General features: G+C 38.2%; 66 protein-coding genes, 1 tRNA gene and 2 pseudogenes (1 of these 69 running past the window's edge). 25 read left to right on the top strand and 44 right to left on the bottom strand.

The genetic code is table 11. The features are described from left to right. Together yejM and SC428_RS20075 are read left to right on the top strand one after the other, a co-directional pair. Nucleotides 1-1019: the 3' portion of an LPS biosynthesis-modulating metalloenzyme YejM gene (yejM, locus tag SC428_RS20080; RefSeq protein ID WP_070927888.1), read on the top strand. It extends 694 nt beyond the left edge of the window; 1019 of the gene's 1713 nt are visible here — the last part of the coding sequence; the start codon falls outside the window, past its left edge; its stop codon occupies nt 1017-1019. 73 nt (nt 1020-1092) lie between these two features. Then, a tRNA-Pro gene (locus SC428_RS20075) sits at nt 1093-1169 on the top strand. Between the two features lie 101 nt (nt 1170-1270). Here the strand turns inward: SC428_RS20075 and SC428_RS20070 are convergent. From SC428_RS20070 to SC428_RS20055, 4 genes are all read right to left on the bottom strand, one after another. After that, nucleotides 1271-1396, bottom strand: coding sequence for a hypothetical protein (locus SC428_RS20070; protein WP_261785746.1), 126 nt, complete (start codon nt 1394-1396; stop codon nt 1271-1273). A 93-nt stretch (nt 1397-1489) separates the two neighbouring features. Continuing rightward, nucleotides 1490-1972, bottom strand: a complete 483-nt coding sequence (locus SC428_RS20065; RefSeq protein ID WP_070927886.1) for a hypothetical protein — start codon at nt 1970-1972, stop codon at nt 1490-1492. A 121-nt stretch (nt 1973-2093) separates the two neighbouring features. Further along, nucleotides 2094-2399, bottom strand: coding sequence for a hypothetical protein (locus SC428_RS20060; RefSeq protein WP_070927884.1), 306 nt, complete (start codon nt 2397-2399; stop codon nt 2094-2096). 422 nt (nt 2400-2821) lie between these two features. Continuing rightward, nucleotides 2822-3241 carry a hypothetical protein gene (locus SC428_RS20055; protein ID WP_070927882.1) on the bottom strand — a complete coding sequence of 140 codons (420 nt, stop codon included), beginning with the start codon at nt 3239-3241 and terminating at the stop codon, nt 2822-2824. A gap of 277 nt (nt 3242-3518) precedes the next feature. Between SC428_RS20055 and SC428_RS20050 the strand changes: the two genes are divergently transcribed. Further along, the gene (locus SC428_RS20050; protein ID WP_070927881.1) at nt 3519-4196 is read left to right on the top strand and encodes a DUF1345 domain-containing protein; all 678 of its coding nucleotides are present in this window, start codon (nt 3519-3521) and stop codon (nt 4194-4196) included. Nucleotides 4197-4211: 15 nt separating this feature from the next. Further along, complete coding sequence (locus SC428_RS20045; RefSeq protein ID WP_140178503.1) at nt 4212-4760, top strand: DedA family protein; 549 nt, start codon at nt 4212-4214, stop codon at nt 4758-4760. Nucleotides 4761-4804: 44 nt separating this feature from the next. Here SC428_RS20045 and SC428_RS20040 read toward each other — a convergent pair whose 3' ends face one another. Then, nucleotides 4805-5539 carry a class I SAM-dependent methyltransferase gene (locus tag SC428_RS20040; protein ID WP_070927878.1) on the bottom strand — a complete coding sequence of 245 codons (735 nt, stop codon included), beginning with the start codon at nt 5537-5539 and terminating at the stop codon, nt 4805-4807. Between the two features lie 340 nt (nt 5540-5879). Here SC428_RS20040 and SC428_RS20035 point away from each other — a divergent pair, with 340 nt between their 5' ends. Further along, entirely contained in the window at nt 5880-6299 is a 420-nt protein-coding gene (locus SC428_RS20035; RefSeq protein WP_070927877.1) for a GNAT family N-acetyltransferase, read from the top strand. Nucleotides 6300-6324: 25 nt separating this feature from the next. On the opposite strand, the gene SC428_RS20030 is transcribed toward SC428_RS20035, so the two are convergent. After that, nucleotides 6325-6858, bottom strand: coding sequence for a GNAT family N-acetyltransferase (locus tag SC428_RS20030; protein ID WP_140178509.1), 534 nt, complete (start codon nt 6856-6858; stop codon nt 6325-6327). A gap of 261 nt (nt 6859-7119) precedes the next feature. Here SC428_RS20030 and SC428_RS20025 point away from each other — a divergent pair, with 261 nt between their 5' ends. Continuing rightward, the gene (locus SC428_RS20025; protein WP_070927874.1) at nt 7120-7380 is read left to right on the top strand and encodes a DinI-like family protein; all 261 of its coding nucleotides are present in this window, start codon (nt 7120-7122) and stop codon (nt 7378-7380) included. Nucleotides 7381-7471: 91 nt separating this feature from the next. Here SC428_RS20025 and SC428_RS20020 read toward each other — a convergent pair whose 3' ends face one another. Together SC428_RS20020 and SC428_RS20015 are read right to left on the bottom strand one after the other, a co-directional pair. Continuing rightward, nucleotides 7472-8272 (bottom strand): MipA/OmpV family protein, encoded by an 801-nt coding sequence (locus SC428_RS20020; protein WP_318709907.1) that lies wholly within the window; start codon nt 8270-8272, stop codon nt 7472-7474. A 22-nt stretch (nt 8273-8294) separates the two neighbouring features. Beyond that, nucleotides 8295-8537 (bottom strand): hypothetical protein, encoded by a 243-nt coding sequence (locus SC428_RS20015; RefSeq protein ID WP_070927869.1) that lies wholly within the window; start codon nt 8535-8537, stop codon nt 8295-8297. 318 nt (nt 8538-8855) lie between these two features. On the opposite strand from SC428_RS20015, the gene SC428_RS20010 reads away from it, so the two are divergent. The 4 genes from SC428_RS20010 to SC428_RS19995 all read left to right on the top strand — a co-directional run bounded on the left by SC428_RS20010 (nt 8856) and on the right by SC428_RS19995 (nt 12506). Continuing rightward, the gene (locus tag SC428_RS20010) at nt 8856-9533 is read left to right on the top strand and encodes a response regulator (protein ID WP_070927867.1); all 678 of its coding nucleotides are present in this window, start codon (nt 8856-8858) and stop codon (nt 9531-9533) included. Continuing rightward, nucleotides 9523-10884, top strand: a complete 1362-nt coding sequence (locus SC428_RS20005; RefSeq protein WP_140178517.1) for an ATP-binding protein — start codon at nt 9523-9525, stop codon at nt 10882-10884. Before SC428_RS20010 ends, SC428_RS20005 begins: the two co-directional genes overlap by 11 nt. A gap of 88 nt (nt 10885-10972) precedes the next feature. After that, nucleotides 10973-11554: a cysteine hydrolase family protein gene (locus tag SC428_RS20000; RefSeq protein WP_140178520.1), complete on the top strand. Its 582-nt coding sequence runs from the start codon at nt 10973-10975 to the stop codon at nt 11552-11554. Nucleotides 11555-11930: 376 nt separating this feature from the next. Beyond that, nucleotides 11931-12506, top strand: coding sequence for a DUF308 domain-containing protein (locus tag SC428_RS19995; protein WP_140178523.1), 576 nt, complete (start codon nt 11931-11933; stop codon nt 12504-12506). Between the two features lie 479 nt (nt 12507-12985). Here SC428_RS19995 and SC428_RS19990 read toward each other — a convergent pair whose 3' ends face one another. After that, the gene (locus SC428_RS19990) at nt 12986-13498 is read right to left on the bottom strand and encodes an anti-virulence regulator CigR family protein (protein WP_140178529.1); all 513 of its coding nucleotides are present in this window, start codon (nt 13496-13498) and stop codon (nt 12986-12988) included. A 437-nt stretch (nt 13499-13935) separates the two neighbouring features. On the opposite strand from SC428_RS19990, the gene SC428_RS19985 reads away from it, so the two are divergent. From SC428_RS19985 to SC428_RS19970, 4 genes are all read left to right on the top strand, one after another. Then, nucleotides 13936-15201, top strand: a complete 1266-nt coding sequence (locus tag SC428_RS19985) for a mechanosensitive ion channel family protein (RefSeq protein WP_070927857.1) — start codon at nt 13936-13938, stop codon at nt 15199-15201. A 295-nt stretch (nt 15202-15496) separates the two neighbouring features. Then, nucleotides 15497-17926 carry a DMSO/selenate family reductase complex A subunit gene (locus SC428_RS19980; protein WP_410003652.1) on the top strand — a complete coding sequence of 810 codons (2430 nt, stop codon included), beginning with the start codon at nt 15497-15499 and terminating at the stop codon, nt 17924-17926. 11 nt (nt 17927-17937) lie between these two features. Beyond that, entirely contained in the window at nt 17938-18555 is a 618-nt protein-coding gene (locus SC428_RS19975) for a DMSO/selenate family reductase complex B subunit (protein WP_008910766.1), read from the top strand. Between the two features lies 1 nt (nt 18556). Next, the gene (locus SC428_RS19970) at nt 18557-19333 is read left to right on the top strand and encodes a dimethyl sulfoxide reductase anchor subunit family protein (RefSeq protein WP_283125291.1); all 777 of its coding nucleotides are present in this window, start codon (nt 18557-18559) and stop codon (nt 19331-19333) included. Between the two features lie 86 nt (nt 19334-19419). Here SC428_RS19970 and SC428_RS19965 read toward each other — a convergent pair whose 3' ends face one another. After that, entirely contained in the window at nt 19420-19962 is a 543-nt protein-coding gene (locus tag SC428_RS19965; protein ID WP_070929291.1) for a DUF924 family protein, read from the bottom strand. Nucleotides 19963-20715: 753 nt separating this feature from the next. Between SC428_RS19965 and SC428_RS19960 the strand changes: the two genes are divergently transcribed. Beyond that, nucleotides 20716-20985, top strand: coding sequence for a hypothetical protein (locus SC428_RS19960; RefSeq protein WP_070929290.1), 270 nt, complete (start codon nt 20716-20718; stop codon nt 20983-20985). A gap of 75 nt (nt 20986-21060) precedes the next feature. Here SC428_RS19960 and SC428_RS19955 read toward each other — a convergent pair whose 3' ends face one another. Genes SC428_RS19955 through SC428_RS19935 form a run of 5 tightly spaced genes read right to left on the bottom strand, consistent with a single transcriptional unit; the run spans nt 21061 to nt 27231 of the window. Further along, complete coding sequence (locus tag SC428_RS19955; RefSeq protein WP_175442564.1) at nt 21061-22803, bottom strand: acetyl/propionyl/methylcrotonyl-CoA carboxylase subunit alpha; 1743 nt, start codon at nt 22801-22803, stop codon at nt 21061-21063. Continuing rightward, nucleotides 22790-24391, bottom strand: coding sequence for a 5-oxoprolinase/urea amidolyase family protein (locus SC428_RS19950; RefSeq protein WP_318709894.1), 1602 nt, complete (start codon nt 24389-24391; stop codon nt 22790-22792). The genes SC428_RS19955 and SC428_RS19950 overlap by 14 nt, the downstream gene beginning before the upstream one ends. A gap of 9 nt (nt 24392-24400) precedes the next feature. Continuing rightward, complete coding sequence (locus SC428_RS19945; RefSeq protein WP_318709892.1) at nt 24401-25207, bottom strand: putative hydro-lyase; 807 nt, start codon at nt 25205-25207, stop codon at nt 24401-24403. Beyond that, entirely contained in the window at nt 25204-25977 is a 774-nt protein-coding gene (locus SC428_RS19940; RefSeq protein WP_318709890.1) for a 5-oxoprolinase subunit PxpA, read from the bottom strand. The genes SC428_RS19945 and SC428_RS19940 overlap by 4 nt, the downstream gene beginning before the upstream one ends. Before the next feature lie 15 nt (nt 25978-25992). Beyond that, nucleotides 25993-27231 carry an NRAMP family divalent metal transporter gene (locus tag SC428_RS19935; RefSeq protein WP_318709889.1) on the bottom strand — a complete coding sequence of 413 codons (1239 nt, stop codon included), beginning with the start codon at nt 27229-27231 and terminating at the stop codon, nt 25993-25995. Between the two features lie 522 nt (nt 27232-27753). Here SC428_RS19935 and SC428_RS19930 point away from each other — a divergent pair. From SC428_RS19930 to SC428_RS19920, 3 genes are all read left to right on the top strand, one after another. Continuing rightward, nucleotides 27754-28416, top strand: coding sequence for a GntR family transcriptional regulator (locus SC428_RS19930; RefSeq protein WP_070929286.1), 663 nt, complete (start codon nt 27754-27756; stop codon nt 28414-28416). A gap of 479 nt (nt 28417-28895) precedes the next feature. Next, a complete protein-coding gene (gene gltP, locus SC428_RS19925) occupies nt 28896-30203 on the top strand; it encodes a glutamate/aspartate:proton symporter GltP (protein ID WP_140178551.1) in 1308 nt (435 codons plus the stop codon). Between the two features lie 444 nt (nt 30204-30647). Then, complete coding sequence (locus SC428_RS19920; RefSeq protein ID WP_318709887.1) at nt 30648-31601, top strand: glycoside hydrolase family 6 protein; 954 nt, start codon at nt 30648-30650, stop codon at nt 31599-31601. Nucleotides 31602-31866: 265 nt separating this feature from the next. Here SC428_RS19920 and catA read toward each other — a convergent pair whose 3' ends face one another. Then, nucleotides 31867-32508 (bottom strand): type A chloramphenicol O-acetyltransferase, encoded by a 642-nt coding sequence (catA, locus tag SC428_RS19915; RefSeq protein ID WP_070929284.1) that lies wholly within the window; start codon nt 32506-32508, stop codon nt 31867-31869. A gap of 317 nt (nt 32509-32825) precedes the next feature. On the opposite strand from catA, the gene SC428_RS19910 reads away from it, so the two are divergent. Further along, nucleotides 32826-33812 (top strand): glycosyltransferase family 2 protein, encoded by a 987-nt coding sequence (locus SC428_RS19910; protein WP_318709884.1) that lies wholly within the window; start codon nt 32826-32828, stop codon nt 33810-33812. 969 nt (nt 33813-34781) lie between these two features. Here the strand turns inward: SC428_RS19910 and SC428_RS22215 are convergent. From SC428_RS22215 to SC428_RS19800, 22 genes and pseudogenes are all read right to left on the bottom strand, one after another. Beyond that, nucleotides 34782-35049, bottom strand: a pseudogene (locus tag SC428_RS22215) (transposase); the annotation flags it as partial. A gap of 160 nt (nt 35050-35209) precedes the next feature. Next, complete coding sequence (locus tag SC428_RS19900) at nt 35210-35869, bottom strand: gp53-like domain-containing protein (RefSeq protein WP_318709881.1); 660 nt, start codon at nt 35867-35869, stop codon at nt 35210-35212. Continuing rightward, nucleotides 35866-36324, bottom strand: a complete 459-nt coding sequence (locus SC428_RS19895; RefSeq protein ID WP_318709879.1) for a hypothetical protein — start codon at nt 36322-36324, stop codon at nt 35866-35868. The genes SC428_RS19900 and SC428_RS19895 overlap by 4 nt, the downstream gene beginning before the upstream one ends. A gap of 9 nt (nt 36325-36333) precedes the next feature. Next, nucleotides 36334-36804, bottom strand: a complete 471-nt coding sequence (locus SC428_RS19890; protein ID WP_318709877.1) for a hypothetical protein — start codon at nt 36802-36804, stop codon at nt 36334-36336. Between the two features lie 11 nt (nt 36805-36815). Continuing rightward, nucleotides 36816-37640, bottom strand: coding sequence for a hypothetical protein (locus tag SC428_RS19885; RefSeq protein WP_318709875.1), 825 nt, complete (start codon nt 37638-37640; stop codon nt 36816-36818). Then, nucleotides 37627-38283, bottom strand: a complete 657-nt coding sequence (locus tag SC428_RS19880; protein WP_070929278.1) for a DUF2612 domain-containing protein — start codon at nt 38281-38283, stop codon at nt 37627-37629. The genes SC428_RS19885 and SC428_RS19880 overlap by 14 nt, the downstream gene beginning before the upstream one ends. Continuing rightward, the gene (locus SC428_RS19875; RefSeq protein WP_318709872.1) at nt 38276-39400 is read right to left on the bottom strand and encodes a baseplate J/gp47 family protein; all 1125 of its coding nucleotides are present in this window, start codon (nt 39398-39400) and stop codon (nt 38276-38278) included. The genes SC428_RS19880 and SC428_RS19875 overlap by 8 nt, the downstream gene beginning before the upstream one ends. Beyond that, entirely contained in the window at nt 39384-39746 is a 363-nt protein-coding gene (locus tag SC428_RS19870) for a hypothetical protein (RefSeq protein ID WP_070929276.1), read from the bottom strand. The genes SC428_RS19875 and SC428_RS19870 overlap by 17 nt, the downstream gene beginning before the upstream one ends. Then, on the bottom strand, nt 39746-40402 hold the full coding sequence (locus tag SC428_RS19865) for a Gp138 family membrane-puncturing spike protein (RefSeq protein WP_140178589.1): 657 nt from the start codon (nt 40400-40402) through the stop codon (nt 39746-39748). Before SC428_RS19865 ends, SC428_RS19870 begins: the two co-directional genes overlap by 1 nt. Then, nucleotides 40399-41223: a phage protein gene (locus SC428_RS19860; RefSeq protein ID WP_318709868.1), complete on the bottom strand. Its 825-nt coding sequence runs from the start codon at nt 41221-41223 to the stop codon at nt 40399-40401. Before SC428_RS19860 ends, SC428_RS19865 begins: the two co-directional genes overlap by 4 nt. Beyond that, nucleotides 41198-41536, bottom strand: coding sequence for a phage baseplate plug protein (locus SC428_RS19855; RefSeq protein WP_070929273.1), 339 nt, complete (start codon nt 41534-41536; stop codon nt 41198-41200). The genes SC428_RS19860 and SC428_RS19855 overlap by 26 nt, the downstream gene beginning before the upstream one ends. Next, the gene (locus SC428_RS19850) at nt 41533-42273 is read right to left on the bottom strand and encodes a phage baseplate protein (RefSeq protein ID WP_140187291.1); all 741 of its coding nucleotides are present in this window, start codon (nt 42271-42273) and stop codon (nt 41533-41535) included. Before SC428_RS19850 ends, SC428_RS19855 begins: the two co-directional genes overlap by 4 nt. A gap of 59 nt (nt 42274-42332) precedes the next feature. Then, a complete protein-coding gene (locus tag SC428_RS19845; protein WP_318709864.1) occupies nt 42333-44117 on the bottom strand; it encodes a hypothetical protein in 1785 nt (594 codons plus the stop codon). Continuing rightward, nucleotides 44080-44241, bottom strand: coding sequence for a hypothetical protein (locus tag SC428_RS19840; RefSeq protein ID WP_175442551.1), 162 nt, complete (start codon nt 44239-44241; stop codon nt 44080-44082). The genes SC428_RS19845 and SC428_RS19840 overlap by 38 nt, the downstream gene beginning before the upstream one ends. Nucleotides 44242-44261: 20 nt before the next feature. Further along, complete coding sequence (locus SC428_RS19835) at nt 44262-44654, bottom strand: putative phage tail assembly chaperone (protein ID WP_070929271.1); 393 nt, start codon at nt 44652-44654, stop codon at nt 44262-44264. Further along, complete coding sequence (locus SC428_RS19830; protein WP_070929270.1) at nt 44654-45088, bottom strand: phage protein; 435 nt, start codon at nt 45086-45088, stop codon at nt 44654-44656. Before SC428_RS19830 ends, SC428_RS19835 begins: the two co-directional genes overlap by 1 nt. A gap of 9 nt (nt 45089-45097) precedes the next feature. Continuing rightward, on the bottom strand, nt 45098-46609 hold the full coding sequence (locus SC428_RS19825) for a DUF3383 domain-containing protein (protein ID WP_272579969.1): 1512 nt from the start codon (nt 46607-46609) through the stop codon (nt 45098-45100). Further along, nucleotides 46606-47106 (bottom strand): LIC_12616 family protein, encoded by a 501-nt coding sequence (locus SC428_RS19820; protein WP_140178603.1) that lies wholly within the window; start codon nt 47104-47106, stop codon nt 46606-46608. Before SC428_RS19820 ends, SC428_RS19825 begins: the two co-directional genes overlap by 4 nt. 88 nt (nt 47107-47194) lie before the next feature. Continuing rightward, nucleotides 47195-47476 (bottom strand): peptidase, encoded by a 282-nt coding sequence (locus SC428_RS19815; protein ID WP_233445743.1) that lies wholly within the window; start codon nt 47474-47476, stop codon nt 47195-47197. A gap of 259 nt (nt 47477-47735) precedes the next feature. Beyond that, complete coding sequence (locus SC428_RS19810; protein WP_070929267.1) at nt 47736-48128, bottom strand: M15 family metallopeptidase; 393 nt, start codon at nt 48126-48128, stop codon at nt 47736-47738. Between the two features lie 2 nt (nt 48129-48130). Continuing rightward, the gene (locus SC428_RS19805) at nt 48131-48472 is read right to left on the bottom strand and encodes a phage holin family protein (protein WP_140178607.1); all 342 of its coding nucleotides are present in this window, start codon (nt 48470-48472) and stop codon (nt 48131-48133) included. An 856-nt stretch (nt 48473-49328) separates the two neighbouring features. Further along, nucleotides 49329-49763, bottom strand: a complete 435-nt coding sequence (locus SC428_RS19800) for an antiterminator Q family protein (RefSeq protein WP_318709862.1) — start codon at nt 49761-49763, stop codon at nt 49329-49331. 187 nt (nt 49764-49950) lie between these two features. Here SC428_RS19800 and SC428_RS19795 point away from each other — a divergent pair, with 187 nt between their 5' ends. The 4 genes from SC428_RS19795 (at nt 49951) to SC428_RS19780 (ending at nt 52611) form a co-directional block, all read left to right on the top strand. Continuing rightward, nucleotides 49951-50574 carry a LexA family protein gene (locus tag SC428_RS19795; protein WP_070929264.1) on the top strand — a complete coding sequence of 208 codons (624 nt, stop codon included), beginning with the start codon at nt 49951-49953 and terminating at the stop codon, nt 50572-50574. Between the two features lie 192 nt (nt 50575-50766). Continuing rightward, a complete protein-coding gene (locus tag SC428_RS19790) occupies nt 50767-51444 on the top strand; it encodes a hypothetical protein (protein ID WP_318709860.1) in 678 nt (225 codons plus the stop codon). A 148-nt stretch (nt 51445-51592) separates the two neighbouring features. After that, nucleotides 51593-51817: an ANR family transcriptional regulator gene (locus tag SC428_RS19785; RefSeq protein WP_318709858.1), complete on the top strand. Its 225-nt coding sequence runs from the start codon at nt 51593-51595 to the stop codon at nt 51815-51817. 212 nt (nt 51818-52029) lie between these two features. After that, nucleotides 52030-52611: a cytochrome b/b6 domain-containing protein gene (locus tag SC428_RS19780; protein WP_318709856.1), complete on the top strand. Its 582-nt coding sequence runs from the start codon at nt 52030-52032 to the stop codon at nt 52609-52611. Between the two features lie 44 nt (nt 52612-52655). Here the strand turns inward: SC428_RS19780 and SC428_RS19775 are convergent, their stop codons facing one another. After that, entirely contained in the window at nt 52656-52871 is a 216-nt protein-coding gene (locus SC428_RS19775; RefSeq protein WP_070929261.1) for a YccJ family protein, read from the bottom strand. Between the two features lie 175 nt (nt 52872-53046). Then, complete coding sequence (locus SC428_RS19770) at nt 53047-53190, bottom strand: hypothetical protein (protein ID WP_318709853.1); 144 nt, start codon at nt 53188-53190, stop codon at nt 53047-53049. Nucleotides 53191-53381: 191 nt separating this feature from the next. On the opposite strand from SC428_RS19770, the gene SC428_RS19765 reads away from it, so the two are divergent. Further along, on the top strand, nt 53382-53603 hold the full coding sequence (locus SC428_RS19765; RefSeq protein WP_318709851.1) for a hypothetical protein: 222 nt from the start codon (nt 53382-53384) through the stop codon (nt 53601-53603). 23 nt (nt 53604-53626) lie between these two features. On the opposite strand, the gene SC428_RS19760 is transcribed toward SC428_RS19765, so the two are convergent. The 4 genes from SC428_RS19760 to SC428_RS19745 form a co-directional block, all read right to left on the bottom strand. After that, nucleotides 53627-53917, bottom strand: coding sequence for a putative quinol monooxygenase (locus SC428_RS19760; RefSeq protein ID WP_070929259.1), 291 nt, complete (start codon nt 53915-53917; stop codon nt 53627-53629). 391 nt (nt 53918-54308) lie between these two features. Then, on the bottom strand, nt 54309-54674 hold the full coding sequence (locus tag SC428_RS19755) for a hypothetical protein (RefSeq protein WP_318709848.1): 366 nt from the start codon (nt 54672-54674) through the stop codon (nt 54309-54311). A 428-nt stretch (nt 54675-55102) separates the two neighbouring features. Further along, nucleotides 55103-55507 carry a lysozyme inhibitor LprI family protein gene (umoC, locus tag SC428_RS19750; RefSeq protein ID WP_283125318.1) on the bottom strand — a complete coding sequence of 135 codons (405 nt, stop codon included), beginning with the start codon at nt 55505-55507 and terminating at the stop codon, nt 55103-55105. A gap of 148 nt (nt 55508-55655) precedes the next feature. Continuing rightward, a complete protein-coding gene (locus tag SC428_RS19745; RefSeq protein ID WP_318709942.1) occupies nt 55656-55817 on the bottom strand; it encodes a hypothetical protein in 162 nt (53 codons plus the stop codon). On the opposite strand from SC428_RS19745, the pseudogene SC428_RS19740 reads away from it, so the two are divergent. Beyond that, a pseudogene (locus tag SC428_RS19740) lies at nt 55812-56006 on the top strand (tyrosine-type recombinase/integrase); the annotation flags it as partial. The gene SC428_RS19745 and the pseudogene SC428_RS19740 overlap by 6 nt on opposite strands. Nucleotides 56007-56117 lie beyond the last annotated feature (111 nt).

Below are 56117 nucleotides of genomic sequence, written 5' to 3'. Positions count from 1 at the left end.
TCCAGCAAGGTAGCCCTACCGCTTTAAAACTTCAGTATCCATTGAAACCGCTTAGCTATTATGATCAAGGCATGGGTTATAATTTACTACTAGTCGTGGTTGATAACTTGGGTGATAAAACCCAACAAAATAACATGTCATCGCTAAAAGCGTTTAAAGAGATGAGTACTGACTTTACCAACCACTACACCACCGGTTTACGTAACGATAGCGCCCTATTTGGCCTATTTTATGGTATTTCAGCCAGTTATTTCGATAATATCCTTAATGAACGTCATGCTTCTGTACTGATTGAAGCATTGCAGCATCAAGGGTATCAATTTGGCCTCTTCTCAACAGATGGCTTTAATTCTCCATTATTCCGCCAAGCCATTTTAGCGGATTACTCATTACCAACCAAAGCGGCTGATAGTGATACACAAACCATCACGCAATGGAGTACATGGTTAAGCGGATTGAAGAGTGAGTCACCTTGGTTCTCCTTCTTAAATATCAAAGGACAACCAGGCAGTAAACAAACCAATGACCAAATCAACCAAATTGTTGAAACCTTGATCCGTGATGGTCGCTTGAAAAATACCATTGTAGTTATCACTGCAAATTATAATGGCGAGTCTGAAGCTGATGATTGGTTTAGCGGTAAGCAGTTTGATCGTAAAAAGATGCAAGTTCCTTTGTTTATCTATTGGCCGAATACCCCTAGCCAGGAAATTGATAAACTCACTAGCCATCAAGATGTACTAACAACCATCATGCAACGTTTACTGCATGTGTCCAATTCACCTGACGATTATAGCCAAGGGGAAGACTTATTCAGTCCTGACCGCAAGTACCCTTGGGTCATTACAGGCAGCAATAACGATGTGGTGATCACGACAAATGATGCAACGCTCTATATGGACAAAAATGGCCAATTTAGCATCTATGATTTGCAAGGCAATGAAGTTAAAAATCAAAAACCTGATCTTGCTCAGTTACTGAAAATTTTTACCGAACTAAAGCGGTTTAATGAAAATTAACGCTTAAAAATCAATCAGTCGAGCAAGTGAAGCCTTGCTTTCATAAGCAAAATGAGTAGTATAAATCAAAGTTCGGCATGTAGCGCAGCTTGGTAGCGCACCGTCATGGGGTGTCGGGGGTCGTAGGTTCAAATCCTATCATGCCGACCAACTTTTTATAGAGAAACCAACCTGTTAGGGTTGGTTTTTTTGTGGGTGAAATTTGAGGTGGGTAAAAGTCGGGTAAAAGTCCGACTTAGTTACCTGTTGTTTTATTCACAGTCCAGCTCTTCCAATTCAGCCTTCTTAGCCTCTTCTTCAGCTTGCTTCTCTGCGGCTTCTTTTGCTAATCGCTCTGCTTCTGCTTGCTTGAGATTGTAGATAGAGTTACTAGGCATGTTTACGCGAACGTCGATCCAATGCCCATTCGGAATATCGCAATACTCATAGTCTTCGCGCTCAACTTTAAGTAGCTTTTATAAATATTGTTATCAATTTACCTTTTTAATACTTTGATAGCACTCATTTGGCTGAATTTCTACACTCATCGCTTCTTTGCCATCAATGTAGTAAAAATGTCGAATGCCGGAAGAAAACACCACTCTCCATAAATTCATATTGGATTCATCTTGGCAATAATTTGCTGTAAGAATTTTCTTTGCATTTTCTACTGCAGTATCACTTTTAAAAATCTCAATTGGAATGCCTTTAATTTCATATGTCATGACAATATAATCGTCCTCTTGAAATACGTTTGTCACCATCGTATGACTATCAATTAGAAGCGGTAATCCTTTATTTTCATTCTCAATGATCTTCTCTTTTAATTCCTTAAAATCATTGCTTTGCTTTTGTTTAAATTCTTTGATTTTATCTGGTTTTGTATTTTTCACCACGTCATCACCTAAAACATTAGATGGAAAAACACTTACAAATAGAAAAAACAAATATAAACAAGGCATTATAACTTTCATTTATTGCCTCTATGTTAGATTAATTTAACTTATAATAGCCCGAAGGTAGTAAAAAAACAAAATGCCTCAGTTAAGAGGCATCGTAGAATTATTAGCCCAAGGGTTGGCTAGATTTTAAGATTTAGTCGTCATCGTCATATCGAGGCAATCTTTGCACAAATTCACTAGCATCTTTGCACGCTTTTATTTTGTTTTCATCTCCTGAGGCTTTTATCTCACCACCTCTAGCCTGACAGTCAAGATCAATCCAACCTGAAACAAACGAATAAACAATTATCCTGCTCATGTCGCTTCTGCATTGCTTTACATTGCTTGATGAATTACAAATAGACTCAGCTAACTCGTTTACAGTTTCTACAAAAGGACGTCTTTCTTTGCTCATTGCAAAGCAAGATACAAATATTAAACATAGCAAGGACTTTTTCACACACTTCTCCATTTAAGTTAAGTACGTGAATATTAAGATAAATACAGATTTCAAACAATAAAAACCCCACTAGGGTGAACCGTACCCTAAAAGTTGGACATATCGTTCAACATACATGGCACTTACTCACCGTGATGTGAAGTGATACTAACCTATAATTAATCTTTATTGTAATTAACTATCTATTGGGCAAAGTACAGCTATATTCGCCATCCTTCAAGTTGCAGCAGTGTCGACTGCAACTCGAATGATTTAGAGTATATAAAGGAAACGCACTCAGATTAAATCAACATTAACCATGTTTAATCAAATAGTGTTTCTGATTGGCATAATGAAAAATAGAAATGAAATGATACTATTATTCTATTAATAGAAAAATAGTATATTAAGTAAGTTCAATATACTTTTTCAGCATACTCAGGTTACTGGATCGCTTTGGTGGTCGGTGCTTCACAATATTTAGTCCATAGGCCATCCACTTGGGCTTCTGTCAACAATTCATCTATCCCATCAATAACAGGTATAGAAATATTAATGGCGCCATCGGGGCGAGTATATGTTTTGACAATAAAACGCTTATCTTCTGTTTTCCTTGAAAAATCATAATGTCGTGAAACAAATCCACAAACGTAGCCAACCTCTCCACCATTATGTGAGATTTTATTAAAATGGTAACTTACATCCTTAAATGTTTCTAATTTAGGATTTTCTAAATAACCTAATACTGTACGTTCAACACGTTCAATCATGTTGCTGTCATCTTTATAATTTAATGTCATACCAAATAAAAAAGCAGAACCAAGAAGAAATAAAGCAATAATGACATAAAATATTTTATTCATAAAAAGACGATCTAAATAACTCACTAATAAAAAATTCGCAAAACGAAGCTATAAAATAGTTTCGCTAGTATAACAATTTATTTGAAAACTACCTCAATTTTTAGCAATATAATCTATTGTATTAACCATCAGTTATTGATTAATTGGAGTTTATATATAGCAAAAATGTAACTTTATCCAGTATATCCCCTCAATAAAAGCACCAGTAAATTCTCTACAACATCACTTCAACCATTTGATATAATAAAATTATTTTGTTCATGTTAAGGAATGCATCATGTTACGTTACATCTTTCGAATAGTTCATCTTTTTCATCATGCATTTCATTCAAGGCCTCGCTTTATTATTTCTTTATTTGTTGCAGTTGCGACTTTTGTTGCATTACTTCCCTACCAAAATACCATGATGTGCTTAATTCTAAGCTGGAACGCATTTGCTTGGATCTATTTATTATTTCTTTTTGCTCGCATAATTAATCGTAAAACTAAGAACATTCGAGAAATCACTAAAGTCGAAGATGAAAGTGCTCGTATGGTGATCTTTTTCCTCGTTGCTGGTTGTTGTGTCAGTTTACTGGTATTATTTTTTGCATTAGGTGGACATGGCGACTTTCCGAAAACCGATAAATTTGTGCCCTATGCACTCACCGCTTCTACACTCATTTCTTCATGGCTATTACTCCCTGCGGGCTTTACGATGCATTATGCACACCTATACTATAGTAATGAAAATCAGCAACAACCATGGCTACGTTTTCCTGATGAGATCCTTGCCCCAACATATTCGGACTTTATGTATTTTTCTTTTACCATTGCAGTAGCATCGCAAACTGCTGATGTGGAAATCGCCTCAAGCCCGATGCGCCGAGCAGTATTACTTCAGTCCGTTATTTCATTTGTATTCAATATGGCAATATTAGGGTTATGTATCAATATTTCAGCGAGTTTCTTTTAGACTAATTAGGTAAAAATGACAGCAGAATTCACAAATTGGATCACAGAATATGGTTATTGGGCTACCTTTTTTGGTGCCATGATAGAAGGTGAGACCGCCGCTTTTCTATCTGGCGTTGCTGCTCATAACCAATTACTTTATTACCCTTGGGTGATGTTATTTGCCGCTTTAGGGGGCATAGTCAGTGATAATGTTTTATTTTACGTTGGTTACTTTGCTGGCTCTCGGATCTTACCTAAATTTCACCGTCATCAGAAAAAAATCAATCGTGTCCAACAATTGATCCGTCAACATGAAAGTTTCATTATTATCGCTATTCGCTTTGCTTATGGCTTGAGAACCGTGGGCCCAATAATTATTGGCGCGAGTAAAGTTAATCCATTTAAATTTTTTATATTAAATATTTTGGGAGGAGCCTTATGGGGGGTCATTATTGTTTCTTGCGGATATTTTATTAGTTCAGCGATACTCGCCTTACCGATACACTCTTCTTTAACGTGGTTTTTACTTATCATTATTGCCGTAGTTCTCTTTATTTTTTTACGACGTCAATGGAAAAAATAGAAGCTCAACCCCTTATATGCTAAAGCTTCTATCTGATGATCAGTTTAAAGTGGTTTACGTACACTTAATAGAAACAACATTGGCCGTTCTTGCTCTTCTTCAAGTAACGGATTTTCTGCAATTTGCGCAGCTGTAGGCCCCCACTCATCTATTTCAATGATTTCAAAACCAGTTTTAACCAACATATTTATCCAACTGGATAACTTACGATGCTGCTTTATTACCCCTTCCGCAAACCAGTCCGTCCTTCTATCTCCTTCTATCTGATATTGATTTACAGGCCATGATTTATATCCTTCATTGTCAACACACCAACCTTGATGGATAGCCGCAGTAAAAATAGGATGTTCAGCAGAAAATACAAACTGGCCGCCAGGTTTAAGTGACTGGAAAACAGTTGAAATTAAAGATGAAATATTTACGATATAGTGTAGTGTCAGCGAGCTATATACTAAATCAAATTGTTGTTTAGCTAACGAAAGTGTTTCTAAATCGGCTTGTTGATAAACTATATTATCATCTTGAGTAAGCTCGATCGCTCTTGCTAACATTTTACTGGATAAATCAAGTCCAGTAACCGATTTTGCCTGTTGCACACCCGCCCATCGGCAAAACCACCCATAGCCACAACCAAGGTCAAGCACGTTTTTAGCTGAAAGAGAGGGGAGTAATTGTTGCATTTTTTCCCACTCTGGCGCACCTGCTAAGCCATGAATAGAGCGAGGTAACGTTGCATAACCGGCAAAGAACTGTGGATTATCATAAATATTTTGTGACATGGTTAACTCCCTCGTTTATACGGAGTTATTATATGAATAAGTATAATTAATCATCAACTGCGTTTTTAGGTACGCTATTCTCTTACTTGCGTTCATCTTGTTGATTTTTATCTTCTGGTGGGAAACCAGTAAAATAGATACCAATAATGGTGATTAACCACCCTACCTTTTTACTATTAAGAACTTGGTTAAATAGATTCATAACAGCCCCAATAAATTTATTTTTATCCTATGCACACTATCATTATTCATCATACTTAAATATTCTATTTAGCTATATTTACACAAATTTCAGTCTTTGTTGGCTGATATCGCGTTACTTTATCAATAGGAACTTGTTTTGAATCACTTCCGCCTTGCAACTCCACAAGATATTGATGGCTTAATTGAGATTGACAGTATAAAAACCCACGAACGTGCACTAAAAATTGCTCAGTGGGTAGCAGATAAAAATTGTTATTTAATTGAACAAGAAACACAAATTTATGCTTATGCTGTTTTGCATTATCACTTTTTTGATTTTGGATTTATTGAGATGTTGATGGTGAGCAAGCAATTTCGGCGTCTTGGTTTAGGCGTTGAGCTGATCAATCAGCTCAAACTCATTTGCACAACTAGCAAACTATTTACCTCCACTAATCAATCTAATACAGCTATGCAAGCCTTGTTAAATCATACACAATTTTTAGCAAGTGGAGTTATTGAAAACCTTGATGACGATGATCCTGAATTAATTTATGTCTGCAAATTAATAGATTAATTCACCAATAGACCGATTATTATTGCTATAGCAATGCAGGATCCATCACCACATCGGCAAGTTTTTGATTAAATTGTTGGTAAACTTGCCAATCAATAGTGGTTGGAAAGCTCAAAACCTCTAATTGATGTGGTGCAAACTCGGTATGGTAACTTGGATGAAAATGCTGATACTCATTTTGCTTAAAACCACAGTGCTGATAAAAACGTAATCTTTTTCGGCTTATTTCATCTATAACAGGGTCGATTTCTAAAATAATATTGTTCACTTGCTTACTCAGGAGTTGCAATATTTTTTGCCCATATCCATTACCTCGTAGATTAGAAGATATGGCAAAGTGCTCAACATAATAAAAATCATTAATTTTCCAGCACTCAACAAAACCTATAAATACCTCGTTCTCAGTAAAATAGTATAAATAATAATCTTGATGATTAAGGATCAATTGCCGCCCTTGAAAACTTCTTTTTTCATAAGCTGGAAATGCTGAATCATAGAGATGATTGATATTGGCTATTTCTAACGTATCTTTACTACTCAGTCTTTTTACTATCAACATTACGTGCTAAACCCATTCTTATTTCGTTAAATAATGATGGTTAGCATACCCAAACTCAATCAGCTAGCAACTGGTTTTTTTTAATCTCATCAACAAGTCAATATCTTAACTTACTGTTTTTAATTGGATAAATTAACAGCCCCTCCATTATATTTTAGATGCCTTTCAAATTATAAAAAATATTATCATCCAGATATTGACTTTATCCCTCACTCAATTTAAAAATACTGTATATCAATACAGTATTGAGTTGAGGTGAATATGTTACGCATTGAAATTTTATTTGATAAAAATGCACCACAAAAACCAAGTGATGTGATGCTGCAAGCTCTAGAGGCTGAAGTCGCACGGAAGCTTAGTCCGCAATATCCCGATATGGTCACTCGCGTTGGTTTTAGTTCAGGTCAACGCATTAATATTTCAGGAACTAAATTAGCGCAAGATAAAGTTCGCATTGAAGAAATATTAGAAGAAATTTGGATGGATGATGGCTGGATCCCTGAACAAAATCCAGAGGAATAGCCCACACATTCAATACCAATGAAAGGAATGTGAGGCCATTAACTCAACATTCCTTTCATTATCAATAGGTGCTTTAAATTATAATGATGGTCTAAAATGTATACCTAATACCGCCTAGACCTACCCAGCCTAAACGTTGTTCAGTGAGCGAACTTTTTGCTGCATCGCCAACAAGGTAATAAGCGCCAATGCCGGTATAAAGGATCATATTTTCATTGACGTTATAATTTAAAATCGCGCCGCTATGAATATCTTTAAATCCACTACCTGCATCGTACTCTTTAAAACGTGAGCGATTAGCTTGTTGTTTAGAAACACCAAAATAGGCTTGATTATATGCTTTATTTCCCCACACAGTAGCCAGCGTATATTCAACATCCCACTTATCATTTATTTGATAGTAACCTATCCCACCTAACTCTACATTCACCGTTCGACCAATATCACGACCACCATATTTACGATCTGAGGTTGCCATATCAACAGATGCGTATAATTGGTAATCCTTTATGCTGTAATTAATTTCCGCACCGACGGTCATTGAACCATCAAGATCCCCCATTCCTTTGAGATCTTCATTTTTACTTCCCAAAATACCAATTTTTTCATCACGACCTGCGTCATAACCGATTCGGCTAGAAAAAGTCAGACTTTCTGTTATTCCTATTGCCCACTCAGCCCCCTCTAAACCTATGCTGAATACACCATAATCATCAGAAATGTACCCATAATTCAAATCAATCAGCGGTGAAAACAAATATTTACTTGATCCTTCATAGGCTGGCATAAAAGAAGCTCCGCCACCTAATACCAAAACACTTTCTCCTGCCATAGAGCTACTAAGCGGCAATAGCCCTACAACAATCGTTGCTACCGTTTTCAATCTTTTCATTAATAAATCCTAGATTATTTTATTAATATATTTTTTTACGAATAAAAGTTCTAATTTCTTTTATTGGGTTAAGATCGCTTTTTATTCCACCCGTGATTTTTCCAGTGGTAATACACTGCTTCTCTCTTTTACAGGTATTAATTTCTTTCAATGAAAGCATTGATAGTGATGTTTTTGATGTATGTTCAATATTTTTCCCGACTAAAACCAACGCAATGGAAATAACCATCACAAAAATAGGGATCTCAATTAGTTTTAATTTCATTTTCTTTATTCCAATAACTGAGTAGGTGCTAAGATAATAATCTTATTCATATTTCTTACCTTAAAAATTGGTTAAACCAACCTTAAGGATTTATTAAAGACGCCATTAGTTTTGTCGGGTTAACCTCTATATAATTCGAGATGCCGCTGGGCAATAAGTTAGTGAGGCGCTGACAAGATGAAAAACTGTGTGACGGGCACGAATAGACATCGTTTCTATCCACAAATGAAAAGTACGACAAATTAAAACATGACGATTATAATCGTTAATAAATGACTACCTATTGATACCGCGCTCTAGGTCTATAGAGGTGATAAAATGAATATCTTATTAGTTGAAGATGATCTTCAACTAGGCAAAGCGCTATGCCGTGGTTTAGAGTTGGCTGGCTTTAACCCGCTATGGGTTCGATTACTTTCTGACGCAAAACATCAATTAAATACACGTAATTTCGACTTGATGTTATTAGATTTAGGCTTACCTGACGGTGATGGCAATGAAGCATTAATCGCCTGGAGAAATTCGGGTCAGTCAATTCCAATTATTATCCTAACCGCTCGTAATCAAATGGATAATTTGGTAACTAGTCTAGATTCCGGTGCGGATGATTTTTTAACTAAACCATTTGCAATGCCTGAGTTGATTTCTCGAGTCAAAGCAGTCAGCCGCCGTATGGCTGGGTTTTCCTCTGAAATTTGGCAACTGGATAATCTCCAACTAAACCCATTAAACCATCAAGTATCACTGAATGAGCAATTACTATTACTTTCAGGTAAAGAATATCAATTATTATATGAACTGGTGAAAAATGCCGATAATGTGGTGCGTAAGGCCGATCTCGAACAACGCTTATTTGGGCTAGATGATAAAGTTGAAAGCAATTCTCTCGAAGTCCATATTCATAATTTACGCCGTAAAATAGGTAAAGACCGCATTATCACGATCCGCGGTATTGGTTATTTACTCAAAAAAGAAGCGCAACCAAGTGAAAGTTAAATCCTTTTTTATCTATACTTTTTTCTTACAGATAAGCTCTGTCGTTTTATTGTGGGTGCTGTTTGTAGGATGGCTACAATTTTTCTACCTACCGGATATTGACGATGACTTTAATCGCCAACAAAAAATAGTGACTCAGGGTTTTGCGGATACGCTAGGTGCGGTGTCTAACAATCCTGAATATTTTGAACAAATCGCCACCTCCTTACAAAAAATGTATACCGATGCGATGGAGAATGGATTAGAGGTATCTTATAAACCTTTCGTTGTCGTTCGCAATAGCAAAAGTGATGTCCTTTATCGTAATAGTGATGAGATTAATATTTCAGCTGAAACGACATTCGAACATTTAAAAAAACAATACCCTGAATGGCATTTCACTGTTGCATGGAATAATACACACACGATCCAAGTGATCTTAGGTGAATCCTATTTTGATCGCAAATCGATAATCGGTAGTCCGGCTGAAGGGACAGCCATTCCCTTATTATTTATTTTAGGTCTTATGCTGATTGCCATCATTGTTACAGCTTATTTTAGCTTACGGCCATTAAGGCAAGCGGCAACCATTATTTCCAGCCGTCAGCCCGGTAATCTAACACCAATAGAAGTAAAAGAACAATACAAAGAAATTCGCCCTATTATTACAGCAATTAATAATTTAATGTCTCGTGTTGATTCTGCGAATCAACGTGAAAAACGCTTTATGGCTGATGCTGCCCATGAATTAAGAACTCCGATTGCCGCGGTTATTGCTCAACTCCATTTGCTCATGCAAATACAAAATATAAAAGAAAAAGAAGAAATTATTAAAGATATGCAGGCGACATTAAATCACGCAGCATCGTTGTCCCACCAGCTGATTGATTTAGCGCGTTTAGAAGCTGAAGATTTTCCCTTAAACAAAGAGCTTATAGATTTACCTGTATTAATTTCTCATATCACCTCATTACACGTGCCACATGCAATTAACCAGAACATTGATATTGAGTTACAAAGTCCTAGTTGCGTTTTAATTACTACCGATAAATTAGCCTTAAGTACCATTTTTACTAATTTGCTAGAAAATGCGATTAAATATAGTGATAAAAAAGGCAAAATAAAAATAACTATTAAGGACTTAACCCCTTTTGGGGCCACGATTACAATACAGGACAATGGACGAGGAATACCCGATGAAAGTCGCCAACTTATTTTCTCTCGTTTTTATCGAGTACCTGGAACAACAGAAATTGGGAGTGGGCTTGGGCTTTCAATCGTACAAAATTTAGCAACCAAAATTAATGCGGTGATCCGCGTAACCGACGGTTTAGAGAAAAAAGGCGTGGGTTTTATTATTGATTTACCTTAATGTTGATATACTTTATGTTTCTACGTTGATATACCTACACATTGGGTCATTAAAATTTAGATAATAAGTATTCACTGAAGGAAAACACATGTCACAAGCTCTGATTATTATTGACTTGATTGAAGAAATAGTCGGTAAAAATGGTTTATCAAATACCAGCTATCAACAAACTCAAGAACGTAATGTGATTGAAAAATCTAATCAAGCTGCTGCTTATGCCCGCGAGAACGATATTCCTATTATTTGGGTCAAAGTTGGCTTCGCGGATGATTATCATGATATCCCTGCTGGCTCGCCAATGTTTAATCGTGCAAAAGCATTGGGAGCATTAAAACTCAGTAGTGTAGGTTGTCAATGGGTCAACGAATTAGATGTCCAGTTACGTGATCTGATTATGATAAAAAAAGGTGTTAGTGCCTTTACAGGCAATAAATTAGATCATTGGTTAAAGGAAAATAATATTAACCACATCTTGTTTGGAGGAGTGAGTACATTAATGGCAATTCAGAGTAGCGCCCGCTTGGCTCATGACCTCGGTTATCAAGTAACTGTCATTGATGAACTTTGTGCCGCAGCAACCCTTGAATTACATCAACAAAGCTTACAAGCACTCCAAGGAATGGCCACAATATCTTCACTATCAGAATTTTTGCAAGGGAAGATTAAATAGCCTTCAAACTTTATATTCCTTTCTCAAAGCCAGTGAGTTAATACTTCTGGCTTTCCTACAATTGAGTTATCCATCTAAATCAAAAAACATTAACTATCTATCTCTATCTTAAACTGACCATGAATTTTGGTTTCCTTCGCAAATCAGTTCAAATCCCAACAGATAAAACTCTAAACTAGAGCAATAATTCTACAGATGCGCCATTTATTGATTCAATTAGTCATGTCTAACGATAACAGCGAGTATTAGCAATAGGTATTTTTTATTAATTTTGTGAAATAGTTATTGAATTACCTACTAATGGTCTATATTTTTAGCATTAATTCTAATCACCCTATTCAATCACTCTTTATTTGATGTAAGGGAGTAATTTATTATGCTTAATCTCAATCAGAACCAACTCAAAAATCTTGCCGAATCACAGTTAAAGGGCCATAGAACCATTATTTATCTAGTTGCCTTACTATTGTTAGTCGGGGGCGTAGTTTGTATTACTAATCCCATCGTATCAGGTATCGCTTTTAGCTCGTTAATTGGTGTCATGTTATTAATCAGTGGCGTTGCCGTAATTTTGAATATTGTTTTCAACCGCCTGTATGCCAATGTTTCAGTATTTTTTAGCTTAATCGCAGGTATTGCCTATCTTATCTTAGGTTATGCGTTTATTACTGATCCGCTACAGAGTTTGCTATTTCTTGCGGTATTTGTAGCTGTGTTATTTATTATCGGTGGGGTAATTCGTCTCTTTGTTGGTGCTAAGTTATTTAGCTCAGCGGCGGGGATGATGAATATATTGATCGGTATCTTAGACTTTATCATTGCCTACATGCTACTTAGCGGTAACGCTCAAACATCAATTACCCTATTAACATTATTTATCGGGATCGAGTTACTATTTAGCTCTTTTAACCTATTCTTGCTAGCGGGTGCACTCAAGAAAAACGCCAAATAATGTAGTCGTTGACGAAGTGGGATAAAAACGAGTTTTTTCCCGCTCCGTGTGATCAGTCGAAAATCAATAAATTGATTTTCCTCGTTTATTTCAAGACTGCCGACAAACCGAATACGTTTGTCAGCGGCCTGAAAGAGTATATTGATGGTAAGTGGTATTTTTATCGCACCCACTTACCATCAAATAATTTTTAAATATTAAAAAATTATTTAGTCACATGCTTGACTTTACACTCCTAAAAGTTAGAATGCTCTCAAGTGATCTAGATCACAATCTAACATTTGGAGCTTCCATGAATACCATCAAAGAATTTATTAGCAATGTTCAAGAAGTCATTGAATTACTTGCAAAACGTTTTATGTAAGACCACGTTTTCCTATTACCTCATCTTTAGCGTTTTTTGACTCAAATTAACTTCAGTTATGATGAGTATCTGCATTTTTTGCAATACAGCCTTAAATGACTTTAAGGCTGTTTTTTTATTCAAAAACGTCCTCAATCACTTTCACAACCACTGCGGTTCCTATCGCCATTAGCACCAAATCACGGCCACTCATACGCCATTCATAACCATCATAAACAGGTAGACGTGATTCAAAATGCCTTGGTAAACGTCGCTTAGCAATACCGGGTGGAAAAGGTCTTCCCACAATAACCTGTTTTGCAATCCCCGGAGGTAAACGTGAATAGCCTGTCATACCATAATCAACTGCTATTGGTCTTACTGAACCAAAATTTAAATTAATATTAAATCCCGGTGATACTGGTTGCTGAACAACGATAACTTCATTTGGGTAATATCTCTTTTCATGATGCTTTTTGCCGCGCTCATTGTGTTTATGGTTGTGTGAGTTCTCATAATAATTTTTCTGACGCCCATTTCCTTCACCATGATGACCTTTTGGATCAGCTTGTGCAGTATAAGGTAATAGCCCGCTACTCATCATTAGTAGAGCAGAAAGTAAATACTTGCTAATTGTTGTTTGTTTCATGATTACGTCTCCCGCGACTCATTGCGCTTAAATTAGTCGGGCAAACAACTTTCAACAATCGGAATTTATCCCATAATACGTAATTATAAGTAAATTTAGGCTTGATAAGGCCACGCTATTTATAATATCCTGCCTGATGGTATATCTATTTATTTATAACTTACATTTACCTTTTTCAACCTATTTTTAACTTTTATTTTTAACTACCTCAGTTTTTTTAACCATAAGCAATGAAGTGTTATTAAATTTATGTTATTGTTTCTCAGTAGGTTATCGCATTAAACACTTAATACATCTACTCTAAATAATTCGAGGTGTAGCTAAACGCTAAATGATGATCGCTAGGAGCGCTAGAAAACTCAGCGATTTGTACATCTATTGACTGCTTCAACTTGAACTATGACGAGTCTATTTGATGTCAATTAGAAGGAGAAAACATGCAGCAGCAACTGCTAGACTGGGTACGCCAGTTCAATCAAGATTATGCCGATATTGCTTCACTTCTCATGGTGCTAGGTTTGATCATCGTCGTCGCGCTGATCTTGCATTTCATCTTACATAAAATCATTTTACCTCGCATAGAAAAGCAAGGTCAGAAAAAAGGCCAAGGTTGGCAACGCCAATTAACTCAATTTAGCTTATTTAACCGAATCGCCTTTGTTATTCAAGGTGTTGTGGTTAATATCCAAGCGGTATTGTGGTTGCATGCAGGCTCTACTCCTCAACAGATTTTAACTGTTGCTTCGCAAGCTTGGTGTATGCTTTTCGGTTTGCTAACTTTTTACTCTGTTCTCGATATATTGCATAGCGTATTACAACGTGCAGCGAAAACAGCTCACTTGCCATTACGTGGTATTTTTCAAAGTGTCAAACTGATTGCAACAGTACTGGTTGCGATTATGATCATTGCATTGCTGATTGGTAAATCCCCTCTGATTTTACTCAGCGGTTTAGGTGCAATGACCGCCGTCATGATGTTGGTGTTTAAGGACCCAATCATGGGGCTGGTTGCGGGGGTTCAACTGTCCGCCAACAATATGGTTAATATTGGTGATTGGCTAGAAATGCCGAAATATGGTGCAGATGGCGCGGTTGTTGATATCGGTTTAACTACCGTTAAAGTGCAGAACTGGGATAATACGGTTACAACCATACCTACCTACGCGTTAATTTCTGATTCGTTTAAAAACTGGAAAGGAATGACGGAATCAGGTGGCCGCCGTATTAAACGCAGTGTTCGTCTAGATACCACCAGTATCCATTTCCTTGGGCAAGAAGAGATCGCTTCTTTAGAAAAAGCCAATCTGCTTGAACCTTATATGGATAATAAAATCTCTGAGATCAGCGTATTCAACTCTGCTATCCCTGAAGATAAAGCGACGCCACTTAATCAACGCAGACTCACCAATATAGGGACATTCCGTGCCTATGTTGAAGCCTATATGAAGTCACATCCAAATATACATAAAGGAATGACGATTATGGTTAGGCAACTTGAGTCAGATTCCAATGGTTTACCGATTGAAATTTATGCCTTCACTAACACAACGGCATGGGTAGAATACGAACGGATCCAATCAGATATTTTTGACCATATCTTTTCGATATTGCCACAGTTTGATTTACGTGTTCATCAGTCACCAACAGGTACTGATATGCGGGCTATCGGTCAACAAGTTTCACTATCCGATACTCACCAGTAATTAGTTAGTTTAGCTTATATAATTACAACTTAAGTAGTATATCTACAGAGGGGGAAACCCCTCTTTTCCTGCCTTTAATGCCCTCCTCTATATATTTAATGATATAACGATAGATAATTTAAATGTGACTATTCAGTCTAATCACCCAAAAACTCTTTATAAATTAAAGCGATAATAATCAATAGTCTTTCATTTATCAGGGATATTGTTGATGTAGGTCATGTTACTTATTCGCGACTTTTTTTAACATGAAAAGTAAGAAAGTGATATCGATCTTTACATATAGGCAATGTCAATGCATAAAACTACTAAAAATACTCATTTAGGAGAGTTGAGCAGGCGCGAATTTATTCAAGCCTCCGCAACAGTTGCAACCGCAGCAGCGGTCGCGGGCTCAATCAGTCTCCCTTTTGCTGCTCAAGCAAAAACACCAGAAATCATGCCTGATGAAATCAGTGAGAAAATCAGTTATAGCGCCTGTTTAGTGAACTGTGGTAGTCGCTGCCCACTAAAAGTTCATGTAAAAGATGGCGTTATCAGCCGAATTTCCAACGAAACCATGTATGACGATTCTACTTTAGGCGAACATCAAATTCGTCCATGTTTGCGTGGTCGTTCAGTACGCTGGAAAACATACAATCCTGACAGATTAAAATATCCGATGGTACGTGTGGGTAAACGTGGCGAAGGTAAATTCAAAAAGATCAGTTGGGATGAAGCCACCACTATCATCGCCGAAAAACTCAAATATACGATAGATAAATACGGTAGCGATGCTATTTATTATCAATATGGTACAGGCTCAACAGGGGCTAACCTACACGGACGCGCCGCTTGTAAACGTCTGCTTAGCCTAACCGGTGGTTTTCTCGGTGACTACGGCACCTATTCCTATGCACAATTAATGGAAATCACCCCTTATGTGTACGGTAGTGTTGAAGAATCATTATTATCTGAAATTCAAAACTCTGATCTCGTGGTGATGTTTGGTCATAACCTTGCAGAAACGCGTATGTCAGGTGGTGGTCAATTTTATGAGACTTTAAATGCGCTCGATAAGAGTAAAGCAAAAGTGATCATTATTGACCCACGTCGTACAGACAGTGTCACGACACTTGGTGCAGAGTGGATCCCTATTTATCCGGGAACTGACGCCGCATTAGTGGCTGCATTAGGTTATGTGATGATCCAAGAAGGCTTAACTGATGAAGCTTTCTTGAAAGATTATTGTGTTGGTTGGGATGAAAGCACGCTACCTGCTTCCGCACCACGTAATGCCTCTTATAAAGATTATATTTTAGGTAATGGACCTGATGGCATAGCGAAAACGCCTGAATGGGCAAGTAAACTCACCGGTATTTCTGTATCACGCATTATTCAACTCGCTCGCGAAATTGGTAACTCCAATCATGCATGGATTTCACAAGGTTGGGGGCTACAGCGTACAGAAAATGGTGAGCAAGCGTGTCGTTCTATCATGATGCTCCCTATCATGTCCGGTAATATTGGTCGTCCTGGTACCAACACGGGTCTTTGGGGCAACAGTGTCGCTTATCCTGTTGCAGGTTTCGGCTTACCAAACCCCGTTAAGGCAACCTTACCTTCATTTATGTGGACTGAAGCGATTGTTCGCGGTAAAGAACTGACCGCTGAAAATGGGGGTATTAAAGGTGCCGATAAACTGAATAACGATATTAAGTTTATGTGGTGCTATTCCAGTAACGTCATTGGTAACCAGCACGCTGACTTGAATAAAACCCATGAAATCCTTTCTGATGAATCAAAATGTGAGTTTATTTTAGTCTGGGATAATCATAATACTCCATCAGCACAATACGCTGACCTATTATTACCAGACGTAACCCCGGTTGAAACTAACGACCTTATCAATAACTCTTATGCGAGTGGTGCTTATCACTATCTCGTGCGCTTACAAAATGCAATAGAGCCTCTGTGGGAAAACCGCCCTAACTATGATGTCTTAGCTGAAATCGCTGAAAAAATGGGAGTTAAAGATCAATTCACCGAAGGTCGTAGCTATGAAGAGTGGATTGAGTTTTGCTACAACAAAACGCGTGAAAAAATGCCGCATTTACCTGAGTTTAGCGAAACTGATGGCGGAGGCATTATTGATCGTCAATTTGCTGACACCTCAAAATATATTGCACTAAAAGATTTTCGTGATGACCCTGTGGCAAACCCACTCAAAACGCCATCAGGCAAAATCGAAATCTATTCAGAACAATTAGCTGAACGCGTAAAAAACTGGGAGCTACCAGAAGGACAGCGTATCCCAGCTATTCCTGAATACTGTGTCAACAAAGAAGGTGTTGAACAGCAACGTAGTCAGCAAAAATTCCCTCTGTTAATGACAGGTTTCCACGATAAAGGTCACGTTCACTCAAGTTATTTTAACGTTGAGATGCTACGAGAGGCGATCCCGCATCAGTTTTGGCTCAACCCAGTTGATGCTCAAGAGCGTGGTTTAAATAACGGTGATATTGCAGAGATTTTCAATGACCGTGGTCGTATTCAGATCCAAGTTAAAGTTACTGAGCGCGTATTACCGGGGGTGATCGCTGTGCCACAAGGCGCATGGCGTACATTAGACACAGCAGGATTAGATACAGGTGGCTGTATCAACACCCTCACCTCACAAGTTCCTTCCCCATTGGCAAAAGGAACACCACAACATACAAACCTTGTTGAAGTGAAACGCGCTTAAGGAGTTAATTTATGAAACAGTATGGCTTTTATTTTGACTCCACAAAATGTACTGGCTGTAAAACATGTCAGGTCAGTTGTAAGGATGAAAAAGATCTCGATTTAGGCCCTAAATTCCGCCGAGTTTATGAGTTTGGTGGGGGGAGTTGGCAAAAACAAGACGGTATTTGGCAGCAAAATGTGTATAGCTACTATTTGTCGATCTCTTGTAACCATTGTTCAAATCCCACTTGCGTTGAAGGCTGCCCGACAGGTGCCATGCACAAACGCGCGGAAGATGGCCTTGTGGTGGTTGACCAATCTGTATGCGTAGGCTGTCGTTACTGTGAGTTACGCTGTCCATATGGTGCACCGCAGTACGATGAAAAGAAAAAACTGATGAGCAAATGTGATGGCTGCTATGAACGTGTAGCCAAAGGCATGAAACCCGTCTGTGTTGAATCATGCCCACAACGTGCATTAGATTTTGATGATATTAATGTGCTACGTGAATTGCATGGCACTGAGTGTGGTATTGCTCCAATGCCAGACCCGAGTATCACAAACCCTAATATTGTCATCAAGCCACATAAAGATGCGAAACCATCTGGCGATAAAAGTGGCGAACTGAAAAACCCTGCGGAGGTGTAAAATGCATGAACTACCACTCGTTTTTTTCACCGTACTGGGTCAGTCCGCTGCGGGTTTATTTTTGCTGGCTTATCTAAGCAAAAAAATGGGTTCAATTGATGAAAAACAATTGAAAAATGCCAATATCCTAGCCTTCATTGTCGTTGTGATTGGTTTAGGTATTGGTGGCCTACACGTTGGGCAGCCATTACGTTTCTTCAATATGCTGCTCGGTGTTGGTCGCTCACCAATGAGTAACGAAGCATTTTTGAGCGGTATATTTGTTGGTTGTGCAGCAGCGACACTGTTCTTTACTCTATTTTATAAAAAACCACTACTGCGTGAGCTAGCCAATATTGCTACCGTAGTAACTGGTGTGGCTTTTGTTTGGTCAATTCCACAAGTTTATAATATTGCTTCAATTGCTAATTGGAACACCGGTTACACAACACTCCAGATGTGGATGACGATGTTAGTTGGTGGCGGTGCTTTAGCAATTGCTATTGGTGCTCGTGGTTTGGGGATTGCTTCTTTCTTAATTGGTGCTGTGGTTATTTTCGCTAGCCGTGCGGGATATCAAGCATTTCTTTCTGAAAGTGGACCGGCCCTAAGTGCAGAACAAACTGGTTTTTGGGGATTCCAAGTCGTTGTTTTGGTTATTGCATTAGCAGGTTTTGTCGGCATGGCATTAAAACAACGTGCGCCAAAAGCCACTTTAGCCACTTGTGCCGCCGCAGTACTACTTGCTGAACTAGCAGGCCGTATTGCCTTCTATAATTTGTGGCAAATCACCATGTAACCCCTCTTTTAATTTCATGTTAAACCAAAGAGCCTGCTGTTGCAGGCTCTTTACTGTAGATACCCCATTGATTCACCTATTTACTCTTAAAAAGACGAATTGGGTTGTTGGAGAAATGCGATCTCCTCTTTGGTCGATAAACGTCCAACTATCTCATTACGATGTGGATAACGACCAAAACGATCAATAATTGCCTTATGCTGCATTTCATAATTCAAGGTATTATCATCCCCTAAACCGCGAAATAGCTCCACCGCTTGTTGATGAATAAAACTGGATTCGGAATGCATAAAAGGCATCAAAACAAATTTACGTTGTGACAACGACAATAAGTTATAATCAGGCTGTTTAATTGCTTCTTGAGCCAGTACTAATGCCATTTGGTCTTGAGCAAAAGCTTTAGGTGTATCACGCCAAATATTACGTGAGAACTGATCGAGTACAATAATTTCTGCCAATCGACCACGAATCGAAATTCGCCAATATGCCAACTCCCCTTTTGCAGCCCGATCCAAAACGCCAGCAAAGCGTTGTGTAATCACTGCATCAAATTTTGTGCTTTTTTCAAACCACTGTTTTGGTGTTGACTCCTCAAACCAAAATGTCAAAACGTTTTCCATGGTATTCATTGTTGTTAGATACCTAAGTTTGTTAGTGATAAGTTATTTTTTATCGTAAATAAAACCGTTAATCATTGTCATGAGCTATCTCTTAAAACAACAATAATTAGAGAAATATTTTGTATTTTTGCGAACCAGTTCCAAAATATTCGAGTATCGATGCACGCAAATTAATCAACAAGTGATCATTTATTCTTTAAACACTTCCATTATTAATTATAAACTGATTGATTATATTTGATGTTCAATAACCATTAATTAATGCTGCTATCTGTTGATTTGGTATTTAATGCCAATTTATAATGAATTTTCACGCCATTACATACATTTGATGAATCCAATGATAAGATTTATTCCGTAGCCATTAAGTGTATTCTTTACTCATCTTAATAAGGCTAGTTTGGTGTCACCAAATAACTGAATTTATCAACTGTCAATTCGTCCAATACTCTAACGAATTGAGAGCACAGCTCTCGGTAGCAAGTGAACAAATCGCTAGAAGCATAGAGAACGATGTAACTAGTACAAATGGGAACATAATCGATAACGCTGCAAGTTGACGTATTACGAGTATATTACCTACAGCTCAGTGTTTGACCTAATATTTGGCTTTATACTCTAAATAATTCGAGATGCAGGTAGGCGACAAGCGAAGATAGATGGGGAGCATAGATGAACTATGTGACTCGGCGAGCATAGCGCAATCAACAACCCGGCATCTTGAAGTATGACGAGTATATATGTGTTGAAGGAGCAGTTTGAATGGCAGGACATATGGTACTCATTGGGTGGGCATTGTGGGTTAGCCCTTGTGGCACTGATGCCTGTGATGCACTTCCCGTCACTGAGTCCATTTTTACAGAACAACAATGTATAACGCGTAAATCCTACCTTGAGTCTAAAAGACCCAACCTCTATTTTATGTGCGGTGAAGTCTATCGTGATAGTGAAGAGATAAAAAAAGACGATCATCACAGCGTTCCTGCACCTAATCCGCCATTACGCTCGCTCCCTGAGCGCAAATCACGTTAAACTCACTTTAGGGGCGTTGTTTTTACAACTTTAAAAGCCCCTAGAAGAAAGTAAAATCACCACTATTTCGACGACTTAGCAAATTTCAGCAATCTTATTTTCTGCATCAATGTAATCGCCTTTGCGTGCAATATATCTGAGTGTACCCGCTCGATGCGCCATAACTTGTACTTCCATCTTCATCGCCTCCATCACCCCAATCACTTCACCTTGTGATACCTGATTACCGTCAGCCACCAGCCAGTTAAATAACACTCCTGAAATAGGTGCATTAACCTCATGTTCCTGATGTTCATTATTGGCTGTGGTTGTCACGGGTTCAGAAGATGATAATGATAAACCGGCTAACAACTGTACTGGCAATCCTAACTCGCAGCGTTTACCGTCGATTTCAATAAAGGTACGTGTCAACTCACTATTATTTTGTGGTAATTGACGTTTTGCCGGCGCAATATCAACGTTAAATTCTGTTTCAATCCAGCGAGTATGCACTTTGAATTGTTCACAGAAGTCAGCGTGTTGCATAACAGCACGATGGAATGGTAGTACCGAAGCGACACCTTCAATCTCGAATTCCGCCAACGCACGGCGAGCCCGTTGAATAGCCTGCTCACGACTATGACCTACAACAATCAGTTTTGCCATCAATGAGTCAAATGTACCCGGTATTACTGATCCTGAAACAACACCACTATCTAAGCGGACACCCGGCCCTGTAGGAGCATCAAAACGCAAAATTGTGCCCGGTGTCGGTAAGAAACCATTGCCTGCATCTTCCGCATTAATGCGGAACTCAAATGCATGCCCTCTCGGTTTTGGTGTTTCAGTCATGCTTAATGGCAGCCCTTGAGCAATTCGCAGTTGCTCAAGGACTAAATCAATACCTGCCGTTTCTTCTGTGACTGGATGCTCTACTTGCAAACGTGTATTGACCTCAAGAAATGATAATTTACCATCTTGGCTTAATAAGAACTCTACCGTACCTGCGCCGACATAATTGGCTTTAGTACAGATATCCACGGAAGCTTTAATGATCTGCTGTTGCAGCTGTTCGGATAAAAATGGTGCGGGGGATTCTTCGACTAATTTTTGATTACGGCGCTGCAATGAACAATCACGCGTCCCCACAACAACTACATGACCATGTTGATCTGCAATAACTTGCGCTTCGATGTGGCGAGGGTTATGTAAAAACTGTTCAAGGAAACATTCACCACGACCAAATGCTGCGGTCGCTTCACGAACTGCTGAATGGTATAGCTCTTCCACTTCCTCCATTTGCCATGCCACTTTTAGGCCGCGGCCACCACCACCAAATGCGGCTTTGATTGCAATGGGTAAACCATTTTCATGAGCAAATTCGACGACTTCTTGTGCATTCTTAACCGGCTCTTTCGTTCCCGAAACGAGTGGTGCACCTACCTGCATGGCAAGTTGACGTGCCTTAACTTTATCACCTAATACTTCGATCGTTTCTGGATTTGGCCCTATCCAAATTAACCCTGCTTTTTTAACCTCTCGGGCAAATTCAGCTCGCTCAGATAGAAATCCATAGCCTGGGTGGACCATTGTCGCACCTGATTTTTTGGCAATATTAATCAGCTTTTGCATATCCAAATAGCTATCTGCTGGTGTATTACCTGATAGTCCATAAGCTTCATCCGCCATTTGAACATGCAGTGCACTCATGTCCATGTCTGCATAAACCGCTACAGAACCAAAACCGATATCACGGCAGGCACGGATAATACGTACCGCTATTTCACCACGGTTCGCGATCAACACTTTATGTTGGGTATTGTTATTAATTATAGGCATAAGCGTCACGGCTCCCTTCGCTCTCTTTAAAAGCTCTAATTGGGTTAAACTGTATTTTGGCATTAACGGGTATTTGCCCCGCCAAATCTAAATGGTATTCACAAACCGCACCGATCACTGGGTAGCCGCCGGTTAAAGGATGATCATTTAAGAACAAAACAGGCTGACCATTTGCTGGGATCTGAATAGCACCAATACAGGTTCCTTCACTCGGTAATTCTTGATGTTTTTCTCGTTCAATCGCAGTGTCCCCCAGAAGCCTTAACCCGATACGGTTAGAATCCGCAGTGACTTGCCATAATTGTGAAGTTAATACTTGAATGACTTGTGAAGTGAACCAATCCGTACGCGGCCCTAAAATAATATCAAGAGTCACCACATCATCTGCGGTTGGATAAGCCAAACTAGGTGTCTCATTTAACGCAAGCGCCGTTTGTAGCTGCACTGATTTCACTGCTAACGTTTGTCCATTAACCAATGGCGATGGACCAACCTGTGCTAATGTGTCAAATGAACGGCTACCTAATATAGGCGCAACGTCAATTCCGCCCCGTATAGCCAAATAACTACGCACTCCTGCGGTGGCTTTGCCAAGACGAATAGTGTCTCCTTGAGCTAAATGGATAGGCTGATACTGTGATGCGATGTACTTAATGTTATCAGCTGTCGTAATTTCAACCTCACAACTGGCACCTGTTACTGCCACCAGCAAAGATTTATTCGCTTGAGCCTTAAAGCCACCTTGCGTGATCTCTAATGCGGCTTCATCGATAGCATTACCCACTATACGGTTAGCGGTGCGTAAAGCGCTTTTATCCATAGCCCCCGATTCTGAAATCCCCAGTTCGGATTGCCCTTTACGTCCAAAATCTTGCAGTAATGTTTGTAATCCAGTAGCAATGATCGTCAGATCTTTCGCAGCCGTATTGCTATCAAATATCGGAGTGCGTGGCAAACTATGTGTCACCTTCGTTTTAGCCGCATCAACATAATTAACGCGATAGCCCGGTTTGAGTAACGCAGGCTCAGTGCGTTGCAAATCCCACACTGCCGTTTCAGTGATCCCAATCAACTGCCAACCACCCGGACTTGCTTGTGGGTAAACACTACTAAACTCCCCCGCCAAAGCCACAGAGCCAGCAGGAATACGGATCCGTGGTGATGAGCGACGAGGGACATTTAGCTGCGCATGTTGCGAAACCATATAAGCAAAACCGGGGGCAAAACCACAAAAAGCCACCTGATATTCATTTTCTGTATGTCTTTCGATCACTTCTTTAACAGAAATTCCGAGGTGTTGCGCAACATCACCTAAATCTTCCCCATTATAATGAACGGGGATCGTGACTAATTGACCCAGCTTCAAATCCGCAGTAGCTACATCCAGTTGTGATATTTTGCTAACTAACCAATTTACCTCTGTTGTTAACGGATTAAAACGAACCAAGACAGTACGAGCAGCCGGTATAATTTCTTCAATTGCTAACTGTTGTGACATGTTACGCAATAAATCAGTCAAGGCCATTGTCTCTTCAAGACTTTGTAGCTCAATCATGAAAGTACTTAAATTGACAGGTAAAAATCGCATTAGCCCCTCCTAAACATGATAAGCTGCATCAGGCACATCCGTAATAAACATATGACCCGGTGCATGGCTAAGTGCAAATGGTACCCCTGATTTCATGACTGCGGCCTGTGGTGTCACACCGCAAGCCCAAAATACTGGTATCTCGCCACTTTGAATACGTACAGGATCACCAAAATCGGGCGCCATAATATCCGTAATACCGAGTGCTTCTGGAGCACCAATATGTACCGGTGTCCCGTGGACAGAAGGGAAACGGCCAGTAATACTGACGGCATCAGCAACACGCTCAGCAGGAATAGGACGCATCGAGACCACGAGTTCCCCTTGTAAGCGGCCCGCAGGGCGACATAAACGATTGGTTTTATACATGGGCACATTGGTATTATCGCTAATATGGCGTACATCAATACCCGCTTCCATCATTGATGTTTCAAATGTAAAACTACAACCAATTAAAAAAGTCACTAAATCAGGGTGATCACGATAAATCTCTGTCGCATCAGTGATCTCAGTTTCTAGCTTTCCATTTCGCCAAACACGATAGCGTGGAATATCTGTACGTAAATCAGCACCTTCTGCTAAAACAGTCTGCCAACTCCCCGCTTCACAAACATCTAATACAGGACAACTCTTGGGGTTTCTTTGCGCATATAACAGAAAATCAAATGCCCAATCACGCGGTAAGGCAATCATATTCGCTTGTGTCATACCCGCGGCAAGACCCGCTGTTGGCTTATCAAAGCCTTGGCGGATCGCCTCTCGGGCTGATCTTGCTGCTGCAATCGCTTGTTCCGAGGCTTTAAACAGTGTTGTCATAACGCCCCTCCCGCAAAAGCAGAGATACTCACACCATTTTGTTGCAATAACTCACACACTTGCTGTGCCATCGCTACCGCGCCTGGGCTATCGCCGTGAACACAAATAGAACCCGCTTCTATCGGGGTAAATTGACCTTCAATGGATATCACTCCACCTTCATTCACCAGTTGCAGCATGCGTTGCGCAACTTGCACAGGATCATGTAATACCGCTCCGGCTTCTTTGCGTGAAACTAACGTGCCATTGGCATGGTAAGCTCTATCCGCAAAAGCCTCTGCAACCACTGTCAAACCACGCTCTTTCGCCCATTCAATCAATGGTGAACCCGCTAAAGCGACTAATATTAATTTTTCATCAACAGCATTAATTGCATCAATCACCGCCATGGCTTGACGTTTATCATGGGCAATCGTGTTGTACAGTGCTCCATGTGGTTTCACATATTGCACTTTGCACCCTGCCGCTGAAGCTAGCCCTTTCAGCGCACCGATTTGATAAATCACATCTGCAATTAATTCATTTGCAGCGATATCCATATTGCGACGACCAAAACCGACTAAATCGGGGTAGCCAACATGGGCGCCCACTACCACACCATTTTGCCTTGCCGCTTTTAATGTTTTTAAAATCCCTTCAGGTGATCCGGCATGAAAACCGCAAGCAATATTCGCACTGCTGACAATGTTCAACATCGCATCATCATTACCCATTTGCCACTGACCAAAGCTTTCTCCGAGGTCACTATTTAAATCGATTATTTTTTGCATTCGTTTCATTGACCTCTATTTTAAGTAATTAAAGATAGCTTCTACTGACATCACGCCCATGTACCATGTTAATGCACAAATGATGACACCTGACCACAGCAACCAACGTGGATAGTGATACCCAGACATCAAATCAGCACGTTTCCAACCGATATACACAAAAATGGTTAAGCCAATTGGTAAGATCAGCCCATTAAAACCACCAGCAAACACCAATAAAGCAGCTGGTGCCGTCCCCATCATTAAATAAACAGCTAAGGAAATCGCGATAAAAATGATGGTGGCGATATTACGCTGTCTTTCTGTGACTGATTTTTTAAACGCAGTGATAAAACTCATAGAAGTATAAGCAGCACCAATAACACTGGTCAGTGCCGCAGCCCATAAAATCAAACCAAAAATACGTAATCCGAAATTACCTGCCGCAGCTTGAAAAGCTTGAGAAGCTGGATTTGCTGATTGCCCTGAAATATCAATGGTTACCCCACTTGCAACCACACCTAAAATGGCTAAGAATAAAATGTAACGCATTAAACCAACAACTAAGATGCCCTTGGTTGCAGCACTTGAGACAACCTTAATATTTTCGATACCCACAGCACCTTTATCGAGTAAACGATGCGCACCTGCATAGCAGATATAGCCACCTACCGTTCCACCAACAATTGTCGTGATCATCGCAAAATCAACTGTGTCAGGAAGTACACTCTGACGTAATGCTTCACCAACAGGTGGGTTTGATGCAAAAGCAACAAACAGAGTTAAACCAATCATTACCAGACCTAGCACAATAATGATCCGATCGATAAAGGTACTGGCTTTACGAGAAGAGAAAATATAGATTGCCAATAATGCGCTAATTAACCCTCCCCATTTTGGATCTAAGCCAACCAACGCGTTTAATCCTAAACCTGCACCCGCAATATTACCGACGTTAAAGATTAATCCACCAAAAATAACCAGTACAGCCAGCAAATAGCCACTACCCGGTATAGTTAAGTTAGCAATCTCTGACGAATGCATTTTAGTTAATGTCACAACACGCCAAATATTTTGTTGTACAACAAAATCGATGATGATGGATGCAAGGATCCCAAAAGCGAATGCTGCACCTAAGGTAACGGTAAAGGTTGCCGTTTGAGTGATAAAGCCGGGGCCAATCGCTGAGGTCGCCATTAAAAAAATGGCACCTATCAATGAAGTTCGCCTATTTTTCACAAATTCTGCGGTATTGGTACTTTCTTGAGATGCCATGTGCATACTCCTTTCGGATTGTTTTTGTCGTTATTGATGTTGTGATCGCCATGTACTCTAAATAATTCGAGGTGCAGCTGGGCGACAAGTGAATGAATTCGCTTGGCGCATAGAAAATACAGTGACTACCGCAAGTCATCGTAATCACCATACCAACGAAAAGCGCTGCAACTTGAAGTATACCGAGTAGGAGGCAACTTTCGTGCCATTGTTCTACCAAGAGTAATTATTGTTAATTCATCTTCACCAGATTGTTGAACAATTAATAAGGAATGGTGAATTAACAAGCAATAAAAATCGTTTTTTGGTGTTTAAAAATCAAAGACTGATCACTTTTTTAACAAATCATGCAAATAATTAACATTAATTGAAACCAACGATTCGACAATACGCACCAAGTTAGTGCAAAAATCATAAATTAGCCTTAACAATGCACCAAAACGAGCCTTGATGCCTTTTAGGTTATATGTGAAGATAATCTATTGGCTGTGTATAACTGACTCTTTATAGTACAAAATACTTATGACTAAACGACCTGTAGCACAAACATTAGCTGTCACTATTGCAGAAACTATCCGCTATAAAATTACTATTGGCGTGCTCACACCAGGTCAACGTCTGTCTGAAGCTGCCTTAAGTGATGAACTGGATATTTCACGTAATACACTACGTGAAGTGTTTAGAGTTTTAACGCAAGAAGGGTTACTTACTTATGCACCAAATAAGGGCGTGTTTGTCTCTGTTCCTGATATGGCTGCAATTATCGACATCTATCAAGTCCGCCGTTTAGTGGAATGTGACTCCTTAATGCATGCTTACGCAATGCATCCCGCAGTGCAAAAAATGAAACATGCAGTCAGTGAAGCACGCGAACAAGAAAAAGTGGAAAATTGGATTGGTGTGGGGACTGCCAATATGAAATTTCACACTGCTATTGTGGAACTCTCTGATAGTGAGCGACTAATTAAGTTATATCGCAATGTCGCGGCTGAATTGCGCTTAGCATTTGGGCATCTTAACGACCCTAAAATTCTTTATGCTCCTTATATTGATAAGAACCAATTTATTTTAGAATTACTTGATACTGGTAAAAACCACGAAGCAGCCGAAACACTCCGACAATATTTAGATCTCTCAGAGCGCACATTACTTGCTGCTTATAAACGTAGTCAATCAAGTTATTAAACACTCGGTCTATTTTTATATTTAACAAATCTATATTTATCCTTCTTGGAACTAAATTTTATTTAATAATAATATTGTGCTAATTCTCACTTCTCAAAACCCTCTTCCGAATATTTACCACTTTTATTGTATTTATTGACTTTTTACTCATCACTTTTTACTGATACTTTTTTATCCACATGTTCATTTTACATACAAAACAAACAAAAAAGTAACAACACTAAAACAATTAATTAATATTAAGCTTTACTCCTATCGCTTAAAAAATAATTTTTAATGTAAGAAATAGCGCATGACAGTATTAAATTGTTACAAATTAATACATATCAACAATAAAAAATAGTTGCCCACATCAATTACTCGACTAAATGACTCAATATTTACGATCTAACAGTTGTAGTTTTAACGAATATTCGCTATAAAATTTGCGCTAGTAAAAATACAAACATAAAAAATATTAATATAATTGAGATCCCATTATGACTTCAAACCACATTTCGACGAAGAAACCGTTTAAGTTTGGCCTCGGATGGCAAATTTTAGTTGCACTAATTTTAGGGGTTGTTTTAGGCGCTTTTCTGCATGAAAGCGTAGAATATAAAGATTGGTTAATTGTGAATGTATTATCACCAGCAGGTAAAATATTTATTCAATTAATTAAAATGATCGTCGTTCCAATTGTTATTTCAACTCTGATTGTCGGTATTGCTGGAGTTGGAAATACTAAACAACTCGGTTCGTTAGGTTTTAAAACCATTCTTTATTTTGAAGTAATTACCACTATTGCAATCATTGTTGGTATTAGCTTTGCCAATATTTTCCAACCTGGAGTTGGCATTGATATGTCACAGCTGACGCAGGTTGATATCTCTCAATATGAAAAAACAACTCAAGAAGTCGAAAGCCATCCTTCTGGTATTATTAATACCATTCTGACGATGGTGCCAAGCAATATTTTTGCCTCGATGGCCGGTGGTGAAATGCTACCCGTTATCTTCTTTGCCGTATTATTTGGTTTAGGCCTCTCATCCTTACCAAAAGAAAAAAAGCAACCTTTGCTAGATGTGCTACAAACGTTCTCTGAAACTATGTTCCGTGTGACTAACATGATCATGCTCTATGCACCTATCGGTGTATTTGCCTTGATCTCAGTGACCGTGGCTAACTTTGGATTTACCTCATTAGTACCGCTGTTGAAACTAGTCGTCCTTGTTCATTGTGCCATCCTCTTCTTTGCTATTGTGGTATTAGGATTAGTTGCACGTTATTGCAAAATTAACATTTTCACTCTAATGCGCATCTTAAAGGATGAGCTATTATTAGCCTACTCAACCGCCAGCTCAGAAACAGTATTACCACGTATTATGGATAAAATGGAGCAATACGGCGCACCTAAATCTGTAACCAGTTTTGTTATTCCAATCGGTTACTCATTTAACCTTGATGGCTCGACCCTTTATCAAAGTATTGCGGCTATCTTTATCGCCCAGCTCTATGGTATTGAGCTATCCATCGGACAAGAGTTGATTTTAGTATTTACCTTAATGATCACATCTAAAGGTATTGCTGGTGTACCGGGCGTCTCCTTTGTGGTACTGCTAGCCACATTAGGTAGTGTCGGGATCCCACTTGAAGGCTTAGCATTTATTGCCGGTGTTGACCGAATTCTTGATATGGCGCGTACCGCACTGAATGTAGTTGGTAATGCCCTAGCTGCACTCGTTATAGCTAAATGGGAACACAACTACGATGAACAAAAAGCACGTGAATATGAGAAAACATTTTAATCATTACATGCTTTAGGTAAAAAGGCCGAGATATTTCTCGGTCTTTTTTATTTATAATTTAAATAAGTTGATATTTCATTACATATATAGATAATAATGCAAATAAGAGTAAAAACCTATATATTTAAACATGTTAGTTTTATCATTTCGTATATAGGAAAAATATTATTTTACCTTCAATAAAAACAAAATCGTGACCTTCCACACACAAATATCAATACATTCCAGTAAGTATATTTACTTCACACTAAGGCCGTGTTAAAAAACACTTAAATCGACTAATAATATTTATATAACAATAAAATTAAATATAGCATCTATAATAAAAGATAAATATTATCTATTATTTGGCTTATATATCCTTAATTTTCACAACATCAATTTATTTTATTTATTAATACTAAATAAAAATCTGATAATGCTTTGCTAACAGGAATGGATATAATGAATAACAAAATTCTTTTATTTTTAATTTCATCTTGTTATATGGGAGATATTATGGCAACAAACTATTTTGTTGATCCTCAATCTTCCTCAGCATTATGGGTTGAGAAAAATAAAAGTGATCCACGAGCAGAGCCCATTAATAAAAACATTGCCTCTGTCCCTACTGCTATCTGGTTATCTTCCATTCAAGAAAGTGAATTTGAATTAACACAGAAGATCACAAACTATATTGCACAAGCCGAAAAGCAAAAAACTGAATTAATGTTTGTTGTATACGGTTTACCCAACCGTGATTGTTCAGGACAAGCCTCTGCAGATAACAGTGTGGATAAACAAAGATATAAAACATGGATTGATACTCTGGCAACTAACATCTCTGACACTAAAATGACAATTATTTTAGAGCCGGATGCGCTAGCTGATATAAGTTGTCTAACAGAAGCACAGCGTTCAGAAAGGATCAATTTAATTAATTATGCTGTCTCAAAATTTAAAACAAAATCTCCAAATGTCCATGTCTATCTAGATGCAGGAAATATGAAATGGGTGACAGCAAAAGAGATGGCTCAATCGCTAATATCAGCAGGAATTAAAGATGCTTATGGTTTTTCTTTAAATATTTCTAATTATCACGCGACTGACCCAACCCTAAAATATGGTAACGATATTAATCAATATTTAACTGAGCTAGCTAATGTACAATCAAATATCATGATTGATACATCACGTAATGGCAATGGTGCTTCAGGACTGCCTAATGATTGGTGTAATTCAACAGGACGAAAAATCGGTGATGGACCAAAAGATATATCCGCAACAGTTAAAACCGCTTGGATTAAACCACCTGGAGAATCTGATGGTGATTTTTCTCCATCAGCAGACTGTCATGGTGGCCCTAAAGCCGGTGTATTTAGTCCAGAATTAGCAATGAAATTAATTGAAGGGAAGTAAGTGATCAGGATGGTTATTCAGGAAAGAAAATAATCATAAAATGGAAGAAAAAATAGAAATGCCGATAGAATATCGGCATTTCAGACTGTTGACAAACATATCATGTTTGGTGACATTCGTTAGGGGTTCTGAAATAAACGAGGAAAATCAATTTATTGATTTTCGGCTGATAACACGGAGCGGGAAAAACCACGCTTTTATCCCGCTTCGTCAGCAACCTCAAATGCCGATAGAATATCGGCATTTTTTAAACATAACCACAATATTAAGCGTGAAAATTGTCACATCGTATTTGTAACTGATTAACTATTCTCGCCATATGAAACCCATCGATAGTTGCATGATGAACTTGTATAGAAAGTGGTAATAAACATTTTTCACTTGATTGGTAATATTTCCCCAGCGTAAAAATAGGCGGAAAATAATCAGTGAAGTTTGCCACATTTAAATTAAAACCATCAAAACTCACCCATGGGATCATCGAAATACAAAAATGATTTTCAGGAAGATTTGGCTTAGCCATCAAATCAATATTGTCTTTGTATAATCGCTGGTCGTACTGATAATTAGCCAAAAAAGCTGACCAGTCACTATCATACTCCGTCCATAACTGGGAAAATGTCTCCGTCTCTGGATGAAAAACTGTATAGGCAGGGTTTACCTGATCCCACAGTATCAGCTCATTATCTTTTATCGCCATTCTCGATTCAGGATATTGATTCACCACCTGTGCAATTAAGTGGATCATGGCTGGATAGAGTTTATGCCCTTTATTGCGAAGCTCAGTCTGCAAAGCCGTAATGTCTAACTGGGTAGTTAAACTAAAACCGCAAGGCACAGTTTGACGGTAAAATAGGAAATGCTGTTTTCTATTCCACTGTTCGATATTGACTTTTGTATAATGCATTGAATTGCCCTTCTCATTGATTAATAAACTATTTAATGAAGAAGGGCAACTCTCTCTGCTTTGATTGGTGACATTGGTTAGTCCTTATGCTTTAGATTACAAATGAAATACTAACAGATCTAACCTAGTTTATTGAAGGTTTAAGTGCCCCGCTATATTTTCAATAGAATGAGTAAACACTTTTTGCTAACTTTATGTTTTGATATGATCTGTTGTCTTAACGACTTAAAATGAATATATAACTAGCATTCTTATTAAGAGCTTAGATTTAAGAAACGATTTGACTTACACTTCAGGGTTGCTAAAAGGAATATTTAATGAAAAACAATGTGTTACTCTCTGTGATTATTCCTTGCTTCAATAATGAAGAATATGTTTATACATGTCTATCCTCCTTACCTCTCGTACAACATGAGCTACTTGAAGTGATTATTATCAATGATGGCTCCACCGATCAATCCTTAACTGAAATTCAGCGTTATATTTCTGAGCACGACAGCACCAATATTCATATTATTAACCAGCCTAATCAAGGGGTTTCAATCGCTAGAAATGAGGGATTAAAATATTCAAATGGGAAGTATATTACTTTCTTAGATGCAGATGATTTGTGGTCACCATCGCTATGGGAGAAGCTATTTCCGATACTTAGCGATAAATCACCTGACATGGTCATATATAACGCGTTGAAGTTTTATAATAATGATTTAAATGATAGTCATCAATTAAAGATGACTAAACTAGCGGATGGGTTACATACTATTAATAGTATCTGTGATTTATCTGACCTTTTCGGCGAGAATAAATGGTTTGCTTGGTGCCGTGTGTACAAAAAAGAATTATTAGACACTATTTTATTTCCTAAAAATAGAGAATATGAAGATTTAGCGATAGTTCCAATCATTACCGCTAAAGTAAAAAGATTGTTTGTGATTAATACTCCATTGATATTTTATCGTGTTAGAGAAAATAGCATTACCAGTAAGCCAAAAGAAAAACATATTGATGACATCATATATGCGATGAGTTGCATATATGATGCCTATTTAAACTCAAATCAGAGTCATAATTTTAAACAAGTGTTAGCCCCGACTATGCAACATGAGTATAGCTTACTCCGTAGTATAAGCCGAAAAGTTCACGGTTATTGCTATTTTACCAAAGAACAACAACACAGTTTAAAAACAATTCTTAAGCCATTCCAAACTGAATTTAAATTTAGTTTTAAAATGAAAGCAAAGTTTCTTGGTGTGTATTGTTTATTAGGTAAAATAAGAACAAAAAAAATGTATAAACATAGCTAATTTATGCCCATATACATCCAATTTGCATGATGCCACATTAAGATTAGATACCCCATAAAATCAATCAGATAACCATTCAAATATATTCATTATAGTAAAACCTTTAACCTTTACTTTCAAATTATTTCTAATCTATTAGAGACAAGATAACTCATGACTACTAGTACTAAAATGATTGTAGAGCAAATAATATTGAAATTGCTCCTAAAATTACCCCTATTAATGTTTACATTAATAGGGGTAACACCATCGCTGAAAAGTAAACTTAAATTTATTCCTTTGTTCAAATACTAAAAAAAATTCACTAACTCATTTTTATTTCTAAAAATAATCAATCTCAATAAATAATCAACCAAATAGGAAAAAAGTGTTATAAGAAAAACAAATTGAATGATATAAGAAGTTATAAAGATATCTGACAAAATAACGCTAAATCTCATCGTTCCATTTGTTACATTATCATTAGACAACCAAACAACAATATTAATCCAATATGGAATTAAAAAATAAATAATTAAACGATATTTCTTACTAATCATTAATGATTTAATTGATGAAAATACAATAAAAACACAAAGAAACGCCAAAAACACAAATAAAGCGTAAGACATTGATTTCATGGAAGGTATTATTAGATTTGAATTAACTGAAACAGGGTAAAATCGAAAAAAATACTCATGCACTAATTCAAGATAAAAAAACAAAACACCAAATAAGAGTGAAAAATACGATATAGCTAATTTTAATTTAGCGTCATTCATGATCTTTTAAATATCCCTGTAATTTATAAGACACTACTTTATAGTGTAGGTCATAAAACCTCTTGTACTTGGATTTTTTCTATTATTTTCTCGAACACCGCATTGAACTGTTCGATATATTCATTAGCCACAGCAGGAAGCCTTCGTAAATACCCTTACATGGTTTTCCATTATCTTTCAAGTGGGTAAGGATTCATTCTTTCGCCATGCCTCCGCTCATGGCTTGCTCAACGACACGGTCAAAAATCTGTTGATAAATATCACTGTCATTAAAACGACAAATACGATTTTGGCTAAATTTTGATGTATCAAGAACTTTCTCCATTATCTCCATACGCAAACAATAACGGTAAGCCATGTTAACTTGAATTTCTTTGACGAGTTTACACTCTGAAGGAATACTAAATAAATATTCCAACGGCATCGCGAATAAACTCAAAATCAATAATGGCACAGACTTTACGAACAAGATGATTTCAAGAAGTTGTTCATCAATAGTGTTGGTTTCGAACTGGTATTGTTGAGAAGAAAGTTCTTTTAACATATCGGTTAGCATATTATTTATACTAACCTTATTTATGAAAATGTTGAGGGGCAATTAGCCCCTTTGGATTATTTTTCTTTTCAATTAATAAATCAATGCCCTATTGCCATCCAAGTAAATTGGAAATCCCACCAACCGCCAACGCCATTGATGCCGATCGCAGAAAAGAAATCCTTAGTGAAGGATCGAACGTTGATTACTTCATTTTTTGAAGCGTTATTCATAGTAGTTGTAACAGAAAAGCAAGCATTAGGAAATTGGGTAGGAAATATAAAATTTTTAAGCGTATCTTTTTGAGTTGTACTTGTTCCCCATTGAATAATAATTCCAGTACTAGAATCTTTCCACCAACCGCTAGCTGCTTTACTCGCGCTATTTTTTCCACCTGTGGAATTAATTTTGTTATCAACCTCTGCTTTAGTATAAGCCCCTACATCCCCCGCAGTTAAAGTAATATCCGCACTCAACGGTTTATTATTAACTTTACGTGTATTTGGCACTCTTCCATTGGCATTATTATTAGCATTAGTCGCATTTGTGTTAGCTGTATTCGCTGTAGATTGCGCATCAGTACCCGCTTTTTTAGCATCAGCGATTTTGGTATCCGATTCTGCTTTTGTATAAGCCCCCACATCCGTTGCATTTAAAGTAATATCCGCAGTTAGAGGCTTATTATTGACTTTTCGTCCGCTAGAAACTGCCCCTATCCCTTCAGGTGTCACTCGAATTAATTTTCCAGTTGGTTTACTCATTTTGTTACCTCAATTGAAATAAAATCTGTATTTTTAAGTGCTTCGGCAAGTAGTAAATTAGTCCCTTCAACCGTATAGGCGTAACCTTGAGGTTGAATAAGTCCATTAATTTGCACCACAATGACTTTAGTTGTACCAATAGGGAAAGAGGTTTCCCCGCCTTTCACGACAGGAATAATGGCCTCAACATTTAGATTAGCATTATCACCTTTTGGGCCTTGCACCCCAGTCGCTCCTGTGTCTCCTTTTGGCCCCGCTGCACCTACAGCACCAGTGTCCCCTTTAACACCTTGTAGCCCTTGGGCTCCAGTCTCTCCTTTTTCCCCTTGAATACCTTGTGGGCCTCGTTCACCAGTGGCACCTTGTTCGCCATCATTAACGACAAACGAAACCGGTGCCAACGCTTGCCCCGCGCTATTTTTAAAAACCAATGATACCGTGCGACTTTTTGCCATGTTTTAACCTCACGGATTCTCTTTAACCTGAACCTCAACGCTCACAATGCTTGCACCTTGTGCGCCTGCTTCACCTTTAGCACCTGCATCACCTTTTGGCCCTTGTGCGCCTGTTTCACCTTTGGCACCTGCATCACCCTTTGGCCCTTGTGCGCCTGTTTCACCTTTAGCACCTGCGTCACCTTTTGGCCCTTGTGCGCCTGTTTCACCTTTGGCACCTGTATCACCCTTTGGCCCTTGTGCGCCTGTTTCGCCTTTGGCACCTGCCTCACCTTTTGGCCCTTGTGCACCTGTTTCGCCTTTGGCTCCTTGTATTCCTTTTTGTTCGGCAAGAAATTGTTGTTCTGTTTTTTCTTCATTGCCCGGTTGTTTTTTCCACAGTTCAAATGTCGATGCACCATCAGTAACGACAAATGATGCTGGCAGAACTTTGCCATCGCTAGTTTTAAAATTAAGTGTGACAGTTTGTTGTTTTGGCATGGTTGCTCTCTTTAATTATCTTTGGTTTCTACGTCAATGAACTCAATTTTTTGAATTTCGTTTTCTGATAGATAAATACCATCATCGGATCCTGACTTAACAATGTTCTTAATATCGTCACTGATAAAATCCTTTCCCGACAAGCTATTCACTTTCAGTTCTAGCGCCTCCAACTGCTGCTGAATATCGCCATTCATCACTCTTGCACTGGTTAAAGGCACATTAATCAATACTTCGACTAAATCATCTTTTTTGAGCGGCTCGGCAAAATAAAGCGTGCTCTTCTCAATAGCGAATGCATAATCAACATATTGTTCCAAACCATTTAAAAAGGTTAGGCAATGCGTAAAATCATAAGGAGGCTTGATTGTCTCCTCACCGCCTTTCGCTAAGTAACGCCATGAGGCCAAAGTTGAGTTATTTTGTTTACCGGCCAAAGCGGTATTCATTTCACTCTTAGTTGGGTAGTCACCTTTTGGCTGTAATTTATCTAACTCCAAAAACCCCGCCAACGTTGACCACGATGCCTGCGATTTATCAGGCTGCTCACCTTTAGTTTCTTTAATCGAAACATAGATAATGCTATTAAATTGAACAATGGCGGTTTTTGGGTAGGAAAGCGTGGCATCCCACTCTGCCACACCACGCTGCGTCAGATACATCAACCACTCATCGGTACGTTGACCTATTGCATTAAACCACTCAAGTGGCGGCTTGCCTGCGGTTCTATCAAGGGTGATCCCCCAGCCACGTAATACATCTGGAAATGTTTCAATCTCCCCTGTTTTCGCATCTTGCGCGAAAATTTTTAAGTCTGGCTTTTTAATGACTGACATTCATTAACCTCGTGAATTTTCCATCGTTAAAACCAAAGGCATGCAGATCACTTGACCAACCAAATGGATGCGTATCGGTAATGACGAGATATTTATAACTAACACCTATCGGTCTAGATAAGATGTCGAGATTTTTAATTGCATAAAGTCGAAATGGCGTTAAATAATTGGCTGCAATCACCACATTCATCGTCATATCATCGTTATCAATAACAAAAGATTGCTCACTGAATAAATGAGCAATGGAATAACTAATGTTGGCAATATCAGGCCGCTGGTAATTCTTAATAATTTTCGCTTTGATAAAAAAACGATAGTCTTCATCATCCAATACTGATGAACCATTTAATGAATCGCCGTAGCGATATAGCACGCCGACATCAAAGGGTAAGGCGCCCTCAACGCCTAAAAAACCAAAGTAATCTTTTGGAACGACTGATTTCATGACACGACTGATGCCAACGTGCTTGCCAATTAAATCAAGCCCATAACCTGAAGCCTTATTCACATCGAGCACCTCGGCTAATTGAATAACCGACTCGAATGCGGCTCGTGTTTCAGAAAGCAAAAGCCCGACAGTCTGTCGGGCTTTCGGTTTCTGGCGATATTGCCAAATCAGGAAATCTTCACCTTGTTTACTCAATCAGCACCTCCACATCTTCAGGGCGGATCACGGCACATTGGCGAAGGTTTACTGACACCCTCTCTTGGCCATTTACCGTAATACTTTTGATATAAAAGCCGGGTACTTGATTGACCTGACAAATCAAACGTGTCGCATATACTGCTTCACCGATAGCAAATTCTGTCTCCGCTAACAGTGACTTAATACTATCAGTATCAATATCATGGAAGCCGCCCACGCGTTCAATTAACAACTTCACTTGAATATTCACTGGCTGTGCCCGATCAAATTTAACTGTGCGCATTCCCCCAGCATAGTGTTGTGTATTGCTAATGCTGCCGAATACGCCACAACCGCCAATTTTCTTTTTCAAGATCGTTAAACCAATCGCATCATCACTTCCTCCAATCACGACTGCATTTAATGAGTGAGGTGGAATACCTTTCTCATCAGTAAGATGGGTGAAGTTTTCATAAACACGCGCTTGTTTCACATCGGGTAAATCCAGTAACGCACCTTCTAGTCCTTTATAGTCATCATGGTTATTAATCGAGTGTGAACGCATAAACCGCAACAATAAGTTGCCATCCGTTTCTGTGAAAGCACCTTCTTTGGCCGCTTTAGTGGTCATCACTTTGTCAATTCCGACAGTGACCGTATCCATAGTTAACATTTTCTCTGCCGCAAGCGAAAAAGCGCCCAATTCGCTGCTACGCATATTCACCCTAGCCGATCCCGTTGGGCCTAATGTCACTTCACTGGTCGTTACCCACCGAGCACGGTTGTCATCAGTAAAACGACTGTTTTTTGCGACAACCGTGCCCTGCTTACCTGTAATCACCACATCATCAAGATAGCTATATTCCGCGCCACGACGCACAATCCCTGCATACATCGCCCGCTGTTCCAGCCATGACCCCATCGCTTTATAGGGATCTAACATCTGTACTATCATTGCAATAGCTTGATTGATGTTATCTATTTCCTTAGAGAATAAACCTATCATCTGCCCATCAGGGGTGTCGGCATCAAGGTTGATATCATCGCCATAGATTTGTTTAAACCCTGCGGTTAGCCGTTGATGGACATGGGTTAGTCGATCAATCACTATGCCTGTTTCAGTTATTTGGAGCATCTGTCGTTACCTCCGTTTTGTGACCATAAATATCGATATATGAGACAGAGATTGTGATTAACCGTGTATCTGGATTAAGTTGAATATCAAATGCAGTGATCTGCTCCACGCCTTGGGTATTTAACACACTGTTTTTGATTTCTGATTCCATCACCGCTAAGTTCGGATTTTTACGTAAATAATCAAACCATTTGATGCCATGGTCTCGATTAAGAAACCAATCTTTATTTAATGACAGTAAGCGTGTTAGTACTGATTGCGAAATGGCGCTCGATTGTCCGCAATAATCTGTGCGCCCTCGACCAAAACACCAATCATGATTGTCATCAAGCCTTCGTACTTTCATTAATTAGGTCCTCCGGTATTTCCTCCGCCGGTCTGCACACCACCATGCGTATGCGTATCACCAATGTTTTTACCATTATGTTTCAGTGTGCCACCTGATGACTCACTATTACCCTCTACTGAATGATCGCCTTTAATCAAAGCATTACCTTCCAATTGATAATTACCTTGATGCTGGATATCACCTTTAATGATTATTTTTCCTGCTTGTATACGAATAAATGTTGAACCATCATCGGTTTGTAATGACAGCGCATCATGTGAATAATCAGGGATCTTATTGGGTAAACTGCTCGCTTGAGGTAAAAAAAAAGCATCTGACAAATCATGAAAGCGTTGATCAAGCGGCTGTGATTGCTGCCCAGACACATACCATCCATCAATACATCGTTCCGCAAAAATAACTAGCCCTTCATCGCCAGCAGCTAAAGGCACAGTCACACAAAACCCACCGCCACGATAAAAACCAATAGGGACATCCACCAGCGGAGGGAGTGCTATTACCTGCCCTTCTTTATTTATATGGCTGATCATTAATTCGACGGTCGCACTATGCCCATTGGATGAAATAATTTTAGCTGGTAGCGCAGTGTGAATTTCATAGCGTTGGTTCTGTGCATATTGATTGATAACATCAAGAAAAGTAGGTTGTTTCATAATTTAACCTTATTAAATTCACCACCAATACAAACTAATTTGCTATACCAATCCTTTTCCATAAAATCACCCATATGGCTAAGTTCAATAATCTTATAATCACCATTCAGTTCAGTAGTCATCGAATTAATGCGTACCAATGCACCTATTTTCAACGCAGGATTACACAAACAGGTGATAACTAAACCCGTTTCATTTTTTTCGGGCTTACCAATTAATCCTGTTTCCTGAGATAAAATAAAACCTTCGTTATCAGTAACCACTTTATTTTTAGGTAATAATGTTAATTGACCATCTTGCACAGACCAATCGGCTTGATTGTTTTTGGCTATTTTATGCAGTATTTCCCTTGCGTCCGTAAACATCACCTTACCACGAGGTAGTTGCCTATCATTAGGTAACTCCGTAATCCCAATCTCAATCCCCATTGCTTGGGCATTTTCTTTTAAAATATCGGCATCACTATTGCCTGCGGCGAGTGTTTTATTAATTAGCGACGAGGTATAAGCGCTAAAACCATCACCACAAGCCAATTCACAGATTAAATCTTCTGCACTCTCCGTAATTTTTGCATCAATAATATCGCCTGAATAAACTAAACGCAGTTCATCATAACCAACAGAAAGCGCCACTTGGTTAAACACTTTGCTAGTGAGTAAATTACGGTGTGATGTATTGAGATTATAAATACGAATAATTGCAGGATTAGGCTCTGAAGATAATGTTTTTTTAACATCAAAAGTTACTCTTAAATTAGTGACTTCAAATGCCTCATCTTGATTACCAATAACTAATTTAAGCTGTCTGCCAAATTGTTTCATGCCAGACTCCTTTATCAACGATATAGAGTAATAACCGTTCACCTAATTCATTCTGAGCGATTGCATTAATACCAAAACGTGATTTATCACTGAGTAGAAAAATAAAAGGTAAATTTTTTTCAATTAAAGACGGGGCATTGACTGCTAATCCTTGCATCTGTGTGATCATTCGATTGTTATTTGCATCAAACAAATCAAATTGCCACCCTTTTGAAAGTTGGTTGTAATACAGTGTTAATCGTAGATTCATGCCAAATACAGTAAATAATTGCTCTTGGATTGGCTCATTTGATACTGGTATTTTATATATCATGACGTTATTCCTAACATTATAGATGTGTCCCGAGAGGAATTAACCGCCTGAAGTTCAGGTTGTGTTCTACCCATATTACTTTTCTGTGGTTGCTGCTTTAAATCAGGATGTAGCCCAGTCACAACTTGGCTTTCAACAATAAATATTTCTTCCAGATTTAAAACAAAATCAGCCGCTGCGGGGGTATCTTGTGTCGTGCTAATACTGGTTAGCACCATATTTTTATACAGCCTGATCCCCGTTTGTACATCAATGGGTTGCCCCATTCGTTGGATCGCTAACAAAGACTCATAAGCACGCCCTGCGCGATCTAACGTTTGTGAACTGTCGGCAAACGGTTTCAATGCATCGGGGTACCAAGGTGCGATCACCTTTTGAGTTTTATTTGCCAACACACGACCAACGGTCATATATTGAGCCAACATTGCTTCTGCCTGCCGTATCGATGAAGATATTTCTAATGGCAAAGGATAGTCATCCATGGCATCTGTATCCAACCCCAACAGCTGATTAAAATAGTTAGCGGGTTCATAACCCACGACTTTCCCCGTGATAGTCAGCGATTTGGGTTCAAGTACCGCATGATCAGCAATATCAGCCCCTGATTCGACAGGATTTTTTGTCACTCGCAGCGAAGAAGTATGAGATTCCCGAATGGTACAATCAAACTCAAATTGGCCAATAGTTCGGGTGATCACGGAGGCGCGCCCCGTAAATATTCCACTTGTGATATCCATAATCTGTATCCAATAAAAAAGCCACAATGATGTGGCTATTGTATTATTTAAATATCTAATTAATTGCTATGAGCACTTTGCAGTGAACGATATAAAACCTGAGTCAGATTATCATTGATCCCATTAATGGCTAACGATGCAGCCTGATAAGGATCTGAGCTCATTACATTTTGTTCAACATTCACACTGCCTTGATTAACAATAATATTTTTATTGTTGCTTGTAGTAATATTAGATAAATTAGGATTTGCCAAGTTTTGAGCAATTAATTCCCCTGTTGCATTTGAAATGTTCAGTAAACTATTTTCGCCTTGTTTGTCTTCACTGAGTATTCCAAGCTTTTGTAGCCCTGACGTAACCCCTGAAATAACCCAGCCAAACTTTTCATTTACCCATTTAAACGCGATATCAAACGGTTTTTTAATTAACTCGGTAACACTGTTAAACGTATTCGCAATATCATCAATAAACTTATCAATATCGGTATTACTAATATTGAATATCTCTTTAATATATTGCCAGCCAGCCTCAAATGGTTTGATCAGATAACTAGCAATGGCATAAAATATTAAGCCTAACTTCTCAGTCCATGAAGTTGAGTCATCTGTAAAAATGGCAAACAATGCATTAATTAATGCAAACGCATTTTCAAAAGGTGCGAGTATATAGTGAGTGATCGCTAGGAAAATTTTCGATACATTATCAACAACAGATTTAACAGCATCAACCAACCAATCAAACAGCGCTAATGCAGATGTTTTAATGATGTTCCAAACATTGGTGATCACTTGAACCATCATATTCCACATCACACCAAAAGATGCGACAAATCCAATAAAGTATTGTTTTAATCCCTCCCATATTTGTATTAAACCGTCAGTCATGCCTTTCCATGCTTCAGACATCATGGTGGTATTACCGCTAAATAAACCTACAAGTAATTTAAAAGCATTACTGATATATTTAAAAAAACCACCCAAAATCATGGTCACACCCTCAAACATGAGTGACCACGCAGCAGCCATAGCGTCTAATAATGCTTTATTTTCTGTATAAAATGTATTCCACCAAGCCAATACCGACTTTATCCACTCAACAGCAGGAGCCCAAAAGCCGGCAAATAGTGATTCACCGCCATTTAGGTAAGCCATAAAATCGCCAATCAGTACCATTAAACCGGCAATCGCCGCGACAACCCACATTACAGGATTGGCGACAAAAGCCATCAACATGGACTTTTTAAATATGGCCAAAACAGCCACGATACCTAAAATGGTTGCTTTCCAACCAATTGTATTTTCAATTAATTGGCTAATTGCGCTAACGGTATTGCGGATCATCAATATCGCTTTTGAGCCCCATTTCACAACTTGGGTTAACCCTTCAGCGATTAATTCCTTATTTACACTCAACCAAGCGTTAAAATCGTCAATGACCGCGGTTAAATTTGGCAATAATCCCAACGCTATTTTGGCTTTTATCGCGTCTATGGATAATGCTGTTTTCTGTGTTGCGACTTGATATTCATCGGCTTGCTGTAGCTCTTTTTCTGAAATGTCAAATAACAGATCTTTTTGTTGAGCGAGATTTTTTACCCCCTTTACCGTGCTATCAATAAACCCCATAAAACGGTTAGCCACAAAATCGACCGCCATAGCGAGCGTGGAGAGTACCGCTTTAAAATTATCAATTGTCAGTCCAAAACCTTTAAGGTTTCTTTTTACCTTGCTAATTGTCTCTGCAATTGAAGCCGCCGCCGTGCCGAGGGCAGTGACGACACCTTTTAATTGCGCCACTTGCTCGACCTCAAAGCCGAGTGTGGTGAGAAGCTTTTCTATTTCCATTCTCTGCCCTCTGCTGTGACAACAAACGCTCGGCATAAGCTTCATGAAAATCAAGCACATCGCCGAGCGTTGCTGTCGTTCGAAGATCGTGACCGGTATAGATGCCTTCCATAATGGGTAGCATTTTCAACCAGTCAACGTCCGTTATGCCGTCAGACTGACCAAGCTGGGCATATTTACTTTGGATGCGACTCCATCGGGCAAAAAATCAGAAAAGTGAAATATCAAACCATTCACAATTAATGGATAATAATGTGAACGGTAAGTATTAAAATGCGTATTAAACACATCTACTTTATCTAATTGAATCAGATTATTATCGACATCTTTCGCCGTCACCCACTTTAAAATAAATTTTTCCACTCCCTGCATATCTGGAGAGCCAATATTGGCTAAGACACCGCCCACATCAATATCAACGTGCTCGCCATTCATCGCAATGCAGCCTTTTAACATACCCAATAATTTCATTGCGTGACTTTTGGCTTCGACAAAATTGCTATGGCGATGCTCATAAGTAATGTTATCTTTTTCCATCAGTTAAACGCTCCTTTACCTAGTTTGGTGATCACGCGTTCAAATTGGATCACCCATGATTGCGCGTTATGGGCCGAGCCACGAGATTGGGTTGGCGGTGTTGTGAAAAAGCCAACATGACCAACAATTTCATCACCATTCCAAGTATCTTTAATATACAGTTCTAGCGGTGCAGGCGCAGACTGGCTGCTTAACATTTGATTGCGTAAGTTAGATAAAAAATGGTTGTCCGCTGAATGTTGCAATAGCTTCATTGTCAATGTACCTGATTGGTTGCCACTAAATACGTAAACACCCCGCCCATTGGCACCGAAGGTCCATGCCCCATCATCACCGACAGGCGCAATAGATAAAGCATCAGCAGATTCATCAAATGCGGTAAATTCGTAACCATTGATGCTAACCATCAGACTTTTATGATTATATACAGACATAGTGACCTCTTAACGATTGAATTGAATAAGTAAATCCGCAGAATGACCCGCACCTGCTAGCTTGATAGCGCACATAATTGGCATCATTTTGCGTGCTTCACGATCAGCTTGTGACTGAACATCAAAACTGTCCGAATAAAAATAAAAACCTTCATCTAGACGATCGCCAAAGGTGATTTCACCAATGTCATTGCCCCGCCAAATTCCACCCGCTAAGAAACCATTACGATTGAATTCATTGCCTATAACGGTCAAAGAACCAATTAACATTGCTTGCCCTTTATCGGTTTGCGCAATTTTAGTTGGACTTGCCTGTAAAGTAGTAAAAGCTTGTTTTTGGCATGCATCAATGAAAGCATCTAGCCCCATCACTTCATCAATAAACGTACCGCCGAGCATAGTCCCTTCGGCTAACATATTGATACCGTCATAGTCTGTGTAGAAATTTATCCCTAAGCGACGACATTTTTGTGCCTCATCCTGTGTGACGCGGTCGTCGGAACGCACGGAAGTTTGCTGCTTAAATTTGACCGTTTTCGCGGTATTTTGCCCCTGCCAAGTGGTTGACACCGCAATAGCCAGTAACTCAGCTGCCGCATGGTCGTCACCGGTCTTATTGAATTGCACCATTAAGCGACCACTGTTTTTGTCATACAATTTTTTGAGTATATTGCTGTTTTGCCACTCAATTTGTTCATCACGAGTTGCGGTATAAGCCATGACTTTTAAGTCAGCAGCACTAATCCAAGCATGAGCATCTTCAAGCTGCTCATCAGTGAGTTGATCCGCAAAATAGACGCCGTACCAGTTTTGATAGCTATTTTGCAACTGATGCAATGCCTCAGAAGGCTGCTCCGCATTAATGATCTGAGCGGCAGAACCAATACTCAACGTGGCTTGACCTTCCTCTAATTTCAGCAAATGGCCAATGTAACTGCCGTTTTCGGCTGGAGTCACATAACCTAACCGAGTTTTTGCATCAGCACCGGCAGTTTTTGCTTCAATAATTATTCGATTACCAACTTCGTCCCACTTAGTTTGTAGATTGCTGCCTTCAGGCAATTGAGCATCAATCACTTGCGCAATATCGCTAAAATCGATCGCTTTACTAAAATCAAGATCTGCCAGCACCGCTTCTTGACCCGCAATATTTAATGTCATGGTTCCATCAGTGATCTGCTTCAGTGTATTAACACCAATCGACAATGTAGAACCTTTAAGCGCATTTGCTGTAGCTGCAATTTCTTGTTTTTCTTTTGCAAAACGGGCAATCATCGCACGTTTTAATTTTGGGCGAGCAGAAAACAGCGCTTGAGCAGCTTTATATGTCGATGAATGAGAGCCAAACAAATTAGCGACGTCTTGCTCATTAGAAACAAATAGATAACGTGATGTGGCATCCGTAAATGCATTACCGACCTCAGAAGTAAAAATAGCCACCATACTCAGATCACGGCGTTGTGCTGCCGCTGCCTGTGGCAGAATTTGTGCATTAATGATCTCTTTAATTGATAAACTCATATTGATTCCTTTAGAGTAGTAATAATCACCGATTCACCATGAGTAAGTGATGATTCGATACGATGAATATGTGAAAGTGTTAAATTCAGTTGTGTTGTTTGTGGTTTTCCTTCTATTGGATCTTCTGGGTAATGTTTAATCGCCGATTCACACACAAACCCGCCCCCCATTGCTTTAAATAATTGTTGAGCAATGTAGGTTTGTAATTGCGTAGATAAATCTTCGATAAGCAAATAACAACGTTCCCCATAAGCTTTAATTGCAATCATGGTTTCACGTGTTGACGTGATAATTTCGCGGTTATTTTCCGCATCAAACTTGTTCTCTATTCCAATAGGTTCAGATGTCAGCGGAGTGACCGTAATAAATTGACTCCATGCAGATGTATCAGTGTAGGTGCTACCATCAATAACTTGCTTTTCAGGAAGTTGAGTTAACATTGCGATCACTTGTCGCACCTTACTGATATCAAGCCTTGAAAGTGTGTTTGTTGTCATATTTCATTCCAATAATGGCCAAGTCACAGACGTACGAAATCGCCTATCTCATCATGTGAATAGATAGCCTTTTAGGTAATCCCTCAATTTACTTTTTATTTGGGAGTTGGATATTACTTAATGTTTGTCGCTGTTGTTCAATTAACTTGAGCGCTTTTTTATCTAAATTACATAACTCGATAACAGTTAATAATGTCTGATTAAGTAATAATGACTCTCCCCAAGTGAGTTCACTTGGAATAATAGGCGGTAAGCAATCATTGAATAAATAATCAGGGATACTGACTTGAGGTATTTGAATATATTCTTTGTGAGTGTTGGCGCAGCCGGTTAGCAGCATCACTAGGCACAAGCTGAGTAGCACACTCATTATAGAAAAACGTTTCTTTAATAATTTGTTTATTCCTTTCAGAATAAATAATCGCGGCCTCTTTTTGTAAAAGATTGTGGTTTGCAATGTCATTAATCTTTGATGAAAGTTTTAAATTAATATCAAATATAAACTGCTGAACTAATAACTGATGATTTAATAAAGTATATTTTTGCGTTAGTTTTTCATAATCATTAATTACCCACCATAACCAAAAACTCAATATAAGACTACTTGCCATAAATAGTTTTTTCATAAATCATGCAGGATAAGCTTGGTGTGATAATTGAAAATGAGGTCCATCTTTAAAATTAACCCAATCACCACCCCATTCGATATCTACCTTTAATTCTTCAGCCGCTTTTTTCATAGCCACAGCAACTTGTGCAAATTTAGACCAATCATCCCACGGTATTTCGCGGTTAACAATAGGAGCGCAATCAATAGCATGTCCTGTTAAATGACGACTGTTCATGGTTTTACTTTTTCCACTGGCAAACAACTGCCTTTGGCGAGCTTCATTACGTTTACCTTCAATAACCATAAAATCAATATTAGATAATTCTAAAGCACGACGCACAACTTTAACTAAATCAGGATGCACGCCACGTAGATTTTCTTCACTACGTCGACTCAATAAAAATTTACTCATAATTAAACTCCAAATCGTTTTTTTATAAATTGTATAATGAGTTCAATAAGACTATAGAGTTTCTTCGTTCCTAAAAAACCCACAACAACCCCACAAAATTCAGCTAACAAATCCCAAGCCTCTGTATTGCCACTCTGCGCTAACCACCATTCAAGAAAACGGATAGTCCCAACACTGAGTAGACCACACATTAGTGCTTCACCTAAAGATTGCTTCCATAACATACCTTGTTGACGCTCTCGGATATAAGCCACTAATGCAGCAAAAGCAAAACCACCAATAAAAGGTAAATAGGATTGTAGCCATCGAAAAACAGATTCCCACCACTCATATTTATCAGGCATACATACATTCACTTTAAAATATTATTTTGCATATAAGTTTGACTAATCTAACTCTTTGATAAATTTAATCTAGATTTTCAGTGATTGTTACCAATACAATAATCTCCTGATGAACCATCAATTTTTATCAATGACTTTCATTTAGTCGATATTAAATAAGATATACATAACATATTTAAATGTTATTAATAAATTTCAGTTTTAACAGATTAACGCCATTTTTGCGCGCGCACCAATCTCTTTTTTAGATAATAGAAACGGGACTCAATTAGCGGTTATCTTTCTATTAGTGAAAAGCGCGCATCCAATACGAAAAAAGCCCCTTATCAAAGGAGCTTTATATTTATCATATTAATTTCAGTTTTAGCAGATTAACGCCATTTTTGCGCGCGCACCAATCTCTTTTTTAGATAATAAAAATGGCGTTCAATTAGCGGTTACCTTTCTATTAGTAAAACGCGCGCTTGCAATACGAAAAAAGCCCCTTTTCAAAGGAGCTTTATATTTATCATATTAATTTCAGTTTTAGCAGATTAACGCCATTTTTGCGCGCTCACCAACCTCTTTTTTAGATAATAAAAACTAGACTCAATTAGCGGTTACCTTTCTATTAGTAAAACGCGCGCTTCCAATACGAAAAAAGCCCCTTATCAAAGGAGCTTTATATTTATCATATTAATTTCAGTTTTAGCAGATTAACGCCATTTTTGCGCGCGCACCAACCTCTTTTTTAGATAATAAAAACGGGGCTCAATTAGCGGTTACCTTTCTATTAGTAAAACGCGCGCTTGCAATACGAAAAAAGCCCCTTATCAAGGAGCTTTATATTTATCATATTAATTTCAGTTCTAGCAGATTAACGCCATTTTTGCGCGCGCACTAGTTTGTCTGATTGTGATAATGGTTGTTTGCAGATAACATCAATATCTAGTTGAATATTTAATGTTTCTAGGCAACCTAAAATAAAACTTTCTGCGATTTGGATCCTTTCGCGGATTTCACCTTCGCGAATTTTATATTTACGTCCAATTGCTCTCTTTGAATGCCCTTTAACATAAAAGTCTTCAATATAGCTACGCTCCCTTTCCATACCGACCAAACCTAATTTAGCGACGCATAAATCAATGACCAAACCATCTTCATCACTACACATTGGCCTATTGCTTTTTGTATATGACACTAAATCACGAAAACCCGCCGCAACAGATGACCAGCCTATCGAAGCATAATGTTCCCCACACGACCAACCTCCCCAGTAGGATAAAATTTGCTGTATATTTCTATTCATCATTTAAAGGGCCTCTCTGCATCACTCATCTTTAACAACCCGCTACTTGCCAATTTAAGGTCATTTTTCGAACAAATCGTTTTAACAATATTTATTGTATTTAACTACCATGATATTTGTTTGTCAAATACAATAAAAATTGTATTATGAGTAGTAAGAGAATTTTCATTATTTTAACGAGGGTTACCCTATGTCTTTGGCTAGTAGGATCCGGCAACGCCGGCAAGAATTAAACCTAACACAAACAGAACTCGCTGAACGCGCGGGTATTAGCCAGCAATCAGTTGAGTCGATTGAAAATGGTCGAACAAAGAAACCTAGAAACATCATCGAAATCGCAAAGGCACTTCAATCTCATCCGGAGTGGTTACTAAACGGTAAAAGCATCATGCCTATGTCCGAAGTCAACTCCCGTCGTGTCCCACTTCTTAGCTACGTACAAGCTGGGCTATTCAAGGATGCAAATCCAATAACGGACTACGAAGGAAATTTTGAATATATATTAGTTGATGATGATATTAGTGCGAATGCATTTGCTTTACGGGTTGAAGGTGACAGCATGACACCTGAGTTTAAAGAAGGCGATATTGTGGTCATTGATACTGAGATATGGCCTAATCCAGGCGAATTTGTTTTTGCTAAAAACGGTGGCAACCAAGGTACATTCAAGAAGTATCGTCCAACAGGCATTGGCACAGGCGAGTTTGAGCTTGTTCCACTAAACCCTGATTATCCAACACTCAATAGCCACGACTATCAAATATCACTGATTGGCGTTATGGTTGAACATCGAATTTATCGCCGTAAAAGATAACGCTCTTCTCATTACTTCTTGTTTCCTTGCGGGTAATAGGTAAGGAAACAAGGTGCTCCTGCTCAGTTTCCTTTCCTAAAACAATTAGATAAGTATAAAACAAAACAATTACTACATTTATAGTTTACATTTACTATTTTTATTGTATTATTGCCTCCATAGATACAACTTATATAGTAATAGGAGATTGTCATGGAGCTCAAACAAGCTATCAAAGAAAATACGCTCGCATTACGTCAGCTGATCACACTTTTACAGTCCCAACACTCCGCACCTGCTCATAACCTCGAATCAATGATTGATTTTAATATGCAGAAAAAACAATCTGTTATAGAAAACCAAGTCAACATATCAGCAAATATCGATATAGATTCATTAGATCTTAAACAAATTGTTGCACTGGCAGTATTATTTAAAGGTGATTTTGAACAAATTAGCCAGCAACATATGGAAAAAATAATAGCCGCTATTCAAGGAGACAATATTGAGCAACTCCCCCAAATAAATGCATTGTATATGACATTAGCCAATTTAGAGCCTGTTACTCTATTACCGAATATGGCAGTGCATAATTTATGTATCGAAGTACTCGCAAATTGGACAAATTTAAATGGCATTGCCGAACGTTGTGAATATGCCCTTTCACTTATCGAATCGAAAAAAATCACAGCGAATCAACCTAAAAAAACAGATCCTCAAATATTATTTTCACAAGCAGAACAATTAATATTACAACTTGCTAAAAATGGCTTGCGTAATGAAGCCGTTGGAATTTTAAATCAATTTAATGCTAAAAAATTAGGGCAAGTTTCGGTAGAAAATTTACCTGAAATTATCTCTATTGCGAAAACATTACTAAATAACCAATAAATTCTTTTTACATCGAACTATACATAATTCGAGGTACTACTAAGTAGCAAGCGAACAAATCGCTAAGCACATGTAGGCGTGAATTTTTCTACCTTAACGCCACAATTTAAAATAGGTGAGTATCTCTATCTGTAATATTGGAGACTATATGTTAACTCAAAACAATGACGGCCCACTTTACTATCGTGCTGCTCGAGATGCTATTCGTTTAGAACGTTCAGGTAAATACTTTGAAGCTTCAAAGGCGTGGTCACAAGCTAATCGACTCTCACGCATTTATCGCAATCAAATATGGTGTGAGCACCGAGCCAACTTTTGCTATATGCAAATTCAAAGAGAAAAATATAAACTTATGGATGAAGAATATATTTAAATTAGAATTTACATAACAAACACCCTATCCATGATTTTTTGATTTAACTCGCTATTATAAATTATAGCGAGTTAGTTATAATGGCAAATGATTATAGCTATCATTCTTAATTGACTTATTTGTTCTTATTTTTATCATCATAATAAATTCATTGATTGTTTATATGAAAAAGACTACAAAGATAAAAATTTTATTGTTAATCGAGAGTCATTATGTGTCCACTAAAATCAGTTTGGAAATTCTTTGGCCTGTATCAAACACACACAGTCAGAATATTGCATATGCTCATCCTTTTATTAGTGATAACGCAAATCATTATTAGTAATTGGATGGATGTTTCAAATACAGGTTATATCCCAACGAGTGGCTACATATTTTATTTTACTTGGCTACATATTATCGTGGGAATTAGTTTACTTTTTTTTACTGCATTTTTAATTACCATCTGTTTATCTAACCGTGGATTACGTTACTATTTCCCTTATTTATGGGGAGAGTTTTCCCAGATAAATGATGATATCAAAATACTTATCAAGTTTAAATTACCCGATAGCTCACCAAAAGGGCTAGCAACCTCCATACAAGGATTAGGTTTAGGTGCTTTAGCATTAGTTGTTTTATCAGGGATCACTTGGTTTATTCTATGGCTACAAGACTCAACATTTGCCAATGAAGCCAAAAATATTCATAAAACGCTAACAGGCTTAATCGAAGCTTATATTATTGGTCACGGGGCAATGGGATTACTACATTTTATTTTATGGTATAGAAACTCAAAAACAACCAATCAATAATTGAAAATGCCCTACATACTTGTATGCGGGGCAAACAATATCATTCAAACATTCTGCCGCTCGATCGTTTCTTCTCCCCAAAACAATCTATCTGCCTTTGTTTTTGAAAAAGCTAATGGCAAAACTTCATCAGATCCTTCTTCCCATATCTGTTCCGCCAAAACTTCATCATTATTTGCCAGTTCAAAGATAGCCTGAGCAATTTCAATTGAGGTTTCTCTAACTTTCGCCCATTCTGCAATATTATGAGGATCTTTCATTTTTAGCTCCTTGGTTCAGTTTTAACTTCAACATAAATGGAGTCTTCTAAATAATCAATAGTTATGTGCTCTATCTTTAACGCTTACATAAATATTAAACCATATTCTAGTAAGCAAGCTTTTGCATAGGCTTTAGAACATAAAGAGTGTATATCAAATTAGGACTGTATATTCGCTATTGCCCATTCTTTATAGAAACTGTTATATGCCGGCCCTCTCTACTCAATAGCACAACTAACCATAAAGCAGGATACTCTTTGGCGACACTTGCAATATCAGTACGAACATAGATACCTGCATTTGGAGTGATAAAAGCCACATTATTATTCTCTTGTTTCACTAACAGCCTTTTCAAGTGGCTAAGAATATTTTCTTATTATGGAATACTTACTGTTTTAAATTTGATAAGGAAATTAATAAAATACAGAGATAAAAGTACCTCTCATTAACTGATGACTATTAAAATTTCACTTAATCTTGTATCATTACCCTTCTAAAAAAGGGAATTGTATGTTCGAACTTCTAGAATCATTTTTTTCTGCTATTGCAGATATTTTATCTATCTTTAAATGGCGTACCATGCTCATGATTGTTGCAGGTATTATTGTCTTATTTAGTGGATTCAACACATTTTGCATTCTTGGATTTTTCTTAGTTGCGCTTATTTTGTATTCACCTGAAGTGTGGCGATTTATCAGTACGAAACAGAAGCTAAAAAAACCATTCAGTTAATTCCACTGTGATGGATATGGCTGTCAACTAACAGTAGTATCCATCAATATAAACTTTGGTTCAGACTTTTTGTGTTGATTAATCATAGGTACCAGCCGCTGAAAATGCTCCGAAGCGCAGTGTTTATCTAATGCGGCTCTATCTGGCCACTCTTCAATAAAGATAAAATGCCCAGGGTCTTTCTCATCAATATACAAATCATATGAGATACATAATGGTTCCTTTTTAGTTAAAGCAACAAGTTCCCTATAAAGTGGCAAGACAGTATCTATCGCTTCTGTCTTGATAAAATCCTCAGCAATCACTTTTAACATATTTACTCCTTAATTGGATTAAGCGATATTACAGCTCATACACTGAACATCAGTTTAAATGCCTTTTGAATAAAACCCTACTATATCATCTATTATGCACAGCATGCTGAAGTAGTAGGACGTTATCGATGCGCTATCTAGTGATAAGAAGTCACTTAGTGAGTAAGAATTTTAGGTAAAAAAACCGTTATCTAGTTTAGAGGAACAAGCTTTAATTTGGTTCTGGTTAATATCTTTTTGCTGACGTTACTCGTTATCATCACCCGACATGAAAACTGATACATTAAAGTTTTCTATGCAGCGAAATATTTTTCATCTCACTAATTTGTTTCGGTAATATTCGCTTAGCGGGAGTGCAAATCGAAACAAACAAAAAACCTGCCAGAGCAGGTTAGTCATTAGGGCTTAAGTTACTGATTAGATTTTGCGCTTTATCACAAAATTCATCCATCTTTGGTACTTTCTTAAACTCAGGATCGTCAGCTTTTAACTTACATCCCATGCTGGCTTCTCCTTGTGAGTATGCTATCGCTGCAACATTATCAACCATACTTTTACAGCTTCGATTTCTAACGCCTTCTTTAATATCATCACAGATAAGCGATTTAAAACGATTAATGTTGGCTGCCATGTCTGGAACCACATCATCTTCTGTAATTTCAGGTCTCTCACTGACGCCAGTGCTTGTGTTTGCTGAGTCAGCTAGTGAACCAAACGAAACTAAACCTAAAAGTAAAACCACTATTCCCTTTTTCATGCATCACCATATTTTAATTAAGTACATAAATGTTAGGATAGATGCAGATTTCAGGCAATAAAAAACCATCGGTGAAGGATCACATAAAGTTGGACCATTCGTTAGCAATATTCTGAACCACCCACTCTCTTTCGTTGTAATTCAGTATCAGTAACCCTTTATTTATCCATCACCTCTTTAATGCTCATACCAAACACCTTCCGATAATTTGAACGCATTCAGCAACCACATAACGCAGGCGTTCGGTAACAAATACCGATAGCCTTTTTATCTGCTACGCCTGCAATGTTGTACTGGCTTCTTTTAGATTCAAGCCGCTTTTATGATGACGTTTGATTGCTTTACTTCACATTATGATCCCAGATATCAGTTATTCCATTATTTAGAATATGTAAACGCACCAAAACTCCGGAAGGTTGGAATTTAAATTACAATCTCAAGTTTTTGGCTTGCCAGTTGTTAATCTCTATCTTACAAGACAATAATTCATCACCAGAACCAGAGCCCCCCATCATTGCATCTGAACGCCGCTGACACTCTTCTTCTCTGAATTTTTGAAAACTTTTTTTTGAGTCTTCCAAAGATTTCAGTGCCTGTTTAGTTAATACAGAATCAACACTTTCTAACTCAGCTTTATTTTTTACGTATGCTTCATTTAATAATTTTTCTGAATCATTAAGCATACCATTTAAACATGATTGAACAGCTGTTCTTGCTTGCCCTTCGGTTGACTCATAACACTGCTCTATTGGACTTTTTGCATTCGCCATTGAAGCACCAAATAAAAAAGATACTGATAATATACCAGTGGCTACTAAGCTATAATTTTTCATATGTCATCCAGTGATTGCATCGTTACGTTAAACAATATTGAAACATAGGCCTTTTTACTAAACATTAACAAATACAATTTTTTACAGTTGAATATCGTACATTGTTCATTTCGTATTAATTTTTAGGTTTTTACGGCCTGCTTTGGATTTACCCTTCTGCCACTTTTGATGCTGTATGCTTGCGATAGCTTATAAAGAAAGAAGCTGTAACATTGATAAAATCCACGCTTGAAATATTTAGATTAGTTGCTGCCTTTTGATTATCCGCCAATAATATCACTAAAAAGGTATTGAAAACTTTTGATTTCATGACTTAAAGCATACTTGAGCGAGTTGGCTTGCTCAGTCCGGAGTTTCATTATCTGCACTTCGAGAAATGGGAGGATGGTGATCAATAGAAATGGTGAGAAGGTATGCTCATTTAGCACCGGAGCATCTAACTGAACATGCTATGAAGATCGACGAACTAATGTCACACTATCCACTTCCCATTAATTGAGACACACCAAACTAGAATTTTCTAACTGTTTACGATATACCTCCGGTGGGAGGTGATTTAAACTTTCATGGGTTCGGTTAAGGTTATAATCTTGTTGCCAAAACCACACCA

Source organism: Providencia sp. 2023EL-00965, assembly GCF_033550225.1.
Classification (GTDB): domain Bacteria; phylum Pseudomonadota; class Gammaproteobacteria; order Enterobacterales; family Enterobacteriaceae; genus Providencia; species Providencia manganoxydans.
The sequence above is the reverse complement of the archived record's forward strand: the minus strand, read 5'-3'. Positions and strand labels throughout refer to the sequence as shown.

What these genes read in the sequence shown, in the direction of transcription:
- SC428_RS20050 (WP_070927881.1), top strand. Translation starts at nt 3,519, where the DNA reads ATGTTACGTTACATCTTTCGAATAGTTCATCTTTTTCATCATGCATTT.
- SC428_RS20030 (WP_140178509.1), bottom strand. Translation starts at nt 6,858, where the DNA reads ATGTTGATAGTAAAAAGACTGAGTAGTAAAGATACGTTAGAAATAGCC.
- SC428_RS19870 (WP_070929276.1), bottom strand. Translation starts at nt 39,746, where the DNA reads ATGAAAGTACGAAGGCTTGATGACAATCATGATTGGTGTTTTGGTCGA.
- SC428_RS19985 (WP_070927857.1), top strand. Translation starts at nt 13,936, where the DNA reads ATGCAGCAGCAACTGCTAGACTGGGTACGCCAGTTCAATCAAGATTAT.
- SC428_RS19960 (WP_070929290.1), top strand. Translation starts at nt 20,716, where the DNA reads ATGGCAGGACATATGGTACTCATTGGGTGGGCATTGTGGGTTAGCCCT.
- SC428_RS20020 (WP_318709907.1), bottom strand. Translation starts at nt 8,272, where the DNA reads ATGAAAAGATTGAAAACGGTAGCAACGATTGTTGTAGGGCTATTGCCG.
- SC428_RS19930 (WP_070929286.1), top strand. Translation starts at nt 27,754, where the DNA reads ATGACTAAACGACCTGTAGCACAAACATTAGCTGTCACTATTGCAGAA.
- SC428_RS19970 (WP_283125291.1), top strand. Translation starts at nt 18,557, where the DNA reads ATGCATGAACTACCACTCGTTTTTTTCACCGTACTGGGTCAGTCCGCT.
- SC428_RS19815 (WP_233445743.1), bottom strand. Translation starts at nt 47,476, where the DNA reads ATGAGTGTGCTACTCAGCTTGTGCCTAGTGATGCTGCTAACCGGCTGC.
- SC428_RS19920 (WP_318709887.1), top strand. Translation starts at nt 30,648, where the DNA reads ATGAATAACAAAATTCTTTTATTTTTAATTTCATCTTGTTATATGGGA.
- SC428_RS19945 (WP_318709892.1), bottom strand. Translation starts at nt 25,207, where the DNA reads ATGACAACACTGTTTAAAGCCTCGGAACAAGCGATTGCAGCAGCAAGA.
- SC428_RS19785 (WP_318709858.1), top strand. Translation starts at nt 51,593, where the DNA reads ATGTTAACTCAAAACAATGACGGCCCACTTTACTATCGTGCTGCTCGA.
- SC428_RS19795 (WP_070929264.1), top strand. Translation starts at nt 49,951, where the DNA reads ATGTCTTTGGCTAGTAGGATCCGGCAACGCCGGCAAGAATTAAACCTA.
- SC428_RS19825 (WP_272579969.1), bottom strand. Translation starts at nt 46,609, where the DNA reads ATGAGTTTATCAATTAAAGAGATCATTAATGCACAAATTCTGCCACAG.
- SC428_RS19885 (WP_318709875.1), bottom strand. Translation starts at nt 37,640, where the DNA reads ATGTCAGTCATTAAAAAGCCAGACTTAAAAATTTTCGCGCAAGATGCG.
- SC428_RS19855 (WP_070929273.1), bottom strand. Translation starts at nt 41,536, where the DNA reads ATGATATATAAAATACCAGTATCAAATGAGCCAATCCAAGAGCAATTA.
- SC428_RS19845 (WP_318709864.1), bottom strand. Translation starts at nt 44,117, where the DNA reads ATGGAAATAGAAAAGCTTCTCACCACACTCGGCTTTGAGGTCGAGCAA.
- catA (WP_070929284.1), bottom strand. Translation starts at nt 32,508, where the DNA reads ATGCATTATACAAAAGTCAATATCGAACAGTGGAATAGAAAACAGCAT.
- SC428_RS20070 (WP_261785746.1), bottom strand. Translation starts at nt 1,396, where the DNA reads ATGCCTAGTAACTCTATCTACAATCTCAAGCAAGCAGAAGCAGAGCGA.
- SC428_RS19865 (WP_140178589.1), bottom strand. Translation starts at nt 40,402, where the DNA reads ATGAAACAACCTACTTTTCTTGATGTTATCAATCAATATGCACAGAAC.
- SC428_RS19800 (WP_318709862.1), bottom strand. Translation starts at nt 49,763, where the DNA reads ATGATGAATAGAAATATACAGCAAATTTTATCCTACTGGGGAGGTTGG.
- SC428_RS20040 (WP_070927878.1), bottom strand. Translation starts at nt 5,539, where the DNA reads ATGTCACAAAATATTTATGATAATCCACAGTTCTTTGCCGGTTATGCA.
- SC428_RS19895 (WP_318709879.1), bottom strand. Translation starts at nt 36,324, where the DNA reads ATGGCAAAAAGTCGCACGGTATCATTGGTTTTTAAAAATAGCGCGGGG.
- SC428_RS19935 (WP_318709889.1), bottom strand. Translation starts at nt 27,231, where the DNA reads ATGGCATCTCAAGAAAGTACCAATACCGCAGAATTTGTGAAAAATAGG.
- SC428_RS19840 (WP_175442551.1), bottom strand. Translation starts at nt 44,241, where the DNA reads ATGCTACCCATTATGGAAGGCATCTATACCGGTCACGATCTTCGAACG.
- gltP (WP_140178551.1), top strand. Translation starts at nt 28,896, where the DNA reads ATGACTTCAAACCACATTTCGACGAAGAAACCGTTTAAGTTTGGCCTC.
- SC428_RS20000 (WP_140178520.1), top strand. Translation starts at nt 10,973, where the DNA reads ATGTCACAAGCTCTGATTATTATTGACTTGATTGAAGAAATAGTCGGT.
- SC428_RS19940 (WP_318709890.1), bottom strand. Translation starts at nt 25,977, where the DNA reads ATGCAAAAAATAATCGATTTAAATAGTGACCTCGGAGAAAGCTTTGGT.
- SC428_RS19745 (WP_318709942.1), bottom strand. Translation starts at nt 55,817, where the DNA reads ATGAAATCAAAAGTTTTCAATACCTTTTTAGTGATATTATTGGCGGAT.
- SC428_RS20045 (WP_140178503.1), top strand. Translation starts at nt 4,212, where the DNA reads ATGACAGCAGAATTCACAAATTGGATCACAGAATATGGTTATTGGGCT.
- SC428_RS19780 (WP_318709856.1), top strand. Translation starts at nt 52,030, where the DNA reads ATGTGTCCACTAAAATCAGTTTGGAAATTCTTTGGCCTGTATCAAACA.
- SC428_RS20065 (WP_070927886.1), bottom strand. Translation starts at nt 1,972, where the DNA reads ATGAAAGTTATAATGCCTTGTTTATATTTGTTTTTTCTATTTGTAAGT.
- SC428_RS19760 (WP_070929259.1), bottom strand. Translation starts at nt 53,917, where the DNA reads ATGTTAAAAGTGATTGCTGAGGATTTTATCAAGACAGAAGCGATAGAT.
- SC428_RS19830 (WP_070929270.1), bottom strand. Translation starts at nt 45,088, where the DNA reads ATGTCTGTATATAATCATAAAAGTCTGATGGTTAGCATCAATGGTTAC.
- SC428_RS19810 (WP_070929267.1), bottom strand. Translation starts at nt 48,128, where the DNA reads ATGAGTAAATTTTTATTGAGTCGACGTAGTGAAGAAAATCTACGTGGC.
- SC428_RS20025 (WP_070927874.1), top strand. Translation starts at nt 7,120, where the DNA reads ATGTTACGCATTGAAATTTTATTTGATAAAAATGCACCACAAAAACCA.
- SC428_RS19910 (WP_318709884.1), top strand. Translation starts at nt 32,826, where the DNA reads ATGAAAAACAATGTGTTACTCTCTGTGATTATTCCTTGCTTCAATAAT.
- SC428_RS19805 (WP_140178607.1), bottom strand. Translation starts at nt 48,472, where the DNA reads ATGCCTGATAAATATGAGTGGTGGGAATCTGTTTTTCGATGGCTACAA.
- SC428_RS19980 (WP_410003652.1), top strand. Translation starts at nt 15,497, where the DNA reads ATGCATAAAACTACTAAAAATACTCATTTAGGAGAGTTGAGCAGGCGC.
- SC428_RS19965 (WP_070929291.1), bottom strand. Translation starts at nt 19,962, where the DNA reads ATGAATACCATGGAAAACGTTTTGACATTTTGGTTTGAGGAGTCAACA.
- SC428_RS19860 (WP_318709868.1), bottom strand. Translation starts at nt 41,223, where the DNA reads ATGAAACAATTTGGCAGACAGCTTAAATTAGTTATTGGTAATCAAGAT.
- SC428_RS19765 (WP_318709851.1), top strand. Translation starts at nt 53,382, where the DNA reads ATGTTCGAACTTCTAGAATCATTTTTTTCTGCTATTGCAGATATTTTA.
- SC428_RS19900 (WP_318709881.1), bottom strand. Translation starts at nt 35,869, where the DNA reads ATGAGTAAACCAACTGGAAAATTAATTCGAGTGACACCTGAAGGGATA.
- SC428_RS19775 (WP_070929261.1), bottom strand. Translation starts at nt 52,871, where the DNA reads ATGAAAGATCCTCATAATATTGCAGAATGGGCGAAAGTTAGAGAAACC.
- SC428_RS19975 (WP_008910766.1), top strand. Translation starts at nt 17,938, where the DNA reads ATGAAACAGTATGGCTTTTATTTTGACTCCACAAAATGTACTGGCTGT.
- SC428_RS19835 (WP_070929271.1), bottom strand. Translation starts at nt 44,654, where the DNA reads ATGGAAAAAGATAACATTACTTATGAGCATCGCCATAGCAATTTTGTC.
- SC428_RS19820 (WP_140178603.1), bottom strand. Translation starts at nt 47,106, where the DNA reads ATGACAACAAACACACTTTCAAGGCTTGATATCAGTAAGGTGCGACAA.
- umoC (WP_283125318.1), bottom strand. Translation starts at nt 55,507, where the DNA reads ATGAAAAATTATAGCTTAGTAGCCACTGGTATATTATCAGTATCTTTT.
- SC428_RS20015 (WP_070927869.1), bottom strand. Translation starts at nt 8,537, where the DNA reads ATGAAATTAAAACTAATTGAGATCCCTATTTTTGTGATGGTTATTTCC.
- SC428_RS20055 (WP_070927882.1), bottom strand. Translation starts at nt 3,241, where the DNA reads ATGAATAAAATATTTTATGTCATTATTGCTTTATTTCTTCTTGGTTCT.
- SC428_RS19955 (WP_175442564.1), bottom strand. Translation starts at nt 22,803, where the DNA reads ATGCCTATAATTAATAACAATACCCAACATAAAGTGTTGATCGCGAAC.
- SC428_RS19875 (WP_318709872.1), bottom strand. Translation starts at nt 39,400, where the DNA reads ATGCTCCAAATAACTGAAACAGGCATAGTGATTGATCGACTAACCCAT.
- SC428_RS19950 (WP_318709894.1), bottom strand. Translation starts at nt 24,391, where the DNA reads ATGCGATTTTTACCTGTCAATTTAAGTACTTTCATGATTGAGCTACAA.
- SC428_RS19755 (WP_318709848.1), bottom strand. Translation starts at nt 54,674, where the DNA reads ATGAAAAAGGGAATAGTGGTTTTACTTTTAGGTTTAGTTTCGTTTGGT.
- SC428_RS19995 (WP_140178523.1), top strand. Translation starts at nt 11,931, where the DNA reads ATGCTTAATCTCAATCAGAACCAACTCAAAAATCTTGCCGAATCACAG.
- SC428_RS20010 (WP_070927867.1), top strand. Translation starts at nt 8,856, where the DNA reads ATGAATATCTTATTAGTTGAAGATGATCTTCAACTAGGCAAAGCGCTA.
- SC428_RS19990 (WP_140178529.1), bottom strand. Translation starts at nt 13,498, where the DNA reads ATGAAACAAACAACAATTAGCAAGTATTTACTTTCTGCTCTACTAATG.
- SC428_RS19790 (WP_318709860.1), top strand. Translation starts at nt 50,767, where the DNA reads ATGGAGCTCAAACAAGCTATCAAAGAAAATACGCTCGCATTACGTCAG.
- SC428_RS19890 (WP_318709877.1), bottom strand. Translation starts at nt 36,804, where the DNA reads ATGCCAAAACAACAAACTGTCACACTTAATTTTAAAACTAGCGATGGC.
- SC428_RS19850 (WP_140187291.1), bottom strand. Translation starts at nt 42,273, where the DNA reads ATGGATATCACAAGTGGAATATTTACGGGGCGCGCCTCCGTGATCACC.